This window comes from Paractinoplanes rishiriensis (assembly GCF_016862375.1).
GTDB classification, from domain to species: Bacteria; Actinomycetota; Actinomycetes; order Mycobacteriales; family Micromonosporaceae; genus Actinoplanes; species Actinoplanes rishiriensis.
Window position 1 is genome coordinate 1 of sequence record NZ_BOMV01000060.1, and the last position, 54,656, is coordinate 54,656.

A 54,656-nucleotide genomic window follows, 5' to 3' on the forward strand; every position below is an offset into this window, starting at 1 on the left:
TTTCCAGACATTGCCTGGGCGTCTCGTGACGTTTGGGGAATGGACATCGACACGGATCATCGTGACCTCATGCGAGTGGGTCTGGTGACGGAGTCGTTTCTGCCGGACGTGAACGGGGTCGCCAACTCGGTGGTCCGGGCGGCCGAGCATCTGCTGCGCCGCGGGCATCAGCCGATGGTCATCGCGCCGCAGCCGCCGCCGGCGGTTCGGGATGTGCCGGTTGACGTGCCGTACCCGGTGGTGCGGATCGCTTCGCTTCCGATGCCGGGGTATCCGCAGATCAGGCTGGGGCTGCCCACACCGACCATGGTTGCGGCGCTGCGCGCGCACGGGGCGGACGTGGTGCATCTGGCCAGCCCGTTCGTGCTCGGGGCCTGGGGCATGGCGGCGGCACGGTCACTCAAACTGCCCACCGTGGCGGTGTACCAGACGGATGTGGCCGCGTACGCCCGTGCCTATGGGGTTGGTAAGACGGAGAGAGCCGCCTGGCGGTGGATTCGGACCGTGCACAACCAGGCCTCGCGGACGCTGGTGCCGTCGACGGAATCCGGTGCGGCGCTCGCCGAGCACGGCGTGCAACGCGTACATCTCTGGCGGCGCGGGGTGGACGATCTGCTGTACCACCCGGGAAAGCGCAGCGCCGGCATGCGCCGGGCGCTCGCGCCCCACGGCGAGGTTGTGGTCGGGTTCGTCGGGCGGCTGGCGGTGGAGAAGCAGATCGACCTGCTGGCCGACGTGAGCCGGATGCCGGGGGTGCGGCTGGTCGTGGTGGGTGACGGGCCGGCGCGGCAGGCGCTGCACCGGGTGCTGCCCGACGCGATCTTCCTGGGAGTGCGGCGCGGAGCCCAGCTGGCGCGGATCTATGCCAGCTTCGACATCTTCGCGCACACCGGGCCGTACGAGACCTTCGGCCAGGCGGTGCAGGAGGCCATGGCCAGCGGGCTGCCGGTGGTCGCGCCCCGGGCCGGCGGGCCGGTAGATCTCGTGACGCACGGGCGCACCGGATATCTGGTGCGGCCGTTCCAGGCGGCGGGATTCACTGAGGCCGTACGGGACCTGGTGGGCGACCCGGTGCGGCGGCTGACGTTCGGTGCCGCGGGACGACACGCCATCGAGGGCCGCAGCTGGTCGGCGGTTGGCGACGAGCTGATCGGGCACTATGCAGAGGTGTGCGCGCTGGGATTGATCGAGCGCCGGCCGGTCGCCGCGTGAGGTTCGAGGCAGATTGCCGGGCGGGGAAAGGCCGGGCTGCGGGGTCGTGGGGTGCGGAAGGCCGGGTGGCGGCGTGAGGATTGTGCGGATCGCCAACTATGTGGCGCCGCGGTCCGGGGGGCTCAAGACGGCGCTTCGGCATCTCGGGGCCGGCTATCAGGCGGCCGGGCATGACGCTGTGCTGGTCATCCCGGGTGAGCGGGCCGATGCGGACATGACCGAGCAGGGGCTGGTGGTCACGCTGCCGGGGCCGCGTCTGCCGGGGCTGGGCGGGTACCGGGTGCTGCTCGACCGGCGGCGGGTCGCGGAGAAGTTGCGGGAGCTTCGGCCCGACCGGGTGGAGGTGTCGGACCGGACCACGCTGCGTTGGGTCGGCGGCTGGGCGCGTGATGCGGGTGTGCCGTCGATGATGGTGTCGCACGAGAGCCTCGACGGGCTGCTGCGGCTGTTCGGGCCGGCGTCGGGGCGGCGGGTCGCGGACGCGATCAACGGGCGGACCGCGCGGACGCACGACCAGATTGTGTGCACCACGCGGTGGGCGGCCGCCGAGTTCGAGCGGATCGGGGTCGAGGTCCGGCGGGTGCCGCTCGGCGTCGACCTGGAGCGGTTCGCGCCGGCGCGGCGGGATCCGGGTATGCGGGATCGATGGGCCAACCCGGAGGACGTCGTACTGCTGCACTGTGGACGGCTGTCGCCGGAGAAGAAGCCGCGGCGGTCGCTCGCGGCGCTCGCCGCACTGCGCCGGGCGGGTGTGCCGGCGGTGCTGGTGGTCGCCGGAGCGGGGCCGTTGCGGAACCGGCTTCAGGAGGAGGCCGGCCGGGCCGGGTTGCCGGTGCGGTTCCTCGGGCATCTGTCCGATCCGGACGAGGTGGCGAAGCTGTTGGCCACCGCGGACGTGGCGATCGCGCCCGGACCGGTGGAGACGTTCGGGCTGGCGGCGCTCGAGGCGCTGGCCAGCGGGACACCGGTGGTGGTGAGCGCAGAGAGCGCGCTGCCCGAGGTGATCGGTCCGGCGGGAGTGGCGGCGCACGGCGACGGGCCGGAGTATGCGGCCGCGATCCGGGAGATCCTGGCGATGCCCGAGGCGGAGCGCCGGTTGGCCGCCCGCCTGCAGGCCGAACGTTTTCCCTGGTCGGCCTCGGTGGCCGGGTTTCTAGAGGCGCACGGCGCCGGCCGGGACCACGAGCCGCTGGGGCGGGACGCCGGCGGCGCGTAGCTCGTCGCCGATCGCGGCCGGTGCGTGATGCAGGAAGACCACCACCCGGTGGTCGTCGGCCAGGTCGCACAGTGCGGCCAGGGTGCCCAGGTTGATCGGGTCGACCGCGGTGACCTCGCCGAGGTCGACGATCAGGCGCAGCGGCCGCAGTTTGCGCACCGCGTGCACGAGGATCTGGCGGAACTGCACGGCACACTCGGTGCCCAGGTCGCCGCTCGGCTGGACGACGAGACTGCCGTCGGGGTCGGTGCGGACATCGACCGAGAAGTTAGCCACCCGCCTACCTTCCGTCGTCCGGCATTGGCCGGGCGGCAAGCTTATGCCGGACGACGGAAAAGCGTCGATCGTTCATGCACCACTCGGGAAAAGACTCAGAGTTCTCCAGTCGACGGTCTGCCTCGCCGCCGCCGGACGGCTCGCGCGAAGCTGTCTAGATGCGACGGCGCCGGGTGATGACCAGCAGCAACGCACCCACGGCGACCGCGGCGAGACCGGCGCCACCGACCGCGACGGCACCGGGGCCGGTCACCGGCAGGCCGCCGTCGCTGCCGCCCTGGCCGCCGTCGTCATCGCCCGGAGTCTCGCCGTCGCCCGGCGGGGTCTCGCCGTCGTCCGGGCCGGCGCCCACGAAGACGACGAAGGTGTCGGTGTTGTCGCTGGGGTCGGGGTCGATCTTGCTGAGCTGCTCCGGAGTTGCCCAGGAGACGAAGTCGGGAAGCTCGGCGTTCCGGCGCCCGGCGGCGGACAGTGCGCTCACCTGCTGGATCGGCTCGGCGGTGACCTTGCCGCCCTGAAGCGCGACCGGGCCGCGCGCGTCCGGCGAGACCAGGACCTGGAACGTGAAGAACATGCCGAACTCGCCCGCCGTGCTGCCCGGTGCGGGACGCGGGTTGAGGCTGAACTGGGTGAGCTCGCAGTTTGCGGTGCGCCGGTCGGCGCTGATCGAGCAACCCTGGTACTGCCGCGTGGTGAATGAGGTCTGTTCGGGCAGTTGGACCCGGACCCGGACGCCGTCGGCAACCATGTCGCCCTGGTTGACGATCAGGGCGAACAGCGGCGACGTCTTGCCCGGCGGCACCGGCTCCTCGGTGATCGTGCCGTTCTCGTTCTGCCAGGTGAGGTCCTGGACGTATACCGAGAGGTCGGCGCCGTGGCCGCTGATCGTGACGTCGGCGGTGCGGCTGTCGTTGGCCTCGACCGTGTCGCCCTCGGCCCGCACCGTGACGGTCAGCTTGCCGGCCGGTCCGGTGGCGCCGTCGACCGGGACCAGCGGCACGAGCACGTGGAGCGAACCGCCGGGCGCGGGCGTGCCGTAGTCGTCGAGGTCGCAGGTGATCAGGCCGTTCTCGGTGGTGCAGTAGCCGCCGACGTCGGACGCACTGACCTTGGCGGGGTCCAGTTGGGTGGTGTCGAAGACGACGCTGACCGCGGAGGCTGACGTCGTACCGTGATTGGTGATTTTGACCTTGGGCCATTTACCGGAGGCGTCGGTCGCGATGGTGGTGCCGGACAGTTCGAGTCCGAAGTCGATGTCGGCCGCGAGTGCCGGCGTCGCGGTCAGGCACAGGGCTCCGGCCGTCACGAGTCCGGTCAGGCCGGCGCGGACGAGACTGAGGTTGGGCATAGGCAGGGAATGTATCGATCTATCCGGAGAGTTTCGACCCCACTCGGTGCAGGGTGCCATCCGGATCCACGTACGCGAACTCGCGCAGGCCCCACGCGGTGTCCCGGGGCGCGCCGAGCCGGCCCTCGACGCCGGCCGCGGACCAGGCCGCGTGGACCGCGTCGGCGTCCTCGACGTACAGGTAAACCATGGCATTCGTGGTGAGCGGATCGTGCCCGGGTGACTCGGAGACGTGCAGCTCGACCGGGCCCTGCTGGACGAATCCGTAGCGCTCGCCGCCGGTGTAGGACTCCACGGCGAAACCGAGCCGCCGGTAGCGTTCGAGGGCGGCGTCGAGCTCCCGCACCGGCAGGATGGGAACGGCTCTGATCATCGCCTGACGCTACCCCGCCGTCAGAGTGACGGGCAGTCCGCGCAGCCCGCGCATCAGCAGGCCGGGCCGCCAGCCCGGCGGCTCCGGCTCGGCCAGCCGCAGGCCGGGATAGCGGGCCAGCAGTTTGCCGAACGCCACCTGTGCCTCGAGCCGGGCCAGCGGCGCACCGAGGCAGTAATGGATGCCGTGGCCGAACGCCAGGTGCGGGTTGTGTTCGCGGTCCAGCCGCAACTCACGCGAGCCGGCGAACCGGTCCTCGTCGCGGTTGGCGGACAGCAGGCCGATCACCACCGTCTGGCCGGCCGGAATCGTCCGGCCGCCGATCTCGACCGGCTCGGTGGTGATCCGGAACGTCGCAATTTCCACCGGACTCTCGTACCGCAGAAACTCCTCGATGGCCCGCGGCAGGAGGGTGGGATTCGCGCCGAGCTCGACCCACTTCTCGCGCTGCGAAAGCAGCAGGTAGGTGCCGTTGCCGATGAGGTTGACGGTGGTCTCGTGGCCGGCGATGAGCAGCAGGAACACCATCGAGGACAGTTCGTCCTCGGTGAGCCTGTCCTGCTTGTCGCGCACCCCGATGAGGCCGGAGAGCAGGTCGTTGCCGGGATGCGCCCGGCGGTCGGCGATCAGGCCGCGCACGTAAGCGACCAGCGACCCGATCGCCGCCGGCAGCTGCTCACGCATCGACACGCCGCCGACGACGATGTTGGACCAGGCGCGGAAGTCGTCGCGGTCGTCGGACGGGATGCCGAGCAGCTCGCAGATCACCTGGATGGGCAGCGGAAAGGCGAGCGCGTCGATCAGGTCGACCCGGTCGTGGCCGGCCATGGCGTCGAGCAGTTCGTCGGTGATCTGCTCGATGCGCGGCCGCAGCGCCTCGATCCGGCGCGTGGTGAAGGCCGCGGTGACCATGCGGCGCAGCCGGGTGTGGTCGGGTGGATCGGCGTTGAGCATGTGGTGCCCGATGGCCGCGCCGATCTCCGGCGGCAGCGGGCCGTCGCGCACTGGGTCGGAAGCCGCTTTGGACAGACGCGGGTCGGTGAGCACCTGCCGGGCATCCTCGTAGCGGGTGACCAGCCACGCGTCGACGCCGCCGGGCAGCCGCACCTCGCGCACCGGTCCGGTCTGCCGCCACCGGGCATAGAACGGATGCGGGTCGTCGTGGAATGCCGGATCTGCGAGATCGTCTCGGACGTCCTGAGTCATGCCATCCTCCGGTCATCAGCGAGCCTCTATGACCCTAACCGGTCAGCGCACACTAATCGGACGCCTCCGGTTGGGGCGATGGCCGAAATGTCCGTTATAGAATGATTGGACAAATCGCCCATTCTTCATGGAGTAGATATGCGAAGTCTCATCGTGGCGGCTGCCGCAGTGGCCACCCTGTTCGGAGCTACGCCGGCGGGTGCGGTGGCGCGGCCGGCCGACCGGGCGCTGATCACCCAGCGGGATCTGCCGCCCGGCTATCGGCAGGTGGACAGCGGGAACGACACGGTCGCCTCGCTCGGCATCGGCACCGGTAAGGCGCTGCGGGGCTGCCCGGCGCTGAGCATGTCCCGGCAGCCGGTGCGCTCGACGTCCGCGGTGTACGCCAAGGGGCCGACCGGTCCATACGTGGCGGCGCTCGCCCTTCGGTATGCGCCCGGCGGTGCCGCGGCGACCATCGAGGCGCTCGACGCGGCCCGGCGGCACTGCCACTTCGTGACGTACCGGTCGCAGGTCGGCGCGGTCCGGTTCGGAATCACCACGCTGCCGATGCGACCGCTGCGCGCCCGTACGGTGCCCATCCATCTCTCCGGCCGGACCAGCGGGATGGTCCGCGTGTCGGTCGAGGCCGACCTGGTGGCGGTGCGCCGTGGCGACTTCGTGCTGGTGTCCGCCGAGTTCGCGATCGGCCGGCGGCTCGACGGGATCGCCCCGCGCATCGCGCCGTTGACGCTGGCGCGATGCGCGAGGCAGATCCGCGGCTGCTAACCGGCGACGCAGGCGGTCCCGTTCACGGTGAACGCGGTCGGCGCGGGGTTGCTGCCGCTGTGGGTGCCGTTGAAGCCGAGGCTCACCGAGCCGCCGGCCGGGACGGCACCGTTCCAGGACTGGTTGGTGACCGTCACCTGGCTGCCGGTCTGCGACCAGACGCCCGACCAGCCCTGGCTGACCTGCTGGCTGCCGGGGAAGGCGAAGCGCAGGGTCCAGGCGGACCAGGCGGCGGCGCTGGAGTTGGTGACATTCACCGTGCCGGTGAAGCCGCCGCCCCAGTCGTTGGTGCTGTACGCGACCCGGCAGGCGGCGGTCGAGGACGGGCTCGGCGAAACCGACGGCGAAACGCTGGGGCTCACCGACGGCGACGGCGAAGACGAAGGCGAGGAGCTGACCGAGGGAGACGGCGTCACCGAGGTGGGGACCTGGCCCCACAGCAGCGTCGTCCCCTCGTACAGCGGCACATTGCGGTTCAGCACCGTGCCGGTCGCGTACGACGGATCGTTGGCCGGATCCCAGGTGCCGCCCTCCGGCACGCCGACCTTGAACTGCACCTCCATCCGGTGCTGCGACTGCCCGGCCGGCGCGATCGTGTACCCGGCGCACTTCACCTCGACGTACCAGAGATCGCCGGACACCTGCTGGGCGGTCGACGGCGACGGGCAGCCCTGGGTATAGCCGGGCGTCACCTGGATCGCCGACGTGCCCTCCTTGCGGAAGTAGTACCGGTAGGACGCGTTGGTCAGCGCCTTCGCCGGGAACGCCGACTTGTTGTAGATCATCACCTTGAGCCCGGTGGCCCGGGGCTCGGCCTGCATGACCGTGGTCTCGACGCTGAACTCGTCGATGTCCGGCGACTCCGGCTGCGGGAAGTTCGCCAGCGCGGTGCCGCCGTACTCCTGGTAGAGCCGGGCCACCGCGGAGGTGAAGCCGGCGTTGTAGTCGGTAGCCACCTCGTTCATCACGTAGTCGCTCCGCAGGTCCTGGTATTTGTCGTCGGGCGAGGACGGTCCGCCGACCAGGGCGCCGTACAGCACGTGCCTGGTCTCGGCGGGCACCGTCTGGTTGTCCCACCAGGAGCCGTGCGCGGTGCGGTGGTGCGGGTTCTTGGGCGAGTTGGCGCCGAAGCCGATCAGATAGCTGGACGAGCGCGGGTTGTCGCCGAGCGCGTAGTCGATCTGCCGTACCGCGAAGTCGTGGTAGCGCGCCTTGCGGGTGGTGTCGGTGGTCTTGTCGCTGTAGACCAGGGCCGCGAACGCCGTGTTCGAGGCGTACCGGAGCGAGCCCCAGCTGTCCAGAACGGCCTGGCCGCCCGGCGAGTAGCGCACCTTCTCGCCGTTCACGCCCACGGTCCAGTAGTCCAGCCAGCGGTTCGCGTCGTCGACGTACTTCTGCTTGCCGGTCAGGTTGGCCAGCAGCACGTACGCGCCGAACTGCTTGTTGTCCCAGGCGATCGTCCACTTGTAGGAGCGGGTGGTCGACTGCGGCTCGGTGCCCAGCTTGTCGTACTCGGACTCGGCCTTGGCCAGGTAGCTGGCGTCGTTGGTGGCCCGGTACAGCCAGATCGCGCCCCAGACCAGTTCGTCCTGGTAGCCGCTCCACGACTTGTAGAAGCTGCTGGCGTCGGTGATGCAGTCGCTGTACGCCTTCCGCACGGTGTCGGCGAACGTGTAGAGCTGCTTCGCGTGCGTCAACAGCTTGTCGGCGTACGCGGCATCGGTGGGCCGGAAGACGATGGAGCTGGCGGCCATGGCAGCCGCTGTCTCACCCGCCAGGTCGGATCCACCACAGGTGGCGTCGATCTTGTACGACGGCCGCGCCATCGGCATCACCTCGGCCGGACCCCACCAGCGGTGGTCGTCGTCGCCCTTGCCGATCTGCCCGTAGAGCACGTTGGCCGAGGGATGTGCCTTGATGAAGTAGTCGTTGGGCACCCGGAGGTTGTTGAGGAAGTTCGTCAGTTGCCCGGAGCGGGCGTACGCGTCGCGGTATTCGACGGCGCCCCAGGCCAGCATCGTGGTGGTGAACGCCATCGGGAAGCCGAACTTGACGTGGTCGCCGGCGTCGAACCAGCCGCCGGTCAGGTCGAGCCCCACGTCGGCGCCGTCGGTCAGGGCCGAGTCGCCGCGCCAGGACACCTGGCTCCACGCCGGCTTCTTGCCGGCGATTTGCGCCTGGTAGAAGAAGAGTGACTTCTGCAGGGCCTCGGCGTAGTTGTAGGTGCCCGCCGCCTCGGCCGGCCGTACCAGGTTGCCAACCACGACTGCCGCCACCGCGACGACCGCGGTCAGGGCCCCCACGGCCGCACGGCGATACCAGCGATTTGCCCGCATGAGCGTTTTCTCCCTGTCCCCTGGGTGCGCCTATGGGAGCGCTCCCAACATTGAACAGCGTTGTTTCGGATTTGTGAAGCACGGCATCTGGTTCGAACAGTCGATCTGGCGGGTAGAAGGGATTTTGTTCGGTTTGCCGCTTCGAGGAGGTCAGATGAGCGCTGTCACCAACCCGGCCACGGTCGGCGAGTGCCTGCGTGTGGGTGCCGGTTTCTCCCAGCGTGATCGGAACTGGATAGCCGAGCAGTTCGGACCCTTGGACGCCCGGCTGGCCTCGTTCCACGCCGACGCGACCGAACTGGAGATTTCGGTTAAGGACCGCGAGGCCCGCGGCCAGAAGGTCACGCTGGAGTGCTGGATCGGCGGCCGCGACAAGATCGTCACGACGTCCTCCGAGGAGGACCTGCACGCCGCCATCATGGACGTCCGCGACGACCTGCGCCGCCGCCTGAACGACGCGAAGACCAAGCAGGAGCCGCGCCACAACCGCCACCTGCGCGACGTCGTCCAGCCGGAGCCCGAGGCGGCACCCGAGACGGACTGACGATCGGGGTTCGGCGCCGGCCACGGCCGGCGCCGAACGCTTGTTATGGGCGCGGACGCGTCTCGTCCGGTGCCGGCGGGCACCACTGCTGGCAGTCCGGCTCCTCTCGCGGTCCGGTGCCGCCGGACGGGAACGGGTTCGGGGACGGCGACAGCGGTGGCGGCGGGAACGTCGGGGCCTCGCGCGGGCAGCCGGCCGGTTTCGCCGTGTGCTCGAAGCGGCTCGGCGCTGATCTGTCGCCAGTCGGCCGTGGAGACACCAGCGGCGCGTCCGAGCAGGACTTTCGCGGTGATGCCGACGGTGCCGGCGGTGCCGTGGAGCGCGGCGGCCGAAACGTGTGGTCGGCGGCCGACGGAGATTCCGACGGTGAGCTGGTCGCGGCCGGGGAAAACGTGGTGGTGGCCGGATGCGGAGTTACCGGCAGGGCGCCGGTCGCGGCCGCCAGGGCGGCTCCCCCGGTGGCCGCAGTCAGGACGGCCGCCGCCGCGGCCTTGACCGTGAGCAGGCTGGCCAGATGAGGACGGCGGCGGCGCGACGGCCTGGTCCGAAAGCCGGCCAGTGCCTCCGTGCGGCCGGCCAGTTCCGCCGGGCGGGCCGGCGCGGCCGCGGCGTCCAGCAGGTCGGCCAGGTCGGGGCGGCCCGCCCGGGCACGGGAATCGCGGCGCAGCAGGTGTTCGGCGGTGCGGCGGGTCAGCGGTGGGCGGCGGGGTGGGGTGGGGCCGGTCATGGGGGAGCTCCTGTTCGACCCGTCCGGGGCGTGATGATGGCCTCCGAGCGGAGAGTACCGGCGGCGGCTCGGCGTTCGAGGATGTCTTCCAGGCGGCGCAGGCCCCGGTGGGCGGCGATCCGGACCGCGCCGGCCCGCTTGCCGAGGACCCGGCCCGACTCGGTGGCGTCCAGGTCGAGGACCACGCGCAGCAGCACCGCCTCGGCCTGGTCGGGGGGCAGCGACATGATCAGGCGGAGCGCGGCGTCGGTGCCTACCGCGGCCACCGCCTCCGACTCGGTCTGGTGGTCGGTGGTGGGCAGCAGGTCTACCTCGTCGCTCGGGACCGCCGCCCCAGTCTGGCGGTCCCGAGCGCGGAGGTGTTCCAGGGCGCGGCGCCGGGCGACCGTGGCCACCCAGGTGCGGAAACGGCTGCCCCGGCCGCGGAACCAGGGCAGCTCGCGGCTGATCTGCAGCCAGGTCTCCGAGGCCACGTCCTCGGCGTCCTGGCCGACCAGCGCGCGAAGGTAGCGGAGCAGGCCCGGCTGCACAGTGTTGTACAGCTCGGCGAACGCGGCCTCGTCACCATCACGGGCCGCGCTCACCAGGGCGGTCAGCTGCTCCATCGGAGGATCTCAGGCCGCGCGGCCCAGCGAGCGGACCGTCCAGCCGGCATCGCGCCAGCGCCGTACGTCCAGCGTGTTGCGTGCCTCCAGCAGCCGGGGCACGTTGGTGACCTTGGCGAGTTCGGCCGGGTCCAGGGCGCTGTACTGCGGCCACTCGGTCAGGTGCAGCACCACGTCGGCGCCCTCGCACGCCTTCAACGGTTCCCGGGCGTACTCCAGTGCGGGGTAGGCGGCCCGGGCGTTGTCGATGGCCTCCTCGTCGTGCACGCACACGTGCGCTCCCTGGAGCTTGATGGCCGCCGCCACGTTGAGGGCCGGCGAGTCGCGGATGTCGTCGCTGTGCGGCTTGAACGCGGCGCCCAGGATGGTCACGTTGCGGCCCAGGAAGGTGCCGCCGACCAGGTCCTTCGCGGCTGCGATGGCGCGGTGCCGGGCCCGCATGTTGATCTCGTCGACCTCGCGCAGGAAGTTCAGCGAGCGGCCGACGCCCAGTTCCTCGGCCCGGGCGGTGAAGGCGCGGATGTCCTTGGGCAGGCAGCCCCCGCCGAAACCGAGGCCGGCCGACAGGAACCGGGCACCGATCCGGGCGTCGTACCCGATCGATTGGGCCAGGGTGACCACGTCGGCGCCGGCGGTCTCGCAGACCTCGGCCATCGCGTTGATGAACGAGATCTTGGTGGCCAGGAACGAGTTCGCGGCGACCTTGACCAGCTCGGCGGTGGCCAGGTCGGTGGCCACGAACGGGCAGCCCTCGTCGAGCATCGGCTGGTAGACCTCGCGCAGCAGGGTCTCCGCCCCGGCCGAGACGACGCCCGCGACCAGGCGGTCCGGGTGCAGGGTGTCCTGCACCGCGGTGCCCTCGCGCAGGAACTCCGGGTTCCAGGCGACCTCGGCCCGGGCGCCGACCGGGGCCAGCGCGGCCAGCCGTTCACCCACCGCGGCGGCCGTCCCCACCGGGACCGTCGACTTCCCCACCACAAGGCAAGGGCGTTCCAGGTACGGGGCGAGCCCGTCGACAACCGCGTTGAGGTGGCTCAGATCGGCCGCGTACGAGCCTCGCTGCTGGGGTGTGCCCACGCAGATGAAATGCAGGTCGCCGAACTCCGCCGCCGCCCGCAGCGAAGTCGTAAAGGTCAGGTTCCCTTTCTCGCGGGTACGGGCGAGCAACTCGGACAGCCCAGGCTCGAAGAACGGTGGACGGCCGTCGGCCAGCGCCTCGATCTTGGCCGGGTCGATGTCCACGCCGAGCACGTCGTGCCCGATCTCGGCCATCCCGGCCGCGTGCACGGCGCCGAGATAACCGGTGCCGATGACGGTGATGCGCATCGCGCGTTTCTCCTTACGGGGGGTGTGGGCTGGTCAGCCGGCGTAACCGGCCATGTTCAGCGACTGGAAGCGCCACGCGTCGCGGCACATGTCGGACAGGTCGCGCCGGGCCCGCCAGCCCCAGGTCGCGTTCGCCCGGGCCGGGTCGGCGATCAGCGCCGGCACGTCGCCGGGCCGGCGGTCGACGATCCGGAACGGCAGGTCACGGCCGACCGCCTCGCTGAGCCGGGCCACCAGTTGCAGCACCGAGGTGCCGACGCCGGTGCCGAGGTTGACCACGCGCAGGCCGGGCGCGTCGTGCAGGCGTTCCATCGCGACCCGGTGGCCTTCGACCACGTCGAGCACGTGGATGTAGTCGCGGATCGCGGTGCCGTCCGGGGTGTCGTAGTCGCCGCCGAAGACGCTCAGCTGCTCGAGCCGGCCCACCGCGACCTGCAGCAGGTAGGGCACGATGTTGTTCGGTACGCCCAGCGGGTCCTCGCCGAGGAAGCCGCTCGGGTGCGCGCCGATCGGGTTGAAGTAGCGCAGCGCGATCGCGTGCATCTGCGGATACCGCCGGCACGCGTCGCCGATCACCTGCTCACAGATCCATTTCGAGCGGGCGTACGGGTTGGTCGGGCGCGCCGGGTCGGCCTCGGTGAGCGGTTTGGCGTCCGCCTCGCCGTAGATCGAGCAGGACGACGAGAACACCAGGTCGTGCACGCCGTGCTCGACCATCACCCGGAGCAGGCTGGCGGTGCCGCCCAGGTTGACGTCGTAGTAGTCGAGCGGGATCTGCATGGACTCGCCGACCGCCTTCTTGCCGGCGAAATGGATCACCGAGTCGATCGGGTGGTCGGCGAAGACCCGGTCCAGGCCGTGGCGGTCGCGCAGGTCGGTCTCGTACGCGATCAGCGGTCTTCCGGCGATCTTCTGCACCCGGTCCAGCGCGGCCGGACTGCTGTTCGAGTAGTTGTCGACGACCACCACTTCGTAGTCGTGTTCGAGCAGGTCGACGCAGGTGTGACTGCCGATGAATCCGGCGCCACCGGTGACGAGCACGGTTGTCACTGCGGTTCCTCTTTCGGGGACGTGGGGTTCACCACCAGCCGACCGAGGCCAGCACATAGCCCGGGGCGTGGAGGTAGGCGAGGACGAGCGGAGGCACGGCGGCCACCGTGGCGAACAGCGGGAGGCCGGCGGTCACGCGTACGGCATGGAAGGTTTTGACCTTGGCGGCGCGGCCGGTCTCCAGGCCGTGCAGGAAACACACCGCGAACGCCGCGAAGACGTACATAGTGGACCCGAGCATGCACAGCAGGAGGTAGCCGCCGGCGCCGTAACCGAGTTCGCCGAGCAGCGCGCCCCCGCTGAGCACCGTGCTGAGCACCAGCAACGGCAGCACCAGCGTGATCGGCAGCGGCTCGAGACCGTTGCCGCCCTTCGGGGTGACCTTGAAGCTGACCGGGCGTGGCCAGAGCTTCTGCAGGGTGGCGGCGGTGACCCCCCAGAGCACGAACGGCCAGCGGCAGATCGACGAGAGCCAGACCTCCCAGCTCAGCGTCGGTGCCCGGCGCGGCCGGAGCAGTCCGCGCCGGCGCAGCAGGCCGATCAGCAGCAGCATCCAGATCCCGACGGTCGCCCACCGGCCCAGAAACTCCAGGTAGGTGACCTTGACCCAGGGCATGCCGGAGACCGCGGCGATCGGCGGCAGCAGCGTGCCGGCCAGCGAGACCACGGCGAGCAGCGGATAGAAGGACAGCGTGTTGAGGAACCGGAACCGCAGCCGCCAGGGCATCCGGCGCAGGTGCCGGCGGCTCAGGTCGAACAGCAGCGTGGTCAGGCTGCGCGACCACTGGAACTCCTGGGTGATCATGGCGGCGAAGGTGGGCGGGCCGTCGCCGTGCGCCTTGGCGTTCAGCGCGAAGGCGCCCTGCCAGCCGGCCGAGGTGAGCAGAAACGCGGTGGAGAAGTCCTCGGCCAGCTCGGGGCCGATCCCGCCGATGTCCTTCAGGGCTTTCGTGCGGACCGCGTAGTGCGAGCCGATGCAGGTGGGCGCGAGTCCGCCGGCGTGCCCGGCCTGGAACGGCCCCTGGAAGCCGGCCTCCCGGAACAGGCGGCTGCGGGCGGCCCACGAGTCGGCGGCGTTGGCGTCGCAGATGCTCGGCGCGGCGACGTAACCGACCGCGGCATCGGCGAACGGCCGCACCATCTCGGCCAGGTAGGTGGGCTGCGGCACGTGGTCGCAGTCGAACTGGGCCACCACGTCGTAGCACTCGTAACCCCAGCCGTCGTAGAAGTACGCGAGGTTGCCCTCCTTGCACTTCGTCCGGCGCGGCCAGGTGGATCGGTGGTACTCGGTGGAGCCCTGCCGGCTGGAGATCCGCACGTGGTGGGCCGCGCACCAGGTGAAGATCTCGGCGGTCGGTGCCTCGTCGCAGAGCCAGACGTCGTACGGGTGCGGAAAGCGCTGGCCGAGCATCGCGACCAGGGTGTCCCGGGCGACCTGCCACGGCTCGGACGGTGCCCGGGTGACCACCATGGCGACCCGCAGCTCCGGGATCTCCAGCCGGGGATTGATGCCGCGCAGGCGGTTGGCGGCCAGGAAGAAGAACGCGGGCTGGGCCGAGATGACCAGCAACAGGGTGCTGTTGACGGCCATGCCGAACCAGGTGATCCGGTGGCCCGGCGCCAGCCACCAGTGCCAGAACCAGGCGAGGCAGGCCAGCCAGCCGACGGTGAGGGCGGCGACCAGCAGCCGGTCCGGCACCGACAGCAGCGACACGAACGTGCCCTCGCCGATCCGGCGCCGCCGGTTCCCGGGGGAGAGGTAGGGGCCGCTGGGCGGAGCGTCGAGGACCCGGCCGGCGGAGAGTTCCAGGAGATCGGCAATGTGGATCTCCTGGCCGTTGCGTCGCGGCCGGCGGGTGCGGGGTAGGGGTAGTTCGGGTCCCGGGCGTGCCGGTGGCCGGACGGGTGGGATCGGCACTACGGCGGGCCCGGCACCCGGCCGCGGCCTCGCTCCGTGCGGCGCCGGGGTCAGCCACGGGGAACTATCGGCTAACAAATCGGATTTGTCGGTCAGGAGACGGCTCGGGGAGGCGGCGTGCGGGGAGTCTGCGTGCGGGGAGGCGGTGTGCGGGGAGGCGGTGTGCGGGGAGTCTGCGTGCGGGGAGTCTGCGTGCGGGGAGTCTGCGGCCGGGGATTTGGCGGCCGGGGATTTGGCGGCCGAGGCTGAGGCGGAGCGGTAGACGGTGCCTCGGCGGGGGGCGAGGTTGGTGGACACCGGTGGCTGGCGAATCAGACGGCGACGCTGACCGGGACGGCACCGCCGGCGACCAGGGCCGCGGCCGCGGTCACCTCGGCGGGGCGGCCGGCGAACCAGGCGACGGTGCGCCGCAGGCCCTCGTCGAGTGGCACCTTCGGCTCCCAGCCCAGGGCGTCCTGGGCCCGGGTGATCACCGGCTTGCGGCGGGTGGGGTCGTCGGTGGGCAGCGGGTGGTATTCGATCGCGGACGTTGAGCCGGTGATCCGCAGGACCTCCTCGGCCAGCTGGCGCATCGTGTACTCGCCGGGGTTGCCGAGGTTGACCGGGCCGAACTCGGCCGCGTCGAGCATGCCGGCGATGCCGCGGATCAGATCGTCCACATAGCAGAAGCTGCGGGTCTGCGAGCCGTCGCCGTAGATGGTGAGCGGGTTCCCGGTGAGGGCCTGGCAGATGAACGTGCTGACCACCCGGCCGTCGTGGGCGCGCATCCGGGGCCCGTACGTGTTGAAGATCCGGATGATGCCGACGTCGGTGCCGAAGCTGCGCCGGTAGGCCGCGGTGACCGCCTCGGCGTAGCGCTTCGCCTCGTCGTAGACGCTGCGCGGGCCGATCGAGTTGACGTTGCCCCAGTAGTCCTCGGTCTGCGGGTGCACCAGCGGGTCGCCGTAGATCTCGCTGGTCGACGCGAGCACGAACCGGGCGTCGTGGTCGTGCGCGAGCCGCAGCAGGTTCTCGGTGCCGCGGCTGCCGACCGCGAGCGTCTCCAGCGGCAGCCGGTGGTAGTCGGGCGGCGAGGCCGGGCTGGCCAGGTGCGCGACCGCGTCGATCGGGCCGGTCAGCCCGGCGGCGGACAGCGCGGCCGGGTCGCTCACGTCGACGTCGAGCACCGTGAACCCGGACCGGCCGCGCAGGTGGGCCACGTTCTCGGCCGACCCGGTCGACCAGTCGTCGAGGCAGACCACCTGGTCACCGCGGTCCAACAGGGACTCGCACAGATGGGAGCCCAGGAAGCCGCCGCCTCCACTGACCACCGCACGCATGACTTCCTCCGCTTGCTTGCTCGATGAACCGATTAAGGCCTCTCAAGAAACAAGACTATGAAGCTAATCAATGCATTACGCAAGCCCGAGAAGTGTTAATCAATGTTTCCGGCGGACAACTAGAAATCAGCTCGAAAATTTCTTATGCAAACCTTAGGCAAGGGATCGGTCACCGACCGCTATTGTTACCTTCCAGCCCGTCCGCAAAATAGAGCCGGAAAACGTTACTGTGGTCTGTGTCACGAGTCGAGCCGGCCGGCCGTGCGGTACGCCTCGCCCACCACGGTCAGCGTGCCGTCCTCGCGGCACAACCCGCTACCAGCGGTGCCGTCCAGAGTCGGCAGGCCGAACCAGGCGTACCGCTCCACGTAGGGCAATTGCTCCAGCATTGCGGTGGCGTCATTGATGAATTGCGTCTGCTCGGCGTCGGAAGGGTATCGCGCATGTGCCGGATCCGGCGATTGTTCGGCGAAATCGATGAGCGCGAACTCGGTCAGCCAGATCGGCAGGCCGTATCGTTGATAAACCGACTGCAGATAGTCCCGCATTTGCTGCACCGCGCTCGCGTCGAAAGTTTCCCCGTACCAGTGCAGGGCGATGAAGTCGACCCGGTGACCGCGTTCCTTGGCGAGCCGGAGGAACCAGTCGAGCCAGCCGTTCTCGACCGCGCCGCCGGCCGCCGGAGCCGGGCTGCCCAGCCGCAGGCCGGTCGCCTCCAACTGCGGCCAGAGATCGATGGCCTGCTGGACGGTCATATTCGCCTGATCTGCCCGGTCCGGCTCGTTGAACGCGAGCAACGCGTCGCCGCCCGACGCCCTGACCTTTTCCAGATTCTCCGCGGTTACCGAACTGGCATTCCACACCATCGGCACGAACTTCGCTTTCTGCGACGCCGGAACCCGGCCGCGCTCCGCCGTCCAGTTGTAGTACCAGGAAACCTGCGCCTTGCTGAGTCCGGCCTTCACGCTCCGGAAATCCCAGGTCCCGACGCCCTTCTTGGCAGACACCGGAACGGATTCCTCGTCGCCGGTGCCGCGGAGGTGATACAGGGCCGCGGTGACGGCGACGGCCAGCAGGCAGATGGCGCTCACCACGAGGAGCGTCCGGGTCTTCTGCGTCCGGGCTGACATCTGGTACCTCCGCGGGTGGACGACGGCACGATCGCCGCCGAGGGGCCGCGAGTATAGGTGACCCATCTGCAAGCTTCGATGGAAGCGATCAGTCCAGCTGGGGTAGCCCGGCGATCACGGCGTCCAGGAGAAGCGGATCGCACCGGTCGGCCCGCGGCGGCGGCAGGTCGGCCGGCAGGCCCTCCGGCGGCAACTGCCAGCGCACCCGGTCGGGATCGGCCCGCTCGACCGCGTGGTACCACTCGCGGAGCGGCTCGGCCAGCCGGACGTGCAGATCGAAGTTCCGCCGCCGCCGGGTCGGGTCGGCGTCGCGGCGCCGGCGCAGTTCGACCGCCGACGGCACCGACACCAGGAACAGGTCGGCCAGGCCCAGCCGGCCCGCGGCCATTGCCTCCCGGCGGGCGTCGACCTCGTGCCGCCAGTGGCCCGGCGGGAGTGCTCCCAACCGGGCCATGGACCAGCTGTAGTGCAGTTTCATCGGGTCGTCGTCGCAGATCGCGAACCCGCCGGCGGCCTCACGGCGCACGGCGTGCCGCCAGCGCCGCGTGTCGTGCTCACACCAGAACGCCGCGGTCTCGGCCGGATCGATGCCGCTCGGCTGGCCGGGCGGCGGCGGGCATTCGGGAACCGTGTCGTCCGGAAACAGCCGCTGACACCAGGTTGTCTTGCCGGCCGCGCTCGGCCCGGTCACCACGACGATCACGCACTCCGTTGTAGCGCGCGGCGGTCGGCTGCACGAGTGCGTTCGGCGCGGCCGATGGCCCACAGCGAGACGGCCACCGCCGCCGCGGTCAGCGGCAGGCCCATCAGGACCTTGGCGGCTGCCAGCCCGGCCACCTGCTGCTGGGCGAACAGCGACTGCTGCACCAGGAACCGGGCCGCGAACACCGCCGCCCAGGCCACGGTGGCCAGGTCGAAGTGCCAGCCGGGCAGGCGGGTGATCGGTTCACGCCGGGCGATCTGCCACAGCACCCCGGTGAGCGGACGGCGTACCACTATGGACAGGAGCAGCAGGCCGGCGGCGGTCGGGTTCCAGATCAGGTCGAGCAGGAAGTAGTCGATCGCGGAGCCGCTGCGCCAGGCGATCGCCGCCGAGATGGCGACGCCGATCAGCCCGCCGGCGGCCTGTCCGAACGGGTGCCCCCGCCGGAGTCGCACCACGCAGACCACGGTGGCGAAGGTCACCGCGATGAGCAGCGCCGGCCCCAGCCCGATCACCGAGTGGAGCGTCGCCACCAGGGCCGGCGGCACGGCCGAGAGCGTGAGGCCCCACCAGCCGCCGATCGGGTCCAGGCGCGATGCCATCTCAACCCGCCAGCCCGGCCGCGACCGAGGCCGCGGCCCGTCCGGGGTCGTCGCCGTAGCCGACGCAGAGGCGTACCAGCATGTCGGAGAGCACGAAGCGGGCCTGGTCGACGGGCAGTTGCCCGGACAGCACCAGGGTGACCATGCCGTGCCGCATGCTCCACACCTGCGCGGCCCACACCAGCGTGAGCACCTCGGTGCCGGCGGCGAACCGGCCGGCCTCGATGCACCGGCTGATCTCGGTGACCAGGCGCTCGTACGCCTCCTTGCCGTTGTTGTCGCCGTCCAGCGGGCGGTCGATGAACATCGCCCGGTAGACGTTGGGTTCGGCGAGGCCGTATGCGAAGTAGACCTCGGTGAGGGCGGCCAGGTCGGCCACCGGGTCGTCGGTCGACGGCACCCGGTCGGCGCGCGCGTCGAGGGTGGCGAAGCCGGCCCGGCGCACCTCCTGCCGCAGTTCCTCCATGCTGCCGAAGTAGGTGTAGACCGAGGTGGTGGAGACACCGACGTCCCGCGCCACCCGCCGCGTGGTCAGCGCGGTCGGACCCTCCTCGGCCAGCACGTGCGCCGCCGCCCGGAGCACGGCGTCGCGCAGATTCTCGTCTCGCGGTCGTGGACTCATGCCGACCACCGTAACAGAACGGCGTTACGTAACGCCGCCATGCAACGTGCCAACCACGGCACCACGCGCCCACCGGCTCGGATCGGCGACAACCGGCCATGGAACGATGGCCGCATGGCGTCCGGTGATGCGGCCCTGGCGGATGAGGTGGCCCGGCTGCGTGCCGAGAACGCCCGGCTGTCGCGCCTGCTCGAACTGCGGGGCCAGGACACCTCGCCGCCGCCGGAGCAGCTGTCCGCCCCGGTCACACCGCCCGGCCTGGTGACCATGTCGTCCCCGGTGAACGACAAGTTGGCCCTGTTCGCGGACAGGTTCGCGGCGCGCCCCGACGTGTACGCGGTGCGCTGGGAGAACGCCCGCACCGGCGCGACCGGCTGGATGCCCGCGGTGGCCGGCGGCTGGCGTAAGGGTATGGACCGCCGCGGCGCGGCCTATTTGCGGCTCAGCGATGACCGGGTCGCCGCGCACCTGGTCGGTGACGTTTTCCTCGGGCTGTATCCGCTGCTGCGGAACAACACCTGCCGGTTCCTGGTGGCGGACTTCGATGGGCCCGCCGCGATGCTCGACGCGCTCGCGTACACGAAGGCCGCGCGCGCCGCGGTGGTGCCCGCGGGTTTGGAGATCTCCCAGTCCGGCCGCGGCGCCCATGTCTGGGTGTTCTTCACCGGAGCGGTGTCCGCGACCGTGGCCCGTGGGGTCGGGACCGCGCTGCTGCACGAGGCGATGGTGTTGCGCGGGTCCATGGACCTGCGCTCCTACGACCGGCTCTTTCCCAACCAGGACGTGCTGCCGGAGGGCGGGTTCGGCAACCTGATCGCGGCGCCGCTGCAGGGCCGGCGTCGCAAAGACGGGCTCACCGTCTTTCTCGATCTCGCGACGCTGGAGCCGTACGAGGATCAGTGGGTGTTCCTGTCGACACTGGACCGCCTCACGCCCGGCGACGCGGAGCGGATCGCCCGGCGGGCCCAGCGTCTGGCCGTCGGCACCGAGGTCGACACGCTGAGCAGGTCCGGCGCGACCAAGGTCCATCCGAGCCTGCCCGCGGTGGTGCCGGCCGAACTCGGCGCCGGCCTGACCCTGGCCGCGGCGCAACTCACCCCGGCGGCACTGGCCACCTTCAAGCACGCCGCCTCGATGGCCAACCCGAAGTTCTACGAGCTGCAGCGACTCCGCAAGTCCACCTGGGACACGCCGCGGTTCGTCCGCGGATACGACCTCACCCTCGACGATCGCCTGATCCTGCCGCGCGGGCTGCGGCACACGGTCGAGGAGATCGTCGGACGCGCCGGGTCCCGGCTGGCCGTCACGGACATCCGGAACGCGGGCCGCGAGATCGACGTGGCGTTCACGGCCGAGCTCACCACCGAGCAGACGGTCGCGGTCAGCGCGCTGCTCGCCCACGACGACGGGGTGCTGGTGGCGCCGCCGGGCTCCGGCAAGACGGTCATGGCCTGCGCGGTGATCGCCGAGCGCGGCACGTCCACGCTGGTGCTGGTCGACCGCAAGGCGCTGGCCGAGCAGTGGCGGACCCGGATCGAGCAGTTCCTCGGCATCCGCGCCGGTCAGGTCGGCGGCGGCCGGCGCAAGCTGAGCGGCGTGGTGGATGTCGCGATGCTGCCCTCGCTGGCGCGTCGCGACGACGTCGAGGAGCTCACGCACGGATACGGTCACGTCATCGTGGACGAGTGCCACCACCTGGCGGCCGCCGCGTACGACCACTCGGTCAAGCGGATCGGTGCGCAGTTCTGGCTCGGGCTCACCGCGACCCCGGGCCGGCGGGACGGGCTCGGCGAGGTCGTCACCTGGCAGCTCGGACCCGTCCGGCACACGGTGACCCAGGAGGAGCAGGGCACCCTCGCGGCCGCGTGGGCGACCGAACCCGGACCGCGCCGGGTGCTGTACGTCCACGAGACCACGTTCCGTCACGACGACGTGGATCTGTCCGCACCGGGCGGGCTCGCCGAGGTGCACCGGGCGCTCGCCGCCGACGAGGCGCGCAACGGCCGGATCGTCGACGACGTCGAGGCGGCGCTGCGCCGTGGACGGAACTGTCTGGTGCTCACCCGGCGGGTCGCCCACCTCGAGGCCCTGGCATCGCTGCTGGCCACACGTGGGCACCGGGCGCTCGTGCTCCAGGGCGGCATGAGCACGACCGATCGGCGGGCCGCGGTCGCCCGGCTCGCCGAGGCCAAGCCGGGCGACGGCATCCTGGTCATCGGAACCACGCCGTTCATCGGCGAGGGCTTCGATGCCCCGGCGCTCGACACCCTCTTCCTGGCCGGCCCGATCTCGTATGACGGCCTGCTTGTCCAGTGCGCCGGTCGGGTCGTCCGCGCGGCCGCCGGCAAGGAGGTCGCCGAGGTGCACGACTACCACGACCAGGCGACGCCGGTGCTCGCCGTCTCGCTGCAGCGCCGCATGCCCGGATACCGCGCACTGGGATTCGGGACGGCATGACGCGTCCCGCGGTGTTGATCGACCTCGGTGGGGTCCTCGTTCCGGACTACCTCGGCGCGGCCGCAAACTACTGGGCCGGGCGGCTCGGGATCGCTCCGGGGGACTTTCTCGCGGCCGTCTTTGCCGGTAACGACGAGGCCGTGCTCGTCGGGCGTACCAGTGAAAGCGCCTGGTGGGAGCTGGTCGGCGAGCGGTTGCGCCGGGACGCCGCGGCGGTTGACGAGATTCGGCGCGATCTGGCCGCCCGGCACCGCTGGGATGCCGAGTTGGTGGACGGGCTCCGGGGGTTGCGCGGGCGGGTGGCGATTGCGATCGTCAGCAACGCGTGGCCCGCGGCGCGGGCGCGGATCGTCGAGGCCGGCGTCGACCGGCTCGTCGATGCTGTCGTGCTCTCCTGCGAGGTGGGGTGCGCGAAACCGGATCGCCGGATCTACGAGATCGCGCTGCGCCGTCTCGGCGTCGAGCCGGGTGATGCGCTCTTCGTGGACGACACGGAGGGTCACGTGGATGCCGCTCGATCTTTGGGAATGGCCGGACATCTGCACGACGGGACCGCGGGGGTCATCGAGCGGATCGAGATTCACCTACGCTGTGTGGGTTGAACTCTCTCCGAATTCGACGGGCGATCCAGAATCGTCAACATTTATGTAGCCGACATTGCGGCCGATGGCGATTTCCGGGTCTACCGTTAGTGATCAAGAACACGTTACAGCGGTCAATGCGAATCAGCCCGCGACCAGGGCCGTTGGGCGGTGCGGGGGGCTCCGAACGGCCCCCTCTCGGTCAACTTCCGCCGCGGACATTACCGAGCGTTCGGGTCTTCGGCGACGGCCGTGGGTGTGGCCGAACCCATCCTGGCGGAATGCATCTCCAATCGGGTGTTTCATGACGCGCTCATCCGTGCCATGATCCCCTGCGGGATTCCTGCGGTCACCACGTGGGATTCATCGGAGAGGACAGCCGAGTTGCAAAGATTGCTGGCAATTGCGGCGGCCGGCGTGATGATCGTTTCCAGCCTGGCCGCGTGCGGCTCGGACGAGTCGGGCGACGGCGGCCCGAGCAACCCGCGGGTGGGCCTGATCCTGCCGGATGCGAAAAGCTCACAGCGCTGGGCCAAGGAGCCCAGGTACTTCCGGGCGGCGTTCGCCGCGCTCGGCGTCCCAGTGGAGATCCAGAACGCCGGTGGCGACCCGGCGAACTTCGTCCGCATCGGCGAAGAGATGATCAACAACGGCGTGAAGGTCCTGATCATCGCGAACCTGGACTCGATCTCCGGCAAGGCCGTGCTCAACCGTGCCGCGGAGAACGACATCCCGACGATCGACTACGACCGGCTCACCCTCAACGGCGGCGCCGACTACTACGTCAGCTTCGACAACGAGAGGATCGGCGAGCTTCAGGGGTACGGGCTGACCAAGTGCCTCCGGGTGAACAACGCGGTCAACCCGATGGTGGCCTCGCTCAACGGTTCGCCGACCGACGGCAACGCCACGATCCTCAAGGAGGGGTACGACTTCGTCCTGCAGAGCCGGTTCGACAACGGCGAGTACCGCAGGGGCCCGGACCAGTTCGTCCCCGACTGGGACGCGGCGCAGGCGCAACAGGTCTTCGAGCAGATGTTCAAGCAACAGCCGAAGATCAACGCTGTGCTCGCCGCGAACGACGACATCGCCGGCGCGGTCATCAAGGTGCTCAAGAAGAACAAGCTCAACGGCAAGGTTCCGGTCACCGGCCAGGACGCCACGCTCGAGGGCCTGCGCAACGTTCTCTCCGGCGACCAGTGCCTGACCATCTACAAGCGAGTCGAGCCGGAGGCGTACACCGCCGCGAGCCTGGCGGCCAAGCTGTTCAAGGGCGAGACCCCGAAGGTCGGCGCCAAGCTGCAGGACCCGGAGTCCGGCGAGTTCATCCCGTTCGCCAGCATCCCGCCCGTCCCGATCGAGGCGGAGCAGGTGAAGGACGTGGTGGCCGAGGGGGTCATCAGCAAGAAGGAGCTGTGCACGGGCGTTTACGTCGCCCTGTGCAAGGAGTACGGCGTGGAATAGAGGTTGCCGGACGCCGCGCGGGCGCCCGGCAACCAAACTCGGACTTAGCGGGGGCCGGGGCCGCCCTGCTGGCCGTGGTGGACCGGCTGGCCGTGGTGGACCGGCTGGCCGTGGTGGACCGGCTGGCCGTGGTGGACCGGCGGGGCCGGGTGCGGCCGGTTGTGGCCACCGGGCTTGCCCGGGTGGAACCGGTTGATCACCGGCAGCGCGAGGTCCACGCGCTTCCACTGGGTGCGGGCGTGCCGGCCGCAGTCGGTGTACGACATCGTGGCGCGCAGGACCACGACGTTGCTGCTGCCGCGGAAGGTGCTGACCCGGATCGGGGTGGCCGCGGTGCGGCCCGGCCGCAGGTTGTCGCCGTGCGTGAAGGTCGTCGACCGGCGCATGCCCGGGTAGCTGACGGCCACCTGGCGGCCGCCGTCCACCTGGACCTGCGCGTTGCAGACTGGCGTGCGCGAACGCCAGAAGATGTTGACCCAGTTGGTGGACTGGGCCTGGACCGGCGCGAGGCGGGTGGACACCGGCTCCGGGCCGAAGTGCCTGGGGGCCGCCGCCGCCGGACCGGCCGCCGCCGTCGCGACAAGTGCACCAGCCGCCGCGGCGAACGCCAGCGAAGCCGCCACACGGTTCACTTTGCTGCTCATTTCGACCTCCATGTCAGGGAAGCGAAGGGGGAGGTTCCGCTTCCTCGACATGGACATTAAGGGCGAAATGCATGATGGCGCGCGCGACGCGACCGGCGTTATCGCATTGCTATACAAACCGCTCATAACGGATTGGCTGAACGGACGAGGTGGGCTCCTACATCTCGCCGAACAAGCGGCGCTTACGCTGGTCAGCGCGCTGACATAGGAGATCTTCAATGAAATTTGCCCTGTCCGTACTGCTGGCCGTCACCCTGGCGCCCTCCGCCGCCGCGGCATCCCCGGCGCCCATCGACTATGTGGCGCTCGGCGACTCGTACTCGTCCGGCGTCGGCACCGTCGACGCGTCCGGCACCTGCGGCCGCAGTCCGAGCAGCTATCCGGCGCTGTGGGCGGTCAATCACCCGTTCGCCACCCTGCATTTCGACGCCTGCGGCGGGGCAACGACTGATCACGTACGCGCATCGCAGTTGAATGCTTTGAACGGCGACACCGATCTGGTCAGCATCACCATCGGCGGCAACGACGTCGGCTTCTCACCCACCCTGTCGGTGTGCACCGCGGCCGCCGACGCCACCTGCACCCAGCAGGTGACCACGGCGCGCACCGCGATGGCCCAGGCGCTGCCGGCCAAGCTGGACGCCACCTACCAGGCGATCCGCCAGAAGGCCCCGAACGCGAAGGTGGTCGTGCTGGGCTACCCGCGCCTGTTCAACCCGGCGGTGAGCTGCCCCGGCGGCGGCCTGAGCGTGACCAAGCAGCAGTCCCTGAACGCCGCCGCCGACCACCTGACCCAGGTGATCAGCGACCGCGCCCGGGCGGCCGGCTTCACGTTCGTCGACGTCCGCCCGCTGTTCTCCGGCCACGAAATCTGCACCGCGGTCACCTGGATCAACAACGTCTCCCAGACGCGCCCGTACGACTCGTACCACCCCAACGCGGGCGGCTACGCCCAGGCGTATCTCCCGCTGCTGACCGCCGCAGCCGACATCGGCGTCTGACCCGCTGAGACGTGTGCTGCCGCATGAGGCGCGATCGCCGCGGCGACCGATTCGGGACGATCGCAGCGCATCGGCGATCAGCTGCGCTCCGATCCCAGGCCGGGATGTTGGGGCTCGAGCTGGAGCCAGGCCGCGCGCAGGTGCAGGTGATCGGCCCCCATATAGCGGAAGCGCTACAAATCAAAGAGCATCTGTCACTCGAAGAGGCGCAGCACGTGGCCGTCGGGGTCCTGGACGCGGAACTCGTCGCCGTGCGGGACGGCCTCGTGTCCGTGGGACGCCAGCTGCTGGAGCAGGGCGGTGCGGTCGGTCACGAAGAGGGCCAGCCACGTGCCGGGCCGGCCCTGGCCGTTCTGGCACAGGTAGATCTGCTGGCCGTCCCGGCCGACGATCGCGAAGTCGGCGGGGTCGCCGAAAGAGTGGTGCAGCTCCAGGCCCAGCACCTCGGTGTAGAAGGCGATGCCGGCCGCCAGGTCGGCCACGTTCAGGATCGGGTTGATGGCTGCCAGTTCGCCGCCCGGGAAGTCTGCCATGAGGTGCCCTCTCGACGATCGCTGACCGTTCGTCCGGTCCGGCGCGGACCACAACGATGACAGATAGGGGGAGCGGCGGCGATCTATGATCATCACGCCGTGCGGTGAAACTCGCCGACGGGAACCGGGGGAGATCCACTTTGTCTCGTCGCTTCGTGGCGATTGCTGCTGTCTCGTTGCTTTTTTCCGGTGTGGTGGCCGGGGTGGGTGCCTCGCCCGCTGCCGCCGCGGCCGGGGCTCCGGTCGAACTGCGGACCGCGGGCAAGCCGTGCATGCGGGAGGCGCCCGGCCCGTACCTCAGCCCTGATCTGCTCAACGCGGCGCGGGCCGTGGTGTTGCAGGCCCGGTACCCGGGCGAAACCACGGTCGCCGAGGTCGAGTCGGACTTCGAGGTCTGGGACGTCGCCGACGACCAGAACCGGCAGCAGTGGCGGCGCGGCGCCAACGAGGAGACGGGCGATCTCTACGTCCAGCTCGAGGACGACGCGAAGCAGTTGCACGGCGTCACCTACGCGTGGCGGGTGCGGGTGCTGGACGGCGAGGAGGTCTCGCCGTGGAGTGAGACCTGCTACTTCACGCTCGACCGGGTGGGCGGGGATGCGCCGGCGGTCGCCTCCGAGCAGTATCCGGCCGGCTCGTTCAACCGCGGCGGCATCGGCGTTCCCGGTACGTTCACGCTGACCGCTGCCACCGACGACGTGGTGGCTTACGAATACCGGTTCTCGGCGAGCGAGATCTCCGGCGACGCCGAGTGGAAGACGGCCGACGCTCCCTCGGTAGGCGCCCCGGTCACCGTCACGTTCACGCCGGTCGCGGCCAACTACCACGGCCTTAACGTGTACGCCGTGGACCGCGCCGGCAATCGGTCCGAGCTGGCGGGCTACGACTTCTGGGTGCGGGACACCCGGCCGACGGTCTTCTCGGCGGACTACCCGGAACTGTGGGGCGAGAGCACCTGCTGCGCCAACCTCGACTTCAACGTGGGTGTGGCCGGCGAGTTCCAGTTCAACGGCACCGACGACGTCGAGAAGCTCGCGTGGCGGATCGACCAGGGTGGACCGTCCGGAACCGCGGACGTGAACGACGACGGCGACGCGGTCGTGCGGATCGCGCCGACCCGGGCCGGGGTGCAGACGCTGTACGTGCGCGGGGTCACCGCCGGCGGGACGGCGTACCCGGAGCGCTCATACCGGTTCCTGGTCGACGACGGGCCGCTGGTCACCGGCGACGTAGACCGGGATGTGGTCATCGGCTCGACGGCCTCGTTCCGCGCGGCTCCCCGGGTCGCCGGCGTCACGGCGTACGTCTATTGGCTCTTTTATCGCTCTGATGACGGCGAACCGCGGAAGGTGACGGTGCCCGCGAAGGCCGACGGGACGGCCGACATCGCGTGGCCGGTTTCCGACATCGACCAGCAGGGCCTGTACGTGCAGAGCCGCACCGCGGACGGCACACTTTCGGTGGCCCGCCGGATCAACAGCGGGGTGAACGGCGCCGAGCCGTCCGTCACCCGGACCGGCGGCGGCGAGCCGGGCAGCGTGGCGACTTTCGTGGCGCGCACCGCGATGACGAACGTCGCCGACTACACGGTCCAGTTCAACGGCGACGCGGCCACCAAGCGCACGCTGACCCCGGCCGCGGACGGCAGCGCCACCTTCGAGTTCACGCCCACCAAGACCGGCTACCAGTACCTGCACATCTGGGCGACCAACACGGCCGGCATCCGCACCGACACCGGCAGCGCCTCGTGGAACGTCGCGAACGGCCCGAAGGTGACCTCGACCGACTTCCCGGTGACCGGCGCCGGCCGGGTCGCCGCCGGCACGTTCACCTTCACGCCACGGCTCCCGGTGGCGACGTCGTACCAGTACGAGATCAACTTCGGCGCGGTCGGCACGCTGCCCGCGCAGGCGGACGGCTCCGCCACGCTGACCTGGACGCCGCCCGCCTCGGGCAGCTACACCATGGACGTCCGCAGCTACAACGGCAGCGCCAGTTCACAGCTCACCACGTACCGCTTCCGAGTGGCACCGGCCGACGTGCGGATCACATCGGTGAGCCCGTCGTCGGTGCTCACCGGCGCGGTGCGGACGATCACCCTGCAGGGCACGAACCTGCACCCCAAGGACGTGCTCCAGGTGACACCGGCCGGCGGCACCCCGCTGACCGCCACGGTCACCTCGGCGACCGGCACCACGTTGACGGCCGACGTGGACCTGACCGGCGCCCCCGCCGGCACCGCATCGGTCACGCTCCAGCCGTACGGCGCCGAGCAGCCCGTGGTCAGCGTGCCGTCGGCGTTCACCGTCTCCCCGCCGCCGAGCCTGCAGGCCACCAAGCGCCCGACCATCTCCGGGACGGTCGCGGTCGGCGGCGTCGTGAAGGTGGCGCCCGGCACCTGGACGCCGGTCGCCACCGGCTACCGCTACCAGTGGGCGGCGAACGGCGTTGCGATCAAGGGTGCGACCGGCACCGCCCTGACGGTCCCACCGGCCGCCGTAGGCAAGCGCCTCACGGTGACGGTGACCGCAACCCGCACCGGCCACCCGTCCGGCACCGCCGCGTCAGCCGCAACCGCCGCGGTGGCCAAGGGCAAAGCGCCAAAAGCAACCCAAAAACCAAAGTTCACGGGTACGCCGAAGGCCGGCAGAAAACTGACGGCCGCCGTCGGCACCTGGTCCCCCAAGGTCGACGCGTACCGCTACGAATGGCGACTGAACGGCAAACTCGTCAAGGGCGCGACGGCCCGCACGCTGAAGCTGAAGGCCGCCTGGCGCAACAAACGCATCACCGTCACGGTGATCACCAAGAAGGCGGGATACGCAGACGGCCGCGCCACCAGCGCTTCGGTGAAGGTCCGCTAGGCCGAGGGCCCCACGACATAGCCGAACTGAGCAACCGAGCCCACCCGGTCGATCTCGTCCAGCGCCTCAGCCGCAAAGCTGACCATGGGCGGATCCTCGGCGCGGTCCCGCCAGCCGGCCATGCGTACGGCCTTGTATTCGAGGTTGACTTCGCCGTTCTCGGTGTGAAATCCGCCGTCCCGTTCGAAGAGCAGGATCAGCGGTTCGAAAGGGTCCTCCAGCCCGGGGGGAAGTTCGAAACCGGGTGTCGTACGCAGCGCAGCCCAGTGCAACAGGAGGGGCGTCACCCGGGCAACGCTGCGGCCCCCGGGCGCCACCGCGTGGAGCAGGCCGTCTTCTCCGGGCTCAGCGTCCCGCGGGCGGCGCCGTCCCACAGATCGGCCACGTCATCGTCCGGCGTGAAGTATCCGCGCTCAACATGGTCCGGGCCGAGCGGGATGTCGTGCTGCTGGACGAAAAGGTTCTGACGCATCCCCTCGACGACGCGGGGATCGATGCCGGTGTTCGCCGCAACGAGCGGAGTGTCGTCCGGGCTGCTGCGAATGCGCCGGTACGCCTGGGCGGCGTGTGCCGAATAGCCGTCGGCGCTGTCGACGAAGTCGGTACCGCGGGGAAAGTCAGCGCGGAACTCACTCGTCCCCGTGATGGCGCTCGCCCGGCCGCCGTCCGCTCTGGACCGCCCGGCCCGTGCGACCTCGGCGACTACCTTCTCCGCGCTGGCCACGTCGGCCGTCGGGCGCGCCCGGGGAAACCTCTCGCGGTCAGGACCTCCACCGGATGGCGTCCTGGGCCGTCCGGTCATCGGCGTTCACGTTCGGCAGCCACGCCACGACAAGTGAAAGTAACAAACCGCATCCGGTATTAGATCGCGTGGTGCGGGTCGCGTCGGTAGCGTCCGCCGTCATGGTGGTCCGGATGGTGTGGCTCTGCGGTGCGGATGCTGCGGGCAAGTCGACGGTCGGCTGGGAGATTTATGACCGCATCACCGGCAGCGGGGGAACGGCGGCCTATCTGGACGTCGACTATCTCGGCTTCTGCACACCGCAACCCGGTGGTGATCCGACCTGGCTTGTCGAACGTAACCTGGCGGCGATGTGGGCGACCTTCGCCGAGGCCGGTGTGGTGGTGACGCGGCAGCAGTGGCAGCGTTACGCGGCTGCTGTTCCGGACGCGCGGGCAATTCTGTGCCGGCTGCGTGTCACCCCGCAGACGCAGGCCGACCGGATCCTTCGCCGTGGCGTCCTCGAGGCCGGGGACGGCGGAACGAACGACGAAATGCTGGCCGGGCTGGACGCCTACGCGCAGCGGTCAGCGCAGTTCGCGGCAAAGCTTGAGGCTGACGACTTCGCCGATTTCGCCGTGGACACCGATGGAGTTCCGATCAAGGTCGTCGCTGATCGGGTGCAGGCCGGGCTGGTCGCGAACGGTTGGGATTCGTTCGGTCACCGCCGGGGAGCCCGGTGATGCCTTCGGTAGCCTGCGTCCATGCAGCCCGCCTCGAAGCTGGAACGTCGCGTGGTGACCGCCGCGGAGCAGGCGCTGGCTCGGCAGAACTCCGTGAGTCCGCTCGACGTGCTGACCGGGATGGGGTGGGTGCCGCCGGGGCTGGTGACGGACTGGCGGCAGGGGCGGGCGCCGCATCTGGAGGCGGTCGCGGTGGTGTCGGCCGACCGGCTTGTCGACGCGTTGGAGGTGTTCCATCGCTGGGTGCAGGGGCGGGGCCTGCGCGCCAGCGAGGTCGAGTACGTCGCTGCCACCCGTGATCGGAGGCCGCTGCGCTTCACCGCCACCGGGCCGGACGAGGCGGAGAAGGCGTACCGGATCCACTGGACGCCGGCCGAGCTGACCGAGGCTCAGCGGGAGCGGATGACCACCCGGCAGAGCAGGCCGCCGGACCTGGTGGTGGTGCTGGCTTCTCGGCCGTTCACCTGCGCCGGTTGCGGCCAGGCCGGCGGCGACATGCTGATGATGGAGGACGCCGGACCGGTCTGCCTCGCCTGCGCGGACCTCGACCACCTGGTGTTCCTGCCGGCCGGCGACGCGGCGCTGACCCGCCGCGCCAAGCAGGCCAGCCGGCTGTCCGCGGTGGTGGTGCGGTTCAACCGCTCGCGCCGGCGCAACGAGCGGCAGGGCCTGCTGGTGGAGCGGGCCGCGGTCGAGCAGGCCGAGCAGCAGTGCCTGTCCGACGAGGATGCCCGCGCTCGCCGCCGTGAACGGGACCGGCAGCGGCGGGAGGTCGCGGACGAGTCGTTCCAGCAGAAGCTGGCCGAGGAGATCGGCCGGCTGTTCCCGGGCTGCCCGCCGCACCGCGCCGCCGCGATCAGCGAACACACCGGCACCCGCGGCAGCGGACGGGTGGGCCGCAGCGCCGCCGGCCGGGCACTCGACCCGGAAGCCGTGACGCGTGCCGTGGTCGCCTCGGTGCGGCACGAGGACACCACATACGACGAGATGCTGATGGCCGGCGTGCCCCGCGAAGAGGCCCGAGCCCAAATCCGCGCGGACATAGACCGGGTCCTCGAACGCTGGCGACGTCCCTGAAGCACTGCCGGACATCGATGGAGCGCTACCCCTTGTGGACTGCGTCACAGGTCGTTATGTTAACGAGAAATCACATCCCGGACCACTTGGAAGCCTGCTCGCAACAGCGCCGTATGCCGGTCTCCAAGGGGATGTCTGGCCTCCCGATCCGGAGGTAAGCTAATGAAAAATCTCAGCAGGAGAAGCGTCCTCACCCTCGGTGCCGCGCTGGGGCTGGTGGGCGTCGCCGACCCCTCGAAAGCTTGGGCCTGGTCGTCTGCCGGCTCGATTGCCGGTGTTGATGCGGTCACCGATCCGTGGTCGGTCTGGGACGACGCCACCGACCCGCTGGTGGCTTCGCTTCTGGAGCGTGGGCAGATTCCGGCCGTCAACACCGCTATGGAGTCGTGGGTCAGGAACGGTGACCCGCTGCCCGGCGCCTTCCCCGCCGACCTCACCACCTACCTGCGGCAGGCCAACGTGCTGCCGTCGTGGGCCGACCGGGCCAAGCTCAACCAGGCCGCCCAGTTCAACAAGCGCATGAGCATGTACCTGTTCCTGCTCTACGGGCTGGGCAGCGGAATCATGAGCACCGTGATCCCGCGCGAAGCCCGCAACGTGTACTGGTCCGAGGGCGGCGCCGACATGAAGTCACGCGCGGCCAAGACGTTCACGTACGGCTATGACCTGAGCGCGATCGATGCGTTCCAGCCCACGGGGCACTTCGTGGTCACCTCGCAGAAGACGCGCCTGACGCACGCGGCGGTCCGGCATCTGCTGCCGCAGTCGCGGGCGTGGCGGGGGGTCACCGACGACCAGGACTTCATTCCGATCAGCAACGGCGACATCCTGATCACGTTCCACAGCCTCGGCACCTTCGTGCACGGCAAGCTGGGCGACTGGGGCATCCGGATGTCGGCCGCCGAACAGGCCGCCTACCTGCACATGTGGCAGGTCGCGCTGCACCTGCTGGGAGTTCGCGACGACTTCATCCCGGCGACCTGGGCGGCCGCCAAACAGCAGTCCGCGTACGCGTTGACACCGCTCCTCGCCCCGACGCCCGAAGGTATCGACCTCGCCGAGATCCTGCTCGGACTGACCGCGCAGATCGACCTCGGCGTCACCCGGGGCTTCCTCAACGAGTTCGTGCGGTACGTGCTCAGCGATCAGATCGGCGACTGGCTGAAGCTGCGGCGCGACTACGTGGCGCGCGGGCTGATCGAGGTCGGCTGGCCCGCGTACGTCGCCTTCCGTGAGGGTCTTTCGCCGATCATGCCGAACGGGTTCTCCATGTTCGACCGGTTCGTGCGGGCCCTGGCGATGCTGTTCCTCAACAACGGCACCTCGGCCACGTACACGCCGATCACGATCCCGACCGCGAACCGGCCCGGCGCCTGAGTTTCACAGCGTGAGGGCGCCGATGACCAGGGCGGTCACGGTGTCCCGGTGGCCGGGGGTGTCCTGCCAGCGCAGGGCACGCCCGGCCTCGACCACCACGCCGAACGCCGCGTGCACCAGCAGCCGGGCCTGCCGCGGATCCAGTTCCGATCGCAACGTCCGCAGTTGCTGCTCCCAGACGGCGATGTGCTCACGCTGCGCGAGGATCAGGGGGCGCCGCAGGTCGGCCGGCAGTCCCACGATCTCGGCCTCGGCGACGCTGTTGAGGGCGTTGTGTTCGAAGCTGTACGCCACATAGGCCGCGGCCAGCGCGACGACGGCCCGGCCCGGATCGGCCACCTGTTGCAGGCTGCGGTCCACGGCCTGAGCCAGCAGCCCGGCCGCCTGCAGGCACGCGGCCACCAGGATGTCGACCTTGCCGGGGTAGTGGCGGTAGATCGCCGACGGCGCGAGTCCGACCGCCTGGGCGATCTGCGCATTCGTCACGGTGGCGAAGCCGTCCCGCGCGAACAGCGGGACCGCCGCCGCCAGGATCTCTGCGCGCCGGGTGCGCGGCACCGGCTGGGCCGGCAGTTCGACCAGGCGCGCACTGCCCGCGGCGGCCGCCGGATCGGTCGCCGTCACGTGCATCGCGGACGCCATCAGCAGGTCTTCGCTGCGGCGCTGGGCGATCGAGGTGTGGTGCATCGTGATCGACCCGATCGCGCCGAGCGCCGCCACGGCCCGCAGTTCCTCGTCGCCCAGCGGATACTCACTCCGCACCACGGCGGTCACGCGATTGACCACGTACGCGAACTTGGTCTTGAGTTTCTGCCTGTCCTCCCGCTCGAGGTAGCGCGCCTCCCAGCGGTAGAGGCCGCCGGATGCGCGGTGCGAGACCGTGATCCGGGTGAGCGCGGCGAGCACATCCCGCAGGGCGGCGTCGCGCGGCGCCTCGTCGACCGCCGCGACCAGCCGGCTCACCAGGACATCGGCGCACTCGGCGAAAAGGGCGTACTTGTTCGGAAAATGGCGGTACAGCGCGGCCGCACTGATGCCCACCCCGGCGGCGATCTCCTCCATCGACGCCGCGTGGTAGCCGCGTTCGCTGAACATCTGGCCGGCCGCCTCGACGATGAGCTGCTTGCGGTTGCGCGGCCGGGTGGTCGCAGCGGGCTCGGCGGTCACCACATCACTCGAGCAGACACACGCGGGCCCCGGACCATGCGGCCAGTCAATCACAGCGCGCTCGCAGCCCGGACCGTTGAATCGGCGGCTTCTGCGCGTCAGCAGGGGGAGGCGGTGATGACCCGGGCGTTGCTCGGCGCCGACCGGTTGCCGGCGATCGCAGCACCGAACAGGATCGCGGACAGCGTCGCGTCATGACGCTCTCCTCTTCTAAAGTACGGAAACTCGACTTTTAGACAACGTAGCCTTGTTGCCTTCACCTTGGATAGGGGGAGCGGTGCAGATTGACCTGAGACCGGCCCGGCCCGAGGAGGCCGGGGCGCTGAGCGATCTGGCTTTAAGGTCAAAGGCACGATGGGGGTACGACGAGCAGTTCCTGAACGCCTGCCGCGCCGACCTGACGATCCGCCCCGCGGAGGTCAGCGCCAGGCGGGTGGTGGTCGCCGAGGCGGCCGGCCAGTTGGCGGGCTTCTACACGCTGGACGGCACGCCACCCGAGGGTGAACTCGGCAACCTGTGGATCGAGCCGGCCCACATGCGCCGCGGACTGGGCCGGCGCCTGTGGCAGCACGCCGTGGCGACAGCCGACGGCCTGGGCTTCACCACCATCCGGATCGACGCCGACCCGAACGCCGAAGGCTTCTACCGCGAGATGGGCGCGACAACGGTGGGCGAAACCCCGTCGACGGCAATCCCCGGCCGGATGCTGCCCCAGATGCGCTTCGTCCTGCCCGGGACTGTCGCCGGCGGCTAATTCGGTTGGGCCGGCCCGGACGCCGACCTAATCTGCTCGGAAATGGACCTTCCTCGTCATCACACCATTCGCGAGGGCGATCAGCGGATCGTCAACCCGTTCACGGCTGAGAAGCTCGCGGCTCTCGGGCGGGCCGTCCGGCTGCGGCCCGGCGACACTCTGCTCGACCTGGCCTCGGGCCGCGGCGAAATGCTCTGCACGTGGGCTCGCGATCACCACATCTCGGGCACCGGCGTCGACATCAGCACCGTCGCCGTCGACATGTCCCGGCGACGGGCCGGCGAACTCGGCGTGACCGACCGGGTCACCTTCGTGCACGGCGACGCCGGCGGTTACGTCGCCGACCAGCGCGTCGACGTCGCCGCCTGCATCGGTGCCACCTGGATCGGGGGCGGGGTCGACGGCACGGTTGCGGTGCTGGAGCGCAGCCTGCGGCCGGGCGGCATGCTGCTCGTCGGCGAGCCTTACTGGCGGCTGGACCCGCCCGATCAGGAAACCGTCGAGGCCTGCCACGCCACGCACCGGGACGACTTCGACGACCTGACCGGTCTGCTGCGGCGGTTTCACGGCTTGGGCTGGGACGTGGTCGAGTGGATGCTCGCCGACCCGGACAGCTGGGACCGGTACGCCGCGCCGCAATGGCTCACGATCCGCCGCTGGCTCGACGAGAATCCCGACGATGAGCTGGCCGGGCAGTTCCGCGCCGAGTTGACCGCGGACCCGCTGCGCCACGTACGCCGTCGGGAATTTTTGGGTTGGGGGGTCTTTGCCCTGCTGAAACGCTGACCGGCGGATCGTCAGCCGGGCTCGGACTCGTGTCCGGCCGGGTGGGAGCGGAGCAGGCCGTCGTAGGCTCGCTCGGCGGTGATGTCGCCGGTGATGACACGGTGGATCGTGCGGGTGATCGGCATGGGCAGCGCGTGCCGGTCGGCCAGCTGAACCGCGGCGTGCACGGTCTTGACGCCCTCGGCGACCTGCCCCATCTCGGCGAGAATGTCGTCCAGGCTGCGCCCGCGGCCGAGTTGCTCGCCGACGTACCGGTTGCGGCTGTGCGGACTGATGCACGTCGCCACCAGGTCACCCATCCCGGCCAGCCCGGCGAGCGTGTTGGCCTCGCCGCCCATCGCGACCGCCAGCGTGGTCAGCTCGGCAAGTCCGCGGGAGATCACGCCGGCCCGGGTGTTGTCACCGACGCCGAGGCCCTGAGCGATACCCGTGGCGATCGCTACGACGTTCTTCAGCGCCCCGCCGACCTCGCAGCCGATCACGTCGTGGTTGGTGTACACGCGCAGCAGACCCCGCCGGAACACACGCTGGATCTCTGCCGCGACGGTGAGGTCCTCGGTGGCGATCACCGTGGCCGCCGCCATGCCCGCCATGATCTCCTTGGCCAGGTTGGGCCCGGTGAGCGCCGCGGCTGGATGCCCCGGCAGCACTTCCTTGATCACTTCGGTCATCCGCAGCAGCGAGTCGCGTTCCAGCCCTTTGCTGAGGCTCACCACCGGGATCCACGGGTGCAGGTCCGGCCGGACCTGCTCGAGGGTGGCGCGGAACGCCGCGGTGGGCACGCCGACGACGAGCAACTCCGCATGGGCCGCCGCCTCGGCGAGGTCCGCGGTGGCCCGGAGCCGGTCCGGCAGCGGAAAACCTTCGAGATAACGCGCGTTGCGGTGCTCGGCGTTGATCTCCTCCGCGGCCGCCGCGTTGCGCGCCCAGATCAGCGATTCGTGATCCCGGCGGGTGAGAACGGACGCGACCGTGGTGCCCCAGGAGCCGGCGCCCAGCACAGTGATCCGCATCAGTGCTCTTTCTTGATGACGAAGTACGAGCCGCGAATGGTCCCGGCCAGCTTCGACCGTTGCCGGGCGAACTTGAACGACTCGAGTTCCGCGGGCACGTCCATCCCGTCGGAGAGCTTGAACCCGACCGCCCGCTTCCCGCCCTCGTCAACGGTGTACATGACGTTGATCGACAGCCCGTTCTCGTAGAACACGTAGGCCATCCGGATGTTCTCGACCTGGAACGCGGTCGCCTCGAGCGGGCGAGAAGAGATGACGAGGCCGCGCTCTTCCGCAAGAACCCGGTGCACCCAGTCGATCGTCGGCGCGGCGTCGCCGGCGGCCTCGACCGTGAACACGTGGCCGTACTTGTTCCGGAAGTACCGCGCCTCGTTAGCCCGAAGACCAGCAAGCGCGCCAGCCACCGGCGACGACTCCAGCCCAACGGTCGAAACGGTCTCAAAGTCCACGACGTACGACATGACGATTCCCCTGTGAGCGGCGGACGCGGAGAACGTTACCGCGTCGCCGCGGCGGCCACGGCCCGTTGAGAGGCGCAGCATTTTTCCCCCGCCGGCCGGCCGCGGCGCGATCACCTCGACCAGCCGACGGAATGCCGAAGAATTCGTAGTGCCGCGGCGGAGCAATTTCGGGAACGAAGTTCCGTCAAGGTCGCGTGGCTTCTGCGACCACAACGCCAGCGGCGCCAACGGACCGGCCAGCAACAAGCCAGGATCCAGGTCATCGGGCACGTGAGCAGCGAACGGCCTGACAGGCACAGCAAACAGAGCCGGCCGACACGGCCGCCATCGAACACATCCACAGAAACTGGCCGCCGGCCGGCCGTGAGCGGACCGCCCGGCGCGCCCACCGCACCGTGGGGTCTGGGGGTCGCCCCCAGGTAAATACCGTGGGCCGCCGGGGACTCGAACCCCGAACCTAAGGATTAAAAGTCCTCAGCTCTGCCATTGAGCTAGCGGCCCGCCGGGAGTCAGCGTACCGGGGGGCGCCTGGTGGAGCCATCGGGATACCCTCGCCGCGGCGTTTCTGCAGGTCAGCGGCCGGTGAGCCGGGCTGGGCCCAGCCGCTGGCAGCCCCGGTCGCGTCGCCGGGCGGTGCGGTCTTCCCGGCGTTTGTCCGAATCTGCCGGTCAAGTGCCATTCACGTTGACGGGTGAGAGCTTTCCATCCATTTTCCGGGCACTGCCCAGGATTTACGCTTTGCCGCTTCGCGACGCACACCCGCAGGTCCGATCGAGGACAACCCGATTGCCGCGGCAGCGTCACAAGCGAAAGCTGAATTCGCCAGTCCTCCATTTCTTGAGAGGGGTGAAGTATGCCCGTCAACGATTCACTGGATCTGCGAAGTCTGCGAGCGAACCTGGACGACGCCGGCAGTCCCTGGCAGATGTCCTACACCTCGATGACCGCGTTGACCGAGGACGAACGCGTCCTTCGGCTCGGCGTCCCACCGACGCCGGGACTCGACCTGGAGCGGCTTGAGGATGACAAAGACGAGCGGGCCGCGGCGGCCCGCAGCGCGACGGCCGAATCGGTGGGTGCTCCGGCCAGCTTCGACCTGCGCAACGCCAGCGGGGTCAACTACGCCACACCCGTGAAAGATCAGGGCGGTTGCGGGTCCTGCGTCGCCTTCGGCGTGGTGGGCGCCATGGAACACGTAACGCGGTACACGCGGAGGGCGGCCAGCCTTCCGGTGGATCTGTCCGAAGCGCACCTCTTCTACTGTCACGGCCGCAATGCGGGCGCACGCTGCAACACGGGCTGGTGGCCGAACGAGGCTTACACCGCCGCGCGCGACATCGGCGTCACCTACGGCGACTACTATCCGTACGTCGCCGGAGATCAGGCTTGCTCCGGCCTCAACGGGGACTGGCCCAACCGTCTTGCCCGCGTCGTCGGCTGGGAGTACCTCAACGGAAACGCCGCGCGCATGAAGGAGTTCATCTCCACGTTCGGGTCCATCACCGCCTGCCTCGACGTCTATCAGGACTTCTTCAGCTATTCGAGCGGCATTTACCGGCATGTGTCCGGCGCATACGCCGGCGGCCATTGCATCACGCTGATCGGGTACGACGACAGCGCCGGCTGCTGGATCGGGAAGAACAGTTGGGGGACCGGCTGGGGCTCTTCCGGATTCCTGCAGATCGCTTACGGCGAATGCCGGATCGAGACCTATCAAACCGTCGGCACCACGGGCGTGCGGGTGCGCGCCTGGCTGCCCGACCAACAGATCCTCGCCCTGTGGAGCAACGAGAAGGACGCCAACATCCATGTGTACGGCTCTCTTCGCGGCTGGCTCCATCTCGACGCCGACAACGTGGTCACCAATCAGGCCATGTTCACCGAACTCGCCGCTTCGAAGGCCGCCGGCCAGGCGGTCGGCATGTTCGAGGACAACGGATCCGTCCAGCAGGTCTACGCCTGGTGACGACGGCTCGAAGGAGGATTTCATGAGCACTGAAAAGTACAGCGAGCCGCAGCAGTCACCGCAGACCTCCGCCACTGCCACCGCCACGCTCGGCGAGACGGCGCCGGTGCGTTCCCCCGACGAGACAGCCGGCCAGCATGTCGTGATCGAGGAGGTCCCACGCCCGAAGCTGCTTCCACCGTCGGTCGCCGGCACGGCCGAGAAACTCGCCGAGGTGAGGGCCGAGGGCGTGACCGCCACCTGGCACACCGGAGTCACCATCACGGCGATGTGGTCCATCAATGAGATCCGTAACGCCTGGATCCACGTGCAGAACAAGGGCTGGCGAAAGATTTACAACGGCCGCGACGGCGCCTTCATGGCACTCACCGGTCTCGCCGGCCAGGCCCGGCAGACGAAGCGCTCGGTCACCCTGCGGGAAGAGGCAGACGGGATGATCTACGAAATCTACCTCTGGTAGATCCTCACTCCACTCGCAGACGTATCCGCAGCGTGCGTTCCGGCGAGCGATCGGTCTCCCAGGCCCGCCGGAGCCGGAACTCCACCTCACAGACACCCGACGCTGCAGCCCGCATCCGGAAGTTGCGCACGCCTGCGGCGCCGGGCGTGGCGGCCTCGGGCGGCGCGTAGCCGGCCTCCTCCAGCACGACACAGTCGCCGCTCGCGGCCGCCGTCCACTGGTAGCCGGTAACTGCGTTCTCCGTCAGCCTGACCACGACGGCGTCGTGCTCGTGCAGCACAACGTCGCGGCCGTCGTCCGCCTCGGTCAGGGTGCGAGTCGCCATTCAGGTCACTATGGCACCGTCCCGTACGCGGAACAACGGCTCGCTCAGGCGGCCTCGGGGAACCCCTGGGCGAGGGCCGCCCGCAGTTCGAAGGCGCTTTTCAGCCGGAAGCGCCGGTCCCCGGCCAGGCGGAGTTCCAGACAGAGCCCGGAATGACCGATCCGATCCGCCGCGGCGGCCAGCACGGCGACGATGCCCTCGTCAATGGTCGGCACGGATACCAGGTCCACCACGATCGGGCTGGCGCCCTCCGTGATCGCCCCATCGAGGATTCCGTGGAGTTGTGGAGCGGCCGCACCGTTGAGCGGCCGCTCCGCACACAGGAGGACCGCACGGTCAAGGCGAACGATGGCAAACATTTACGGGTTCCTCCGTCACGTCACTCTTATGCCTTTACCCCGATGAGGCGCCTCCCTAACGGACGTTCGGGGACAGGCAGGGCCAGCAGCACCAGCAGTCCCGCCACCACGTAACCGACACCCTGGACGGCGATCACCGGGACGATCCCGAGGTGATCCGCCAGGGTGCCGGCCAGGGCTGTGCCGGCCAGCATGCCGGCTGCCTTCAGGGCGGTCAGCGCGCCGAACACCCGGCCCCGGTGGGCGTTCTCGGTGGCGGTCTGGAACACCGTGACCAGGCCGGCGATCGTCAGAGCGCCGGGCAGTCCGACCAGGATCATGATGACCAGCGCGGGCCACAGCGAAGGCGCCAGCAGCGGGTAGAGGAACAGGACCAGGTCGAGCAGCCCGAAGATCACCGCGCCGGCACCCAGCAGCAGGCGCGGGGGGAAGCGGTGACCCACCAGAGTGGCCACCGCGCCGCCGGCCAGGCCGCCGATCGCCTGGACCGACATGATGGTGCCGTACGCCTGCGGGCCGCCGTGCAGGATGTCGCGGACGAACGGGGCCATCAGCGTCATCATGATGGCCTCGCCGACCGCGGTGATCAGGCCGAACGCCAGCAGGATGCGGAGTGTGCCGCTGGACAGGGCGATCCGGGCGCCGGCCCGCCAGTCGCGGAGCAAGCCCCCGGCGACGGAGGGAGCCGACGACCGGGCGGCTCGGTGCCGGATCAGAAGCAACAGGGCGGCCGCGGCCACGAACGTCGCCGCGTCGGCCAGGGCGATCAACCTGATTCCCCCGGTGGCCGCCAGCAGGCCGCCCAGGGCCGCGCCCAGCAGGCGGGCCACGTCGCGGGCCTGGCCGTTCAGCGCGTTCGCGGTGACCAGGTCCGAGCGGTCGACCAGGGCCGGCACCAGCGCCGCCTCGGCCGCCGCGAACAGGGCGGCCAGGGCACTGTGCACCGCGACCACCGCGTACGCGATCGGGGCCCGGTCCGGGTGGTTGACCAGCAGGAGCGGCAGCAGGGTGGCGGCCAGCAGGAGGTTGCAGACGATCATCGCCCGGCGGCGGTCCCAGCGGTCGGCCAGCACGCCGGCGAACGAGCCGAGCAACACCTGCGGCACCAGCGCGGCCAGGACCATGGTGGCCGAGGCCAGCGTCGAACCGGTCAGAACATAGATCTGGTATGCGAGGCCGGCGCTGAGGATCCAGTCTCCGGTGAACGAGACGAAGTTGGCCGCGAGCAGCAGTCTGTAGTCGCGATGGTGGGCGAGCAGGCGCCGCAGCGTACCCATCTCAGCCGCCGGAAGCCGTGGGTCGAACGGGGACCGCAACCAAAGTCACGTCGATCGGTACGGCGTCAGCCGGTCGGGCCTCCCGGTCGCCCAGCGGGCGGCGCCGGACCAGCGGGGTGATCAGCTCGTCCCACGCGCGGTTGAGCTCGGCCAGCTCGTCGAGGGTCAGGTAGATCACATTCTGCGAGACGCCGGTCTGCTCGCTCCAGCCGGGTTCGGCGTCGGCGCGGCGCATCTGCCAGTCGGCCAGCTGGGCGCTCAGGCGTTCGACCAGGAAGCGTTCCAGAGCCTCGGTGGCCTCCCACGCCTCGGTCGAGTCGCCCGGTTCGAAGCGGTTCGAGGTGTGCGTCACGCGCCACGGGCGTTCCCGGTTGTCGCCGGCCTCGGCCGGCTCGACCAGATCGTATTTCGCCAGCTGGCGAAGGTGGTGGGAGGCGAGCGCCTGACTGACCCCGAGCTGCCGGGCGGCCTCGGCGGCGGTGATCGTGCCCTCCCGGCCGACCAGCGCGTGCAGTTTGAGACGCAGCGGATGGGCCAGGGCGCGCAGTGCATAGGGATCTCCGATGACCCGGCGTTCGTACCGCTCCGATTCCAAAGACATGTTTGGAGTGTACGGTGGATGTCAAGCAAACCTTTGGAATGCTGATACCCGTGCGGGTTAACCGGATCGGCCAAAACGCTCACCCAGGGTGAGTACTCAGTGGCTTCCGAGCGTCACAACGTGTCACTGTCGGCGGTGGTCGCACGGGGGCGGCCCGTCGAGAGCGGAGAGAGGCGTGGCGGAGTACGGCGCCGAGCAGATGAGTGCGGGCTTCCGTGCCATGAACATGCTGGCCGGCTTCGTCCGGCGAGGCGGGCGGCCGGCCGCGGTGGCACCGACCATCCCGCTACGCGCGGGTGAGAAGCAGTACGGCTGGCTGCCGGTCACGGTCGACCGGGGCCGCCGCCGGATCGCGGTCATCACGAACCTGCGGCTGATCGTGGGGGAGGAGTACCCGCTGTGGGCGATCACCCGGGTGCGCCCGGTGCCCGGCGAATGGTCGGTGGCGCTGGAGTTCCGCGGCCGTGAACCGATCGTGCTGGGCGGTCCGTGGGTGCCGTGGCTGAGCGTGGTCATCTGTGCGGAGCTGTACGGGACCGCCTGGCCTCCGGTGTTCGTGCCGAGTCAACGGACCCGGCGGGGCGCGGTGGCCGCCTGCCCGGTGCGCCGGACCGTCTGAAGCGGAGCGAGCTTCTGGCCCGCGAACACCGTGAAAAAAGCTGATTGCGGCCATAGACCGGGTTGGCGACCGGCTGCGAGGCTAGCCGTGTGTATGACTACGACCTGTTGATATTGGGCTCCGGGCCCAGCGGGCAGAAGGCCGCGATCGCCGCGTCCAAGCTGGGCCGCCGCGTGGGCATCGTCGACCGCCGGGACATGATCGGCGGGGTGTGCATCAACACCGGCACGGTGCCGTCCAAGACGTTGCGCGAGGCGGTGCTCTACCTGACCGGCCTGAGCCAGCGTGATCTCTACGGGTCGAGCTACCGGGTCAAGGACGAGATCACCGTGAGCGATCTGGCCGCCCGTACCCAGCATGTGATCAGCCGGCAGACCGACGTCATCCGCAACCAGCTCGCCCGCAACAAGGTCGCGATGATCACCGGCACCGGGCGGTTCGCCGACGCGCACTCGATCTGGGTGGACGGCGGTACCGGACGGGAAAGCAAGGTCAGCTCCGACAAGATCATAATTGCAGCCGGTACGCGACCAGCCCGGCCGGACAGTGTGGACTTCGACGACCGCACGATCGTCGACTCGGACGGCGTGATCAACCTCCAAGCCGTGCCGCGCAGCATGGTGGTGGTCGGCGCCGGCGTGATCGGCATGGAGTATGCGTCGCTGTTCGCCGCCCTCGGCACCAAGGTCACCGTGATCGAGCGCCGCGACCAGATGCTGGACTTCTGCGACGACGAGATCATCGAGTCACTGAAATACCACCTGCGCGACCTGAGCGTGACGTTCCGCTTCGGCGAGGAGGTGGCCGCCGTCGAGAAGCACGCCACCGCGGCGCTGATCCTGCTCAAGAGCGGCAAGAAGATCGTCGCGGACACGGTGATGTACTCGGCCGGACGGCAGGGCCAGACCGACGACCTCAACCTCGAGGCGGCCGGGCTCGCCGCCGACCGCCGCGGCCGGATCGAGGTCGACGGCAACTACCTCACCACGGTCGACAACATCTACGCGGTCGGCGACGTGATCGGCTTCCCGGCGCTCGCCTCCACCTCGATGGAACAGGGCCGTCTCGCGGCGCACCATGCCTGCGGCGAACCGGCCCGCGAGATGCACCAGCTGCAGCCGATCGGCATCTACACGATCCCCGAGATCAGCTTCGTGGGTAAGACCGAGGACGAGCTCACCGACTCGTCGACGCCGTTCGAGGTGGGCATCGCCCGGTACCGGGAACTGGCCCGCGGCCAGATCGTCGGTGACTCCTACGGCATGCTCAAGCTGCTGGTCGCCCCGGAGGACGGCCGCCTGCTCGGCGTGCACGTGTTCGGCACCGGGGCCACCGAGATCGTGCACATCGGCCAGGCCGTGATGGGCTGCGGGGGCACCATCGACTACCTGATCGACACGGTCTTCAACTACCCGACGCTGTCCGAGGCGTACAAGGTCGCGGCCCTGGACGCCTCCAACAAGATCCGCAACATCACCCGGATCGACGGCTGATCAGCTGCGGTAGACCCAGACCTTCGTCTTCAGCGGGATCTTGTCGGTCGCCCAGATCCAGTTCATGGCTGCGTTCGAAAGCCGGGCGCAGCCATGCGAGGCCGGGTACGGCGGGATGCTGGGTGAACCGTGCACCGCGATGCCGCCGTTGAAGTACTTCGGGCGCCACAGGTCGCCGAGCGGGCCGTTCCGCATGCCGTCGATCTGCCGGCCGACCTTGAACTTGCCCGTCGGGGTGTCGGCCAGGTAGGTGCGGCCCTCGTGCTCGTAGTTCTCGTTCGACCCGGTCGACGTGTTGAGGGTGGTGACGACCTCGCCGTCCCGGACGAGCATGAGCAGTTGTTTCCGGAGGTCGATCTCGACCAGGTAGCCGCTGCCGGACTTCGACTTCGCGGTGGGGCGGACGCCCTCGTCCAGCGCCTTCTGGGTCTTGGGGCCGACCACGCCGTCGCGGCCCACGCCGGCCGCCTTCTGCAGGGCGAAGACCGCCTGCTGGGTGGTGCCGCCGAACTTGCCGTCGGTCTTGGCGATCCAGTAGCCGAGTTCGACGAGCCGCTTCTGGAGGGCGAGCACCTCGGGGCCCTTGGCGCCGACCTTGAGCTTTTTCGGCTTGGGTTTCTCAGGCGCCGGTGGCGTCGTCGGGGCAGGGCTGGGTGACCCGGTGCTGGGTGACCCGGTGCTGGGTGACCCGGTGGGTGCCGGCGAACTGGGCTCGAGCGAGGCGGACGGGGATGGCGCCGGTGGCGTCGGGGCCTGCGCGCCCGAATTGTCCGGCTCATCCGAGCCGCAGCCAGTGACCAGCGTGAGTGATGTCACGACCGCAGCCGCGAACATCAGGGCCTTCCGCATCACGCGCTCCTCCTGTCCCACCAGAGGATCATTGCCGAAAAGTGTTCACGATGACCACTGGTCACCGTGAATTCGGTTCGCATTGCACTGTGACAGCCGCGGGCAAGCGCCCCGAGCAGCGTGTTCGTCCCCCACGTTCGGCGGAAGGGAACGGTAGGTGGACGCGGTTGTGAAAAAGAGTCAAGTACTCTTCGGTTATGTCATGGATGGCCAGCGCCCGGCACGGCGTACGTGAAGCCCCTGCCGGGCTCGCGCTCGTGCAGGATCTGCTGAACACCCGCGCGACCATGCACTACGGCGCTGACCTGCTGCTCAACGCCGACGACGCCCAGCGCTGGCTCACCGAGGCCCTGGGCACCTGGGCCCGGGTGTCCGGCCTGCCGGCACCCACGCTGCTGATCTCGTCGACCGACCTGCGGTCGTTGCGCCGGCTGCGCACCACCTTCGAAAACGTGATCCTGGCCGCCGGCAAGCAGGAGTTCGACGGCGCCCTGCCGCCGGCCGACGTGCCGGTGAGCCTGGTGCCGGACGCCGACGGCTGGGTGCGGATGGTGCCTACCGGCCGCGGCACCCGGTGGCTGGCCTCGGCGCTGTGGGCCGAGGCGCTGCTGGCCCAGCAGGCCGGGCTGTGGCCGCGGCTCAAGCTGTGCCACAACGTCGACTGCCGGGCCGCCTTCTTCGACACCTCGCGCAACAACAGCGGCGTCTGGCACGACGTCAGCACCTGCGGCAACACCGCCAATCTGCGGGCCTTCCGGGAGCGCAAGCGGCTGATGGGCGGCAGCGGCAGCCAGCCGCCCTCGGTGTCCGGTCCGCCGCCCACCTTCCGCTGACCAGCTCCCGGGAACTTCGTCGCGCGACCGCGCGACTATAGGTACATGGGTTGTGAGCGGTGGCGCGAGATGCTGTCTGCGCAGCTGGACGGCGAGGACGAGGCGGCCGACCGGCCGCGGGTCGAGGAACACCTGGCCGGATGTGCCGGCTGCCGGGAGTGGCTGGACCGGGCGGCCACGGTCAACCGGCTGACGCGGACCGGCGTGGGCCTCGCCCCGGATCTCAGCGCGACCATCCTGGCGGCCCTGCCGGCGACCCCGGCGACGGTGCCGTTCTGGCGGCGCCTCCCGCCGACCGCCGCCCTCTACGTGGCGCTCGCCGCGGTCGGTGCGGTGCAGCTCATCCTCGGCCTGGGTCAGGTCGGCGGCGGCGTGGCCGCGACCCACGAGCACGCGGCGCTGAACGCGACCCCCGGCCACCTGTGGCACGAGTCGGCCGCGTGGAACGTCGCGATCGGTGCCGGATACCTGTTCATCGCGCTGCGCCGCAGCCGGCCGTCCGGCCTGGTGCCGATGCTGACCGCCTTCGTGGGGATGCTGGTGCTGCTCTCGGTCAACGACCTGACCGGTGACCGGGTCGACGGCACCCGGCTGGTCAGCCACGGGTTCGTCATCCTCGGATATCTGCTGATCGTCACGCTGTCCCGGATGCCGGGCGGCTTCACGGCCCCGCCCGGTGCGCGGGCCGGCGGCGGCTCGGGCTGGCGGGTGCGGTTCGGCGGCGACGAGCCGGTCGGCGTGCCGGCACCGCGGCCCGGGCTGCGCCTGGTGCCCCGCGGTCCGATGACCGCGGAGCACGACGAGCGGCGCGCCGCGTAAACACGCCGGGCAGAGGGGTCAGCGGGCCGGCGGGCGGATCGAGAGCTCGCGCCACTCGTCCGGGCCGGACAGCAGCGCGCGCACGGTGTCGAGGGCCGCCTCCTCGCTGTCGTACTCGAAGAAGTGCGAGACCCCGTCGGCGCCGCCTGCGCGCTGCTCCACATACCACTGGTCGCCGCTGACGCGAAGGTAGACGTCCTTGCGCGCGATGCGGCCCCATTTGCCGTTCCACCAGTGTTTACGCTGCTCCATCCCGGCACTGTATCGAACATTTGTTCGAACCGTACCGGCTACCCTCCGGGTACTTCGCAGCGTGTCAGCGCGGCGGCTCCTGGTGATGACGCCCGAGCACGTCGTCGACCGCGCTGCCCTTGCCGATCGGGGCCTGCCGCCCCTGCACCAGGGCGTCCCGGATCTCGGTGAGCAGCACGATCTCCTCGCTGGGGGCCTTCGGCGGCGGCTCCTCGCCGCGGCGGCGCCGCTCGGCCAGCGCGTTCAGCGGGAAGACCACCAGGAAGTAGAGCACCGCCGCGGTGATCAGGAACGTGACGATCGCGTTGAGGAAGGTGGCGTAGTCGAAATGGACGTCACCCACGGACCATTTGCCGGCGTTGACGCCGGTATCGCCGCCCATGAGCTGGATCAGCGGCTTGATGAAACCGTTGGTGAAGGCGGTGACCACCGTGGTGAACGCGGCGCCTATCACGATGCCGACCGCGAGGTCGACCACGTTGCCGCGCATGATGAAGTCTTTGAAACCCTGGAACATCTTGCTCATGGCACTCCCGCACGCCGAGGGGATCCGTCAAGCGGCAGGTGCCCGCCGCCGGTCGGCGACAAACTACGCCGATCGGGCTGCTACAGGAAGTGGAGCCCCGGCTCAGTCGAGAGCGGGCTCCTGCGCGGCGACGGCCTCGTCGACCGTGGGGTAGGTGCGCAGGACCTCGACCAGGCCGCTGACCTCAAGGATGCGAAGCACGCCCCGCTGCGGTGCGGCGAGCCGGACCGTGCCGCCGGCGTCGTCCGTGCTGTTTTTGGCGCGCACAAAGACCGACAGGCCGGTGGAGTCGCAGAACGACACCTCGGCCAGGTCGAAGACCAGCCGCGTGCGCCCCTTTTCCAGCAGGTCACTGATCTGGTCCTGCAACTGGGGCGCGGTGGCCATGTCGAGCTCGCCGGCCACCGACACGACGACCATGTCGGCGCGCTGTTCCGTTTGTACCGTCAGGGACATTCAGGACCTCCAGGTATGTGCATGACGGTACTCCAGGTGGCGGCGGTTCGGCATGACGGGGCAGGTCGGTCGCCCTTGCCGGGTTAGTTGGCTTACAGCAAGTATTGGACCTTGCGATGATAAAGTCCGCGAGACCACGAGGTCGGGAGGCAAAGCGGTGGCGCTGAGTACGGATGAGGCGAGTCGCTTCGCCGTTCTCCTCGAGGAGAACCAGGAGGCACTGGTCGGGGCATGGACCGACCGCGTCGCCGAGACCCTGCGCGGCCGGCTGAGCCGGGCCGAGCTCCAGCGGCAGACCGGCGAGCTGCGCAAGGGCTTCCAGCTGGCGATGACCGGCGGGGCCGCCGAACTGTCGGATGAATCGGCCGCCGAACTGCGCGCCCAGCTCAGCGAGCTGTCCAACAGCCGGGCCCGGCAGGGGTTCACCGCCACCGAGACGGCGGTCAGCGTGTACGCCTTCAAGGAGGCGGTGCTGAGCATCCTCAACGGCCGTGACGGCGACGACCTGGCCACGCTGCGGGACTACGTGGCCTTCTCGGCCTTCGTGGACGAGGCGGCGCTGTTCACCTTCGACAGCTACGTCAGGGTGCGTGAGGGGCTCATCGCCGACCAGGCCGAGCAGCTGCTCGAGCTGTCCACCCCGGTGGTCAAGCTCTGGGAGGGCGTGGTCGCCGTTCCGCTGGTCGGCACGCTCGACTCGGCCCGCGCCCAGGTGGTGATGGAGCGGCTGCTGCAGACCCTGGTCGACACCGGCTCCCCGTACGCGATCATCGACATCACCGGCGTCCCGGCCGTGGACACCCAGGTGGCGCAGCACATTCTCAAGACGGTGGTGGCCGCCCGGCTGATGGGCGCCGACTGCATCATCTCCGGCATCCGGCCGCAGATCGCCCAGACGATCGTGGCGCTCGGCATCGAATTCGGCGACATCGCCACCAAGGCGTCGCTGGCCGACGCGCTGCGCTACGTCCTCGCCCGGACCGGTCAGACCGCCGGCCGGACCGGTCGTGGCAGGGAGCGCTGAGGTGGACCGGGTTCCGATCCTTAAGATCGGCGACATCCTGCTGGTCTCCATCCAGATCGACATGGAGGACCAGGTCGCCCTCCAGCTTCAGGAAGACCTCGCCGAGCGGATCGTGGCCACCGGCTGTCACGGCGTGGTCATCGACATCAGCGCGCTGGACATCGTCGACTCGTTCGTCGGCCGTACCCTCGCCACCATCGCCTCGATCTCCCGGGTGCTCGACGCCGAGACGGTGGTGGTCGGCATGCGCCCGGCCGTGGCCATCACCCTGGTCGAGCTCGGGCTGTCGCTGCCCGGCATCCGCACCGCTCTCAACGTGGAGCTCGGCATGGAACTGCTGGCCCGGGCCCGCGACGAGGGTGTGAACGAGGACGGCGACGCCGAGGACGAACCCGGAACGCCCGCGGTACCCGCGCCGTGAACGGTGACAGCGAGCGGCTCGAGGTCGTCTCCGACCAGGACGTCGTCCGGGTCCGCCAGCTGGTGCGTTCTGTTGCCGTGCAGGTCAAGCTCTCGCTCGTCGACCAGACCAAGCTGGTCACCGCGGCCAGCGAGCTGGCACGGAACACCCTGGTCTACGGCGGGGGCGGCTCGGTCGAGGTCTTCCGGGTCGACAACGGCCGCCGGCCGGGCATCAAGATTGTTTTCGCCGATCAGGGTCCGGGTATCGCCGACCTGGACCTCGCACTTACCGACGGCTACACCACCGGCGGCGGCCTCGGGCTCGGCCTGAGCGGCGCGCGCCGGCTGGTCGACGAGTTCGACATCGACACCGCGGTGGGGCAGGGTACGACCATTACCGTGACCAAGTGGTGCCGATGAGCGGAGGCACGGTGGTGTCGCTACCCGAGGGGCTCCTGAACGGGGGAGCCTGGTTCCGGGTGGAGGCCACCGCGACGGCCTCCGCCGCCCGGCGATCGGCCGAGCGGCTCGCCGCCGAGCTGGGACTGCCCGACAGGCGCACGGCCGATCTCGCGATCGTGACCGCAGAGGCGGCCGGCAACCTGGTGAAGCACGCCGACGAGGGTCAGTTGCTGGTCCGCGCGGTGCGCAACGCGGAGCAGGCCGGGGTGGAGATCATCGCGTTGGACCGCGGGCCCGGCATGGCCGACCTGGCGGTCTCGGTGGGCGACGGCCACTCCACGGCCGGCACGCTGGGCATCGGGCTGGGCGCGATCGTCCGGCAGGCCTCCTGGTGCGACCTGCACTCGGTGCCCGGCAAGGGCACCGTGCTGGCCGCCCAGGTCTGGCCGTCCGAGCCGCCGCCACCGGGCTGGGCCTCGGGCCTGACCCGGCCGCTCACCGGCGAGCCGGTCAGCGGCGACGCGTTCGCCATCCGGGACGCCGGCGGCCGCCGTCAGCTGCTGATGTGTGACGGGCTGGGGCACGGCGGGCTGGCCGCGGCGGCCGCGCACGAGGCGGTGCGCGTGTTCGGCGAGGCGCCGCCGTCGGACCCCGCCGCGGTGGTCGAGCTGCTGCACCGCCGGCTCAGCCACACCCGCGGCGCCGCTCTGGCGGTGGCCGAGTTGGACGAGGACGCCGGTCTGGTCCGGTACGCGGGGCTCGGCAACATCACCGGCACCGTTTTCGGCCCGACCGGTTCCCGGCGTGGCATGGTCTCGCTGCCCGGCATCGCCGGCCACCAGCGGCGCCAGGTCCGGCAGTTCGACTACCCGCTGGAGCCGGCCGCGGTGGTGGTGATGCACAGCGACGGCGTGGTGGACCGGTGGAACCCGGCGGATTACCCGGGCCTGCTCACCCACTCGCCCACGGTGATCGCGGCCACCGTGCTGCGCGACGCCGGGGTCCGCCGCGACGACGCCGGAGTGCTCGCGGCCAGGCTGCCATGACCGAGCCTGCCAGGACCGAGCCGCTGATGCGCATGCGGCTGCGCGTCGAGCAGGACATCTTCGTGGTGCGCCAGCTCGGCCGCGAGGTGGCCCGTGCGGTCGGCCTCGATCAGCAGGACCAGACCCGGCTGGCCACCGCGCTCAGCGAGGTGGCCCGGGTCATGCTGGCCACCGGTACCGCCGCGGACGTGGCGTTCAGCGCGGAGCCGAACGGGGTACCCATGTTGCGGGTGGTGGTGGAAAATCCGCTGTCCGCCGGCGGCGCCGGCCTGGAGCCGCAGCTAGCCCTGGTCGGCCGCCTGGTCGATACGATGGAGGTCGGCGATGGCGAAACCGGTACGGTGGTTCGGATGGCACGACGCCTGCCCGCGAGCGCGCCAAGGCTGACCCCGGAACGCATGGACGAGATCCGCGCCGGGCTGGCCCGCCATGTCCCCGGTACCCCGCTGGACGAGCTGAACGTACAGAATCAGCAGCTCATCGCGGCCCTCGACGAGGTGCGCGCACAACGCGACGACCTCGCTCGGCTGAACGCCGAGCTGGAGGAGACCAACCGCGGCGTGATGGCGCTGTACCACCAGCTCTCCGACGAACTGGAGGAGACGAACCGCGGGGTGGTGGCCCTCTATGCCGAGCTGGACGAGAAATCGGTGCAGCTGCGCGCGGCCAGCGAGGCGAAAAGCCGGTTCCTGGCGAACGTGAGCCACGAGCTGCGGGCACCGGTCACCGCGATCATCGGGCTGGCCCGGCTGCTCGGCGACGCGTCGTCCGAGCCGCTGAGCACCGAACAGCACCGCCAGGTCGACCTGATCAGCGGCTCGGCCGCCGATCTGCTCACCCTGGTCAACGACCTGCTCGACCTGGCCAAGGCGGAGGCCGGCCGGGTCGAGCCGGAGTGGTCCGAGGTCGACCTGCGGGCGGTGTTCGGCCAGTTGCGCGGCACACTGCGGCCGCTGGCCACCCGGCCCGAGGTCGATTTCGTGGTCGACGAGCCGTCGGTGGCCACGGTGCGCACCGACGAGGTGCTGCTCACCCGGGTGCTGCGCAACCTGCTGACCAACGCGATCAAGTTCACCGCGGAGGGATCGGTCCGGATGTCGATGCGCCGGGTCGACGACGACGTCGAGTTCACCGTCGCCGACACCGGCACCGGCATCCCGCCGGAGCTGCATGAGCGGATCTTCGAGGAGTTCTACCAGGTACCGGGCAGCCAGTCGATCAGCGGCAAGGGCACCGGCCTGGGCCTGCCCTACGCCCGCCGGCTGGTCGGCATTCTGGGCGGCGGGCTGCGCGTCGAGTCCACGCCGGGCCAGGGCAGCACCTTCACCGTGCGGTTACCGGTCGCCCCGTCATGAGCGTGGCCACCGTTCTCGTCGTCGACGACAGCGCCACCAAGCGTTATCTGCTGGTGAGCTGGCTGACCCGGGCCGGTTTCACGGTGCGGCAGGCGGAGACCGGTGGCGAGGCGCTGCGCATGCTCCCGGGCGCCGGCGTCGACCTCGTGGTGCTGGACGTGAAGCTGCCGGACATGAGCGGTTTCGACGTCTGCGAAAAAATCAAAACCGATCCGGCGTACGGCGTCCTGCCGGTGATCCACGTGTCGGCGCACGCGGTCGACGTGGGCGACCGCACCCAGGGTCTGAACCGGGGCGCGGACGCGTACCTGGTGGAACCGATCGAGCCGGACGAGCTGATCGCCACCTGCCAGGCCGTGCTGCGCTACTACTCGGCACGGCGGCGGGCCGAGTCGCTGGCCGCCCGGATGGTGCGGCTGGCCGAGACCACGCTGGCCATCAACTCGGCGTCCACGCTGGCCGGCCTGCTGGAGGCGGCGGCCGAGGGCGCGCACGACATCTTCGGCGGCCCGGTGGTGGTGCTGGCCGAGACCGTGGACGGCGAGAGCCTGGCCGCGGTCGGCTCGCCGCCGGTGCTGCACCACTGGTCACTGACCGAACCCAACGTGGCGGTGGGCTCGCTGGTGCGCACCGACGAGCCGGCCGACTGGGACGTAACCGACTGGCCGGACGACGAGTCGGTGGCGGTGGCGGCCGCCCGGCTGCGGATCGACCGGCCGGCGGTTTATGTTGCCGTGCCGAGCAGCTCGCAGACCCCGGGGTTCCCGGTGCTGCGCCAGCTCTCCCAGGCGGTGGCGGCCGCGGTCGAGGCGCAGCGGTCCTATGACGAGGAACACCGGATCGCGGTCACCCTGCAGCGCAGCCTGCTGCAGTCGCACCTGCCCGACGTGCCGGGCGTGGAACTGGCCATGCGCTACGAGCCGGCCGGCGCGCAGACCGAGGTGGGCGGCGACTTCTACGAGCTGACCATGCTCGACGGCCGGCTGCTGGTGGCGATCGGTGACGTGGCCGGGCACTCGCTGCACGCGGCCACCGTGATGGCCGAGGTGCGGCACGCGGTGCGCGCGTACGCGGTCGAGGGTCATCCGCCGGGCACGGTGCTGGGCCTGGTCAACCGCTTCATGCGGACCGTGCTGCCGGCCGACTCGGCGACCCTGTGCCTGCTCACCCTCGACCCGGCCACCGGCGCGGTGCGGATGGCCAGCGCCGGTCACCTGCCGCCGCTGCTGCACACCGCGGACGGGGTCAGCTTCCTCCAGCCGGCCGGCCCGCTGCTGGGCATCAACGCACCGCGGCCGGGCGACCTGGAATTCGTGCTGCCCCGCGGCGGCACGCTGGTGCTCTACACCGACGGCCTGGTCGAGCGCCGGGACGCGGACATCGACGTGGGCCTGGCCGCGCTGGCCGAGGCGACCCGGTCGGTGGAGGGCAGCCTGGACGCGTTCTGCCGGCGGCTGTTGTTGCAGCTGGGAGCGTCCGGACAGCAGGCCGACGACATCGCGGTGGTGGCTCTGCGCCGCGACTGAGGTCTTCGGTAGGGGTCTTCGGTATGGGGTCTTGACGGCCGCTATTCACTCATTGAATAGTAACGGTTATGTCCACCGCGCATGTCATCCTCGGGCTGCTCGCCGGCGGCCCGCGGCACGGCTACGACCTGAAACGGGCGCACGACGAGCGCCTGCCGCGGGCCAAGCCGCTCGCCTTCGGTCAGGTGTACGCCACTCTCGGCCGGCTGCAGCGGGACGGTCTGGTGACCGAGGCCGGTCAGGACCGCGAGGGTGGGCCAGACCGCACGTCGTACACGATCACCGAGGCCGGCCGCGAGCACCTGGACACCTGGCTGTCCGCGGTCGAGCCGCCCGCGCCGTACGTGACCAGTGCTCTTTTCAACAAGGTGGTGGTGGCGCTGCTGGCCGCCGATGCCGACCGCGCCCGCGACTACCTGGTCGCGCAGCGGGTCGCGCACATGAGCCGGATGCGTGAGCTCACCGCCGCCAAATCCGAGTCCGGCGCGAGCGTCGGCGACGTGGTCGCCGCCGACTATGCGCTCGGGCACATCGACGCAGACCTGAGCTGGTTGCAGACCACCCTCGCCCGGGTCGCCGACCTGCAGAAGGAAGTGACCACATGAGCGCACTCCTGGCCGCAGCCGCGATTACCCGGAGCTACGGCAACACACCGGCCCTGCGCGGCGTCGACTTCGCGCTGGCCGAGGGCGAGATCGTCGCCGTCACCGGGCCGAGCGGCTGCGGCAAGTCCACGCTGCTGCACTGCCTGGCCGGCATCCTGCGCGCCGACGCCGGCACGATCACCTACCGCGACCAGGACATCGGGCTCTGGTCCGAGGCGGCCCGGTCCCGGCTGCGGCGCACCGAGTTCGGCGTGCTGTTCCAGTTCGGCCAGTTGGTGCCCGAGCTGACCGCGGTGGAGAACGTCGCGCTCCCGCTGCTTCTCGCCGGTTCGGGGCGGCGAGAAGCGCGGGAGGCGGCGCTCGGCTGGCTGGACCGGCTCGGCGTGGCCGACCTGGCCGAGCAGCGTCCCGGTGCCATGTCCGGCGGCCAGCAGCAGCGCTGCGCCGTCGCCCGGGCCCTGGTCACCGAACCGCGGGTGCTGTTCGCCGACGAGCCGACCGGCGCGCTCGACGCGCTCACCGGCGAGCAGGTGCTCG

58 protein-coding genes and 1 tRNA gene (1 of these 59 running past the window's edge) are annotated in these 54,656 nt (G+C 70.2%); 28 read left to right on the top strand and 31 right to left on the bottom strand.

The annotated features are described in order from the left end of the window. Positions 1-69 precede the first annotated feature (69 nt). Together Ari01nite_RS27730 and Ari01nite_RS27735 are read left to right on the top strand one after the other, a co-directional pair. Complete coding sequence (locus Ari01nite_RS27730) at positions 70-1,212, top strand: glycosyltransferase family 4 protein (RefSeq protein WP_203785134.1); 1,143 nt, start codon at positions 70-72, stop codon at positions 1,210-1,212. A 73-nt stretch (positions 1,213-1,285) separates the two neighbouring features. Then, positions 1,286-2,428, top strand: a complete 1,143-nt coding sequence (locus tag Ari01nite_RS27735; RefSeq protein ID WP_203785135.1) for a glycosyltransferase — start codon at positions 1,286-1,288, stop codon at positions 2,426-2,428. Here Ari01nite_RS27735 and Ari01nite_RS27740 read toward each other — a convergent pair. From Ari01nite_RS27740 to Ari01nite_RS27755, 4 genes are all read right to left on the bottom strand, one after another. Next, entirely contained in the window at positions 2,366-2,704 is a 339-nt protein-coding gene (locus tag Ari01nite_RS27740) for an STAS domain-containing protein (RefSeq protein ID WP_203785136.1), read from the bottom strand. The genes Ari01nite_RS27735 and Ari01nite_RS27740 overlap by 63 nt on opposite strands. Before the next feature lie 154 nt (positions 2,705-2,858). Continuing rightward, complete coding sequence (locus Ari01nite_RS27745; protein WP_203785137.1) at positions 2,859-4,052, bottom strand: COG1361 family protein; 1,194 nt, start codon at positions 4,050-4,052, stop codon at positions 2,859-2,861. A gap of 19 nt (positions 4,053-4,071) precedes the next feature. After that, complete coding sequence (locus Ari01nite_RS27750; protein WP_203785138.1) at positions 4,072-4,425, bottom strand: bleomycin resistance protein; 354 nt, start codon at positions 4,423-4,425, stop codon at positions 4,072-4,074. Positions 4,426-4,434: 9 nt separating this feature from the next. Next, the gene (locus Ari01nite_RS27755; RefSeq protein ID WP_203785139.1) at positions 4,435-5,631 is read right to left on the bottom strand and encodes a cytochrome P450 family protein; all 1,197 of its coding nucleotides are present in this window, start codon (positions 5,629-5,631) and stop codon (positions 4,435-4,437) included. A gap of 138 nt (positions 5,632-5,769) precedes the next feature. On the opposite strand from Ari01nite_RS27755, the gene Ari01nite_RS27760 reads away from it, so the two are divergent. Then, positions 5,770-6,399 carry a hypothetical protein gene (locus Ari01nite_RS27760; protein WP_203785140.1) on the top strand — a complete coding sequence of 210 codons (630 nt, stop codon included), beginning with the start codon at positions 5,770-5,772 and terminating at the stop codon, positions 6,397-6,399. On the opposite strand, the gene Ari01nite_RS27765 is transcribed toward Ari01nite_RS27760, so the two are convergent. Continuing rightward, positions 6,396-8,735 carry a glycoside hydrolase family 9 protein gene (locus Ari01nite_RS27765; RefSeq protein WP_203785141.1) on the bottom strand — a complete coding sequence of 780 codons (2,340 nt, stop codon included), beginning with the start codon at positions 8,733-8,735 and terminating at the stop codon, positions 6,396-6,398. The two genes, Ari01nite_RS27760 and Ari01nite_RS27765, sit on opposite strands and share 4 nt — an antisense overlap. 154 nt (positions 8,736-8,889) lie before the next feature. Here Ari01nite_RS27765 and Ari01nite_RS27770 point away from each other — a divergent pair, with 154 nt between their 5' ends. Then, the gene (locus Ari01nite_RS27770; RefSeq protein WP_203785142.1) at positions 8,890-9,279 is read left to right on the top strand and encodes an HPF/RaiA family ribosome-associated protein; all 390 of its coding nucleotides are present in this window, start codon (positions 8,890-8,892) and stop codon (positions 9,277-9,279) included. Between the two features lie 43 nt (positions 9,280-9,322). Here the strand turns inward: Ari01nite_RS27770 and Ari01nite_RS27775 are convergent, their stop codons facing one another. The 10 genes from Ari01nite_RS27775 to Ari01nite_RS27820 all read right to left on the bottom strand — a co-directional run bounded on the left by Ari01nite_RS27775 (position 9,323) and on the right by Ari01nite_RS27820 (position 19,281). Further along, a complete protein-coding gene (locus Ari01nite_RS27775; protein ID WP_203785143.1) occupies positions 9,323-10,006 on the bottom strand; it encodes a hypothetical protein in 684 nt (227 codons plus the stop codon). Next, positions 10,003-10,611, bottom strand: coding sequence for an RNA polymerase sigma factor (locus tag Ari01nite_RS27780; RefSeq protein ID WP_203785144.1), 609 nt, complete (start codon positions 10,609-10,611; stop codon positions 10,003-10,005). The genes Ari01nite_RS27775 and Ari01nite_RS27780 overlap by 4 nt, the downstream gene beginning before the upstream one ends. Positions 10,612-10,620: 9 nt before the next feature. Beyond that, positions 10,621-11,937: a UDP-glucose dehydrogenase family protein gene (locus Ari01nite_RS27785; RefSeq protein WP_203785145.1), complete on the bottom strand. Its 1,317-nt coding sequence runs from the start codon at positions 11,935-11,937 to the stop codon at positions 10,621-10,623. Between the two features lie 33 nt (positions 11,938-11,970). Beyond that, on the bottom strand, positions 11,971-12,987 hold the full coding sequence (gene galE / locus Ari01nite_RS27790) for a UDP-glucose 4-epimerase GalE (protein WP_239163083.1): 1,017 nt from the start codon (positions 12,985-12,987) through the stop codon (positions 11,971-11,973). Between the two features lie 28 nt (positions 12,988-13,015). After that, entirely contained in the window at positions 13,016-14,905 is a 1,890-nt protein-coding gene (locus Ari01nite_RS27795; protein ID WP_203785147.1) for a glycosyltransferase family 2 protein, read from the bottom strand. A gap of 311 nt (positions 14,906-15,216) precedes the next feature. Beyond that, on the bottom strand, positions 15,217-16,224 hold the full coding sequence (locus Ari01nite_RS27800; RefSeq protein WP_203785148.1) for a UDP-glucuronic acid decarboxylase family protein: 1,008 nt from the start codon (positions 16,222-16,224) through the stop codon (positions 15,217-15,219). A gap of 239 nt (positions 16,225-16,463) precedes the next feature. Then, entirely contained in the window at positions 16,464-17,318 is an 855-nt protein-coding gene (locus Ari01nite_RS27805) for a glycoside hydrolase family protein (protein ID WP_203785149.1), read from the bottom strand. Positions 17,319-17,442: 124 nt separating this feature from the next. After that, positions 17,443-18,057, bottom strand: coding sequence for a hypothetical protein (locus Ari01nite_RS27810; protein ID WP_203785150.1), 615 nt, complete (start codon positions 18,055-18,057; stop codon positions 17,443-17,445). After that, positions 18,054-18,659, bottom strand: coding sequence for a DUF3159 domain-containing protein (locus Ari01nite_RS27815; protein ID WP_203785151.1), 606 nt, complete (start codon positions 18,657-18,659; stop codon positions 18,054-18,056). Before Ari01nite_RS27815 ends, Ari01nite_RS27810 begins: the two co-directional genes overlap by 4 nt. 1 nt (position 18,660) lies before the next feature. Beyond that, complete coding sequence (locus Ari01nite_RS27820) at positions 18,661-19,281, bottom strand: TetR/AcrR family transcriptional regulator (protein ID WP_203785152.1); 621 nt, start codon at positions 19,279-19,281, stop codon at positions 18,661-18,663. Between the two features lie 114 nt (positions 19,282-19,395). Between Ari01nite_RS27820 and Ari01nite_RS27825 the strand changes: the two genes are divergently transcribed. From Ari01nite_RS27825 to Ari01nite_RS27835, 3 genes are all read left to right on the top strand, one after another. Continuing rightward, on the top strand, positions 19,396-21,738 hold the full coding sequence (locus Ari01nite_RS27825) for a DEAD/DEAH box helicase (RefSeq protein WP_203785153.1): 2,343 nt from the start codon (positions 19,396-19,398) through the stop codon (positions 21,736-21,738). Then, positions 21,735-22,340 (top strand): HAD family hydrolase, encoded by a 606-nt coding sequence (locus Ari01nite_RS27830; protein WP_203785154.1) that lies wholly within the window; start codon positions 21,735-21,737, stop codon positions 22,338-22,340. The genes Ari01nite_RS27825 and Ari01nite_RS27830 overlap by 4 nt, the downstream gene beginning before the upstream one ends. Positions 22,341-22,739: 399 nt before the next feature. Then, on the top strand, positions 22,740-23,783 hold the full coding sequence (locus Ari01nite_RS27835) for a sugar ABC transporter substrate-binding protein (protein ID WP_239163100.1): 1,044 nt from the start codon (positions 22,740-22,742) through the stop codon (positions 23,781-23,783). 44 nt (positions 23,784-23,827) lie between these two features. Here Ari01nite_RS27835 and Ari01nite_RS27840 read toward each other — a convergent pair whose 3' ends face one another. Further along, complete coding sequence (locus tag Ari01nite_RS27840) at positions 23,828-24,427, bottom strand: hypothetical protein (protein WP_203785156.1); 600 nt, start codon at positions 24,425-24,427, stop codon at positions 23,828-23,830. Between the two features lie 218 nt (positions 24,428-24,645). On the opposite strand from Ari01nite_RS27840, the gene Ari01nite_RS27845 reads away from it, so the two are divergent. Continuing rightward, positions 24,646-25,428: an SGNH/GDSL hydrolase family protein gene (locus tag Ari01nite_RS27845; RefSeq protein WP_203785157.1), complete on the top strand. Its 783-nt coding sequence runs from the start codon at positions 24,646-24,648 to the stop codon at positions 25,426-25,428. Positions 25,429-25,622: 194 nt separating this feature from the next. On the opposite strand, the gene Ari01nite_RS27850 is transcribed toward Ari01nite_RS27845, so the two are convergent. Continuing rightward, complete coding sequence (locus Ari01nite_RS27850; RefSeq protein ID WP_203785158.1) at positions 25,623-25,961, bottom strand: VOC family protein; 339 nt, start codon at positions 25,959-25,961, stop codon at positions 25,623-25,625. A gap of 155 nt (positions 25,962-26,116) precedes the next feature. Between Ari01nite_RS27850 and Ari01nite_RS27855 the strand changes: the two genes are divergently transcribed. Then, on the top strand, positions 26,117-28,825 hold the full coding sequence (locus Ari01nite_RS27855) for a hypothetical protein (RefSeq protein WP_203785159.1): 2,709 nt from the start codon (positions 26,117-26,119) through the stop codon (positions 28,823-28,825). On the opposite strand, the gene Ari01nite_RS27860 is transcribed toward Ari01nite_RS27855, so the two are convergent. Both Ari01nite_RS27860 and Ari01nite_RS27865 read right to left on the bottom strand, forming a co-directional pair. Continuing rightward, the gene (locus Ari01nite_RS27860; protein WP_203785160.1) at positions 28,822-29,112 is read right to left on the bottom strand and encodes a hypothetical protein; all 291 of its coding nucleotides are present in this window, start codon (positions 29,110-29,112) and stop codon (positions 28,822-28,824) included. The genes Ari01nite_RS27855 and Ari01nite_RS27860 overlap by 4 nt on opposite strands. Further along, on the bottom strand, positions 29,109-29,549 hold the full coding sequence (locus tag Ari01nite_RS27865; RefSeq protein WP_203785161.1) for a hypothetical protein: 441 nt from the start codon (positions 29,547-29,549) through the stop codon (positions 29,109-29,111). The genes Ari01nite_RS27860 and Ari01nite_RS27865 overlap by 4 nt, the downstream gene beginning before the upstream one ends. A gap of 179 nt (positions 29,550-29,728) precedes the next feature. Here Ari01nite_RS27865 and Ari01nite_RS27870 point away from each other — a divergent pair, with 179 nt between their 5' ends. The 3 genes from Ari01nite_RS27870 (at position 29,729) to Ari01nite_RS27880 (ending at position 32,743) form a co-directional block, all read left to right on the top strand. Beyond that, positions 29,729-30,289, top strand: coding sequence for a nucleoside/nucleotide kinase family protein (locus tag Ari01nite_RS27870; RefSeq protein WP_203785162.1), 561 nt, complete (start codon positions 29,729-29,731; stop codon positions 30,287-30,289). 21 nt (positions 30,290-30,310) lie between these two features. Beyond that, a complete protein-coding gene (locus Ari01nite_RS27875) occupies positions 30,311-31,366 on the top strand; it encodes a DUF2293 domain-containing protein (RefSeq protein WP_203785163.1) in 1,056 nt (351 codons plus the stop codon). A gap of 162 nt (positions 31,367-31,528) precedes the next feature. Continuing rightward, positions 31,529-32,743 (top strand): oxygenase MpaB family protein, encoded by a 1,215-nt coding sequence (locus Ari01nite_RS27880; RefSeq protein ID WP_203785164.1) that lies wholly within the window; start codon positions 31,529-31,531, stop codon positions 32,741-32,743. 3 nt (positions 32,744-32,746) lie between these two features. On the opposite strand, the gene Ari01nite_RS27885 is transcribed toward Ari01nite_RS27880, so the two are convergent. Then, positions 32,747-33,910 carry a TetR/AcrR family transcriptional regulator gene (locus Ari01nite_RS27885; protein WP_203785165.1) on the bottom strand — a complete coding sequence of 388 codons (1,164 nt, stop codon included), beginning with the start codon at positions 33,908-33,910 and terminating at the stop codon, positions 32,747-32,749. Positions 33,911-34,187: 277 nt separating this feature from the next. Between Ari01nite_RS27885 and Ari01nite_RS27890 the strand changes: the two genes are divergently transcribed. Both Ari01nite_RS27890 and Ari01nite_RS27895 read left to right on the top strand, forming a co-directional pair. Further along, a complete protein-coding gene (locus Ari01nite_RS27890) occupies positions 34,188-34,664 on the top strand; it encodes a GNAT family N-acetyltransferase (RefSeq protein WP_239163084.1) in 477 nt (158 codons plus the stop codon). 42 nt (positions 34,665-34,706) lie between these two features. Then, positions 34,707-35,450: an SAM-dependent methyltransferase gene (locus Ari01nite_RS27895; protein ID WP_203785166.1), complete on the top strand. Its 744-nt coding sequence runs from the start codon at positions 34,707-34,709 to the stop codon at positions 35,448-35,450. A gap of 11 nt (positions 35,451-35,461) precedes the next feature. Here the strand turns inward: Ari01nite_RS27895 and Ari01nite_RS27900 are convergent, their stop codons facing one another. From Ari01nite_RS27900 to Ari01nite_RS27910, 3 genes are all read right to left on the bottom strand, one after another. Continuing rightward, complete coding sequence (locus Ari01nite_RS27900; protein ID WP_203785167.1) at positions 35,462-36,463, bottom strand: NAD(P)H-dependent glycerol-3-phosphate dehydrogenase; 1,002 nt, start codon at positions 36,461-36,463, stop codon at positions 35,462-35,464. Next, on the bottom strand, positions 36,463-37,194 hold the full coding sequence (locus Ari01nite_RS50115; RefSeq protein ID WP_239163085.1) for a DUF8821 family protein: 732 nt from the start codon (positions 37,192-37,194) through the stop codon (positions 36,463-36,465). Before Ari01nite_RS50115 ends, Ari01nite_RS27900 begins: the two co-directional genes overlap by 1 nt. A 159-nt stretch (positions 37,195-37,353) precedes the next feature. Further along, a tRNA-Lys gene (locus Ari01nite_RS27910) sits at positions 37,354-37,425 on the bottom strand. A gap of 352 nt (positions 37,426-37,777) precedes the next feature. Here Ari01nite_RS27910 and Ari01nite_RS27915 point away from each other — a divergent pair. After that, positions 37,778-38,890: a C1 family peptidase gene (locus Ari01nite_RS27915; protein WP_203785168.1), complete on the top strand. Its 1,113-nt coding sequence runs from the start codon at positions 37,778-37,780 to the stop codon at positions 38,888-38,890. Positions 38,891-38,912: 22 nt separating this feature from the next. Next, on the top strand, positions 38,913-39,350 hold the full coding sequence (locus tag Ari01nite_RS27920) for a hypothetical protein (protein ID WP_203785169.1): 438 nt from the start codon (positions 38,913-38,915) through the stop codon (positions 39,348-39,350). Between the two features lie 4 nt (positions 39,351-39,354). Here the strand turns inward: Ari01nite_RS27920 and Ari01nite_RS27925 are convergent, their stop codons facing one another. Genes Ari01nite_RS27925 through Ari01nite_RS27940 form a run of 4 tightly spaced genes read right to left on the bottom strand, consistent with a single transcriptional unit; the run spans position 39,355 to position 41,912 of the window. Then, on the bottom strand, positions 39,355-39,675 hold the full coding sequence (locus tag Ari01nite_RS27925; protein WP_203785170.1) for a protease inhibitor I42 family protein: 321 nt from the start codon (positions 39,673-39,675) through the stop codon (positions 39,355-39,357). Between the two features lie 44 nt (positions 39,676-39,719). Further along, positions 39,720-40,034 carry an anti-sigma factor antagonist gene (locus Ari01nite_RS27930; RefSeq protein ID WP_203785171.1) on the bottom strand — a complete coding sequence of 105 codons (315 nt, stop codon included), beginning with the start codon at positions 40,032-40,034 and terminating at the stop codon, positions 39,720-39,722. Between the two features lie 26 nt (positions 40,035-40,060). Then, the gene (locus tag Ari01nite_RS27935; RefSeq protein ID WP_203785172.1) at positions 40,061-41,311 is read right to left on the bottom strand and encodes an MFS transporter; all 1,251 of its coding nucleotides are present in this window, start codon (positions 41,309-41,311) and stop codon (positions 40,061-40,063) included. 1 nt (position 41,312) lies between these two features. Further along, positions 41,313-41,912 carry an ArsR/SmtB family transcription factor gene (locus Ari01nite_RS27940; protein WP_203785173.1) on the bottom strand — a complete coding sequence of 200 codons (600 nt, stop codon included), beginning with the start codon at positions 41,910-41,912 and terminating at the stop codon, positions 41,313-41,315. 175 nt (positions 41,913-42,087) lie between these two features. On the opposite strand from Ari01nite_RS27940, the gene Ari01nite_RS27945 reads away from it, so the two are divergent. Continuing rightward, the gene (locus tag Ari01nite_RS27945; protein WP_239163086.1) at positions 42,088-42,531 is read left to right on the top strand and encodes a hypothetical protein; all 444 of its coding nucleotides are present in this window, start codon (positions 42,088-42,090) and stop codon (positions 42,529-42,531) included. Positions 42,532-42,620: 89 nt separating this feature from the next. Then, on the top strand, positions 42,621-44,024 hold the full coding sequence (gene sthA / locus Ari01nite_RS27950; RefSeq protein WP_203785174.1) for a Si-specific NAD(P)(+) transhydrogenase: 1,404 nt from the start codon (positions 42,621-42,623) through the stop codon (positions 44,022-44,024). Here the strand turns inward: sthA and Ari01nite_RS27955 are convergent, their stop codons facing one another. Then, positions 44,025-44,873, bottom strand: a complete 849-nt coding sequence (locus tag Ari01nite_RS27955; RefSeq protein WP_203785175.1) for a L,D-transpeptidase family protein — start codon at positions 44,871-44,873, stop codon at positions 44,025-44,027. Positions 44,874-45,070: 197 nt separating this feature from the next. Between Ari01nite_RS27955 and Ari01nite_RS27960 the strand changes: the two genes are divergently transcribed. Both Ari01nite_RS27960 and Ari01nite_RS27965 read left to right on the top strand, forming a co-directional pair. Further along, on the top strand, positions 45,071-45,706 hold the full coding sequence (locus Ari01nite_RS27960; protein WP_239163087.1) for a CGNR zinc finger domain-containing protein: 636 nt from the start codon (positions 45,071-45,073) through the stop codon (positions 45,704-45,706). Between the two features lie 45 nt (positions 45,707-45,751). Then, on the top strand, positions 45,752-46,525 hold the full coding sequence (locus tag Ari01nite_RS27965; RefSeq protein WP_203785176.1) for a zf-HC2 domain-containing protein: 774 nt from the start codon (positions 45,752-45,754) through the stop codon (positions 46,523-46,525). 18 nt (positions 46,526-46,543) lie between these two features. Here Ari01nite_RS27965 and Ari01nite_RS27970 read toward each other — a convergent pair whose 3' ends face one another. From Ari01nite_RS27970 to Ari01nite_RS27980, 3 genes are all read right to left on the bottom strand, one after another. Continuing rightward, complete coding sequence (locus Ari01nite_RS27970) at positions 46,544-46,777, bottom strand: hypothetical protein (protein WP_203785177.1); 234 nt, start codon at positions 46,775-46,777, stop codon at positions 46,544-46,546. A gap of 64 nt (positions 46,778-46,841) precedes the next feature. Continuing rightward, positions 46,842-47,294 (bottom strand): large conductance mechanosensitive channel protein MscL, encoded by a 453-nt coding sequence (gene mscL, locus Ari01nite_RS27975; protein ID WP_203785304.1) that lies wholly within the window; start codon positions 47,292-47,294, stop codon positions 46,842-46,844. 111 nt (positions 47,295-47,405) lie between these two features. Continuing rightward, a complete protein-coding gene (locus tag Ari01nite_RS27980) occupies positions 47,406-47,759 on the bottom strand; it encodes an STAS domain-containing protein (RefSeq protein WP_203785178.1) in 354 nt (117 codons plus the stop codon). Between the two features lie 157 nt (positions 47,760-47,916). On the opposite strand from Ari01nite_RS27980, the gene Ari01nite_RS27985 reads away from it, so the two are divergent. From Ari01nite_RS27985 to Ari01nite_RS28020, 8 genes are all read left to right on the top strand, one after another. Further along, positions 47,917-48,783: an STAS domain-containing protein gene (locus Ari01nite_RS27985; RefSeq protein ID WP_203785179.1), complete on the top strand. Its 867-nt coding sequence runs from the start codon at positions 47,917-47,919 to the stop codon at positions 48,781-48,783. Position 48,784: 1 nt separating this feature from the next. Continuing rightward, positions 48,785-49,204, top strand: coding sequence for an STAS domain-containing protein (locus Ari01nite_RS27990; protein ID WP_203785180.1), 420 nt, complete (start codon positions 48,785-48,787; stop codon positions 49,202-49,204). Next, positions 49,201-49,605: an anti-sigma regulatory factor gene (locus tag Ari01nite_RS27995; RefSeq protein WP_203785181.1), complete on the top strand. Its 405-nt coding sequence runs from the start codon at positions 49,201-49,203 to the stop codon at positions 49,603-49,605. Before Ari01nite_RS27990 ends, Ari01nite_RS27995 begins: the two co-directional genes overlap by 4 nt. Next, complete coding sequence (locus tag Ari01nite_RS28000; protein WP_203785182.1) at positions 49,602-50,633, top strand: ATP-binding SpoIIE family protein phosphatase; 1,032 nt, start codon at positions 49,602-49,604, stop codon at positions 50,631-50,633. The genes Ari01nite_RS27995 and Ari01nite_RS28000 overlap by 4 nt, the downstream gene beginning before the upstream one ends. Next, a complete protein-coding gene (locus Ari01nite_RS28005; protein WP_203785183.1) occupies positions 50,630-51,988 on the top strand; it encodes a sensor histidine kinase in 1,359 nt (452 codons plus the stop codon). Before Ari01nite_RS28000 ends, Ari01nite_RS28005 begins: the two co-directional genes overlap by 4 nt. After that, positions 51,985-53,514 (top strand): SpoIIE family protein phosphatase, encoded by a 1,530-nt coding sequence (locus Ari01nite_RS28010; protein ID WP_203785184.1) that lies wholly within the window; start codon positions 51,985-51,987, stop codon positions 53,512-53,514. Before Ari01nite_RS28005 ends, Ari01nite_RS28010 begins: the two co-directional genes overlap by 4 nt. 68 nt (positions 53,515-53,582) lie before the next feature. Beyond that, entirely contained in the window at positions 53,583-54,119 is a 537-nt protein-coding gene (locus Ari01nite_RS28015) for a PadR family transcriptional regulator (protein ID WP_203785185.1), read from the top strand. Then, positions 54,116-54,656 carry the 5' portion of an ABC transporter ATP-binding protein gene (locus tag Ari01nite_RS28020; RefSeq protein WP_203785186.1) on the top strand. Its footprint extends 149 nt past the window's final position, so only the first 541 of its 690 coding nucleotides appear in the window; its start codon is at positions 54,116-54,118; the stop codon falls past the right edge of the window. Before Ari01nite_RS28015 ends, Ari01nite_RS28020 begins: the two co-directional genes overlap by 4 nt.

Bases quoted from the DNA above. Each gene is read 5' to 3' on its own strand.
- Ari01nite_RS27730 (WP_203785134.1), top strand. From the start codon at position 70: ATGCGAGTGGGTCTGGTGACGGAGTCGTTTCTGCCGGACGTGAACGGG.
- Ari01nite_RS28005 (WP_203785183.1), top strand. From the start codon at position 50,630: ATGACCGAGCCTGCCAGGACCGAGCCGCTGATGCGCATGCGGCTGCGC.
- Ari01nite_RS27815 (WP_203785151.1), bottom strand. From the start codon at position 18,659: ATGGCATCGCGCCTGGACCCGATCGGCGGCTGGTGGGGCCTCACGCTC.
- Ari01nite_RS27785 (WP_203785145.1), bottom strand. From the start codon at position 11,937: ATGCGCATCACCGTCATCGGCACCGGTTATCTCGGCGCCGTGCACGCG.
- Ari01nite_RS27800 (WP_203785148.1), bottom strand. From the start codon at position 16,224: ATGCGTGCGGTGGTCAGTGGAGGCGGCGGCTTCCTGGGCTCCCATCTG.
- Ari01nite_RS27770 (WP_203785142.1), top strand. From the start codon at position 8,890: ATGAGCGCTGTCACCAACCCGGCCACGGTCGGCGAGTGCCTGCGTGTG.
- Ari01nite_RS27835 (WP_239163100.1), top strand. From the start codon at position 22,740: ATGATCGTTTCCAGCCTGGCCGCGTGCGGCTCGGACGAGTCGGGCGAC.
- Ari01nite_RS27765 (WP_203785141.1), bottom strand. From the start codon at position 8,735: ATGCGGGCAAATCGCTGGTATCGCCGTGCGGCCGTGGGGGCCCTGACC.
- Ari01nite_RS27940 (WP_203785173.1), bottom strand. From the start codon at position 41,912: ATGTCTTTGGAATCGGAGCGGTACGAACGCCGGGTCATCGGAGATCCC.
- Ari01nite_RS27900 (WP_203785167.1), bottom strand. From the start codon at position 36,463: ATGCGGATCACTGTGCTGGGCGCCGGCTCCTGGGGCACCACGGTCGCG.
- Ari01nite_RS27750 (WP_203785138.1), bottom strand. From the start codon at position 4,425: ATGATCAGAGCCGTTCCCATCCTGCCGGTGCGGGAGCTCGACGCCGCC.
- Ari01nite_RS27840 (WP_203785156.1), bottom strand. From the start codon at position 24,427: ATGAGCAGCAAAGTGAACCGTGTGGCGGCTTCGCTGGCGTTCGCCGCG.
- Ari01nite_RS27755 (WP_203785139.1), bottom strand. From the start codon at position 5,631: ATGACTCAGGACGTCCGAGACGATCTCGCAGATCCGGCATTCCACGAC.
- Ari01nite_RS27925 (WP_203785170.1), bottom strand. From the start codon at position 39,675: ATGGCGACTCGCACCCTGACCGAGGCGGACGACGGCCGCGACGTTGTG.
- Ari01nite_RS27960 (WP_239163087.1), top strand. From the start codon at position 45,071: ATGTCATGGATGGCCAGCGCCCGGCACGGCGTACGTGAAGCCCCTGCC.
- Ari01nite_RS27850 (WP_203785158.1), bottom strand. From the start codon at position 25,961: ATGGCAGACTTCCCGGGCGGCGAACTGGCAGCCATCAACCCGATCCTG.
- Ari01nite_RS28010 (WP_203785184.1), top strand. From the start codon at position 51,985: ATGAGCGTGGCCACCGTTCTCGTCGTCGACGACAGCGCCACCAAGCGT.
- Ari01nite_RS27895 (WP_203785166.1), top strand. From the start codon at position 34,707: ATGGACCTTCCTCGTCATCACACCATTCGCGAGGGCGATCAGCGGATC.
- Ari01nite_RS27845 (WP_203785157.1), top strand. From the start codon at position 24,646: ATGAAATTTGCCCTGTCCGTACTGCTGGCCGTCACCCTGGCGCCCTCC.
- Ari01nite_RS27970 (WP_203785177.1), bottom strand. From the start codon at position 46,777: ATGGAGCAGCGTAAACACTGGTGGAACGGCAAATGGGGCCGCATCGCG.
- Ari01nite_RS28015 (WP_203785185.1), top strand. From the start codon at position 53,583: ATGTCCACCGCGCATGTCATCCTCGGGCTGCTCGCCGGCGGCCCGCGG.
- Ari01nite_RS28000 (WP_203785182.1), top strand. From the start codon at position 49,602: ATGAGCGGAGGCACGGTGGTGTCGCTACCCGAGGGGCTCCTGAACGGG.
- Ari01nite_RS27745 (WP_203785137.1), bottom strand. From the start codon at position 4,052: ATGCCCAACCTCAGTCTCGTCCGCGCCGGCCTGACCGGACTCGTGACG.
- Ari01nite_RS27875 (WP_203785163.1), top strand. From the start codon at position 30,311: ATGCAGCCCGCCTCGAAGCTGGAACGTCGCGTGGTGACCGCCGCGGAG.
- Ari01nite_RS27870 (WP_203785162.1), top strand. From the start codon at position 29,729: ATGGTGGTCCGGATGGTGTGGCTCTGCGGTGCGGATGCTGCGGGCAAG.
- Ari01nite_RS27915 (WP_203785168.1), top strand. From the start codon at position 37,778: ATGCCCGTCAACGATTCACTGGATCTGCGAAGTCTGCGAGCGAACCTG.
- Ari01nite_RS27830 (WP_203785154.1), top strand. From the start codon at position 21,735: ATGACGCGTCCCGCGGTGTTGATCGACCTCGGTGGGGTCCTCGTTCCG.
- Ari01nite_RS27980 (WP_203785178.1), bottom strand. From the start codon at position 47,759: ATGTCCCTGACGGTACAAACGGAACAGCGCGCCGACATGGTCGTCGTG.
- Ari01nite_RS27780 (WP_203785144.1), bottom strand. From the start codon at position 10,611: ATGGAGCAGCTGACCGCCCTGGTGAGCGCGGCCCGTGATGGTGACGAG.
- Ari01nite_RS27935 (WP_203785172.1), bottom strand. From the start codon at position 41,311: ATGGGTACGCTGCGGCGCCTGCTCGCCCACCATCGCGACTACAGACTG.
- Ari01nite_RS27825 (WP_203785153.1), top strand. From the start codon at position 19,396: ATGGCGTCCGGTGATGCGGCCCTGGCGGATGAGGTGGCCCGGCTGCGT.
- Ari01nite_RS27965 (WP_203785176.1), top strand. From the start codon at position 45,752: ATGGGTTGTGAGCGGTGGCGCGAGATGCTGTCTGCGCAGCTGGACGGC.
- mscL (WP_203785304.1), bottom strand. From the start codon at position 47,294: ATGTTCCAGGGTTTCAAAGACTTCATCATGCGCGGCAACGTGGTCGAC.
- Ari01nite_RS27930 (WP_203785171.1), bottom strand. From the start codon at position 40,034: ATGTTTGCCATCGTTCGCCTTGACCGTGCGGTCCTCCTGTGTGCGGAG.
- Ari01nite_RS27760 (WP_203785140.1), top strand. From the start codon at position 5,770: ATGCGAAGTCTCATCGTGGCGGCTGCCGCAGTGGCCACCCTGTTCGGA.
- Ari01nite_RS27820 (WP_203785152.1), bottom strand. From the start codon at position 19,281: ATGAGTCCACGACCGCGAGACGAGAATCTGCGCGACGCCGTGCTCCGG.
- Ari01nite_RS27920 (WP_203785169.1), top strand. From the start codon at position 38,913: ATGAGCACTGAAAAGTACAGCGAGCCGCAGCAGTCACCGCAGACCTCC.
- Ari01nite_RS27955 (WP_203785175.1), bottom strand. From the start codon at position 44,873: ATGCGGAAGGCCCTGATGTTCGCGGCTGCGGTCGTGACATCACTCACG.
- Ari01nite_RS27775 (WP_203785143.1), bottom strand. From the start codon at position 10,006: ATGACCGGCCCCACCCCACCCCGCCGCCCACCGCTGACCCGCCGCACC.
- Ari01nite_RS27880 (WP_203785164.1), top strand. From the start codon at position 31,529: ATGAAAAATCTCAGCAGGAGAAGCGTCCTCACCCTCGGTGCCGCGCTG.